Raw genomic sequence first — 57,671 nt, 5'->3', positions numbered from 1 at the left:
CAGCATCAATCGGTGAAACGGCTGAAGTTGAAATGCGTAAAAAACTTATTACTGTTGCAGTAACTAAACCAGCGTTTGTTCGTAATGGTAAAAAACTAGTTTAGTGCTACGTTTGATTTAACTGAAAATTGTATGACGTCAGCTGAGTTGCAGATTTTTATTTCGAAAGAATAGTAATAATTCTGCTTATAAATAATCGCAATTCAGTGTCTACAGCGTTACCAAATAAAAACATAATCATTTAAGTAAAAGACAAAAGGAAGTTTCAACAATGAGTAATATCCCAGCTGAATTAAAATTTGCACCTTCACACGAATGGGTTCGTAACGAAGGTGACGGTACTTATACTGTCGGTATTTCAGACCATGCTCAAGGCCTTCTAGGTGACATGGTATTCATTGATTTACCCGATGTTGGCGATGAAGTTGAAGCTGGCGAAGATTGCGCAGTAGGCGAGTCTGTTAAAGCTGCATCAGATATCTACGCACCAATCAGTGGTGAAATTGTAGAAATCAATGAAGAATTAGAAGATTCTCCAGAGTTAGTAAACTCAGATGCATTCGGCGACGGTTGGTTGTTCCGAGTTAGAGCTACGGACGAAACTGAACTCGCATCGCTGTTAGACGCTGACGGTTATGCTGAGTCAATCGAAGACTAATTTGTTGTTGAAACCCTGAGCTTGCCTCGGGGTTTTTTTTAGTGTTAAAACGCTAATTGCTATTTTTTAAAGTATTAGTTTAAGTTTGTTAAACGCTAATTTAATTTTGTTATTTGTTAAAAGTATAAATACAGGGAATTGCATGAAAACCCATACCCCACTTGCCCAGTTAGAGCAGATTGATAATTTCGCCCGTCGCCACATCGGTCCTTGCGAAACAGAAACTAAAGAAATGTTAGCGAAAGTTGGCGCAGACTCTTTAGAAGACCTTATTCAACAAACAGTACCAAGCTCGATCTTATTGGCAGAAGACATTGTTGCTGGCCATCAGTTATCTGAAGTTGCAGCACTGCAAGAATTAAAAGCCATCGCAGCCAAAAACACAGTCAATAAAAGCTACATTGGTATGGGCTATTACGGTACTAACGTGCCGAATGTTATCCTACGTAACGTATTCGAAAATCCAGGCTGGTACACGGCATACACGCCTTACCAACCAGAGATTGCACAAGGTCGTTTAGAAGCACTTCTTAACTTCCAAACCATGACTTGTGACCTAACAGGCATGGATTTAGCAAGCGCATCTTTACTTGACGAAGCAACAGCAGCCGCTGAAGCAATGGCAATGTGTAAGCGTGTTTCTAAAAACAAAAAATGTGATAACTTCTTTATCGCCGACAGCGTACACCCACAAGTAGCTGACGTGATGATCGAACGTGCCGAGCACTTCGGTTTCACTGTCATTCAAGGCCCTGCAGAAACAGCGCCTGAGCATGACTTGTTTGGTGCGGTACTACAGTACCCAGGTACAGACGGTGATGTAACAGACATCAGCGATATTATTGCGGCTATCCAAGCTAAAAAAGGTGTTGTTGCAGTGGGTTCTGATCTACTTGCACTGACACGTATTAAGTCACCTGCAGAGCTAGGTGCTGACATGGCGTTTGGTAGTTCACAACGCTTTGGTGTACCAATGGGTTATGGCGGTCCACACGCTGCATTCTTCGCAAGCTGTGACAAACATAAGCGTTCTATGCCGGGTCGTATCATTGGTGTTTCTAAAGACACTCATGGTAAACCTGCACTGCGTATGGCAATGCAAACGCGCGAGCAACACATCCGCCGCGAAAAAGCTAACTCAAACATTTGTACTGCACAGGTATTACTAGCGAACATGGCTGGTTTCTACGCGACGTATCACGGTCCAGAAGGCCTTAAAGATATTGCTAAGCGTGTACACCGTTTCACTGATTTATTAGCAGCTGGTCTTGTTAAAGGTGGTTTAAGCCTGACTAACAATACCTGGTTCGATACAATCACTGTACAGTTAGACAACGACCAGTTAGATAATAAAGAAAAAGTGGTTACTCGTGCATTAGCAGCGGGCATTAACTTCCGTCTTGACGCTGAACATCAAGTTGGTATCAGCTTAGATGAAACGATCACGCAAGCAGACCTAGCGACATTATTCGACGTACTATTGGGCGATGACCATGGTATCTCGGTTGATGCACTAGAAGCTGAACTAGCAGCAACAGGTAGCACGTCTATCCCAGCTGAACTTGAGCGTGAATCAGCATTCCTAACACACCCAGTATTTAATACGCACCATTCTGAAACAGAAATGCTGCGTTATATTAAATCACTGGAAAATAAAGATTTAGCCCTTAACCATTCAATGATTTCATTAGGTTCTTGTACCATGAAACTGAATGCGGTTGCCGAAATGATCCCAGTAACATGGCCTGAATTTAGCAACATGCACCCGTTCTGCCCTGCAGATCAAGCGGTTGGTTATAAAGTGATGATTGACCTGTTAGAAGACTGGTTAGTTAGCATCACAGGTTACGATTCAATTTGTATGCAGCCTAACTCGGGTGCTCAAGGTGAATACGCAGGTCTGTTAGCGATTCACAAATACCATGAGTCACGTGGCGAATCACATCGTAACATCTGTCTGATCCCTAGCTCTGCGCACGGTACTAACCCTGCATCAGCGCAAATGGCGGGTCTGAAAGTTGTCGTTACTAAGTGTGATGTAAACGGTAACGTTGACGTTGCTGACTTACGTGAAAAAGCGGAAGAGCTAAAAGACAATCTTTCTTGCATCATGATCACGTACCCATCGACACACGGTGTATACGAAGAAACGATTAAAGAAATCTGTGGCATCATTCATGACAACGGCGGCCAAGTTTATATGGACGGCGCGAACATGAACGCACAGGTAGCATTAACATCACCGGGCTCTATGGGTTCTGATGTTTCTCACCTTAACTTACACAAAACATTCGCTATTCCACACGGTGGCGGTGGTCCAGGTATGGGTCCTATCGGCGTTAAAGCGCACTTGGCACCTTTTGTTGCTGGTCACGCGGTTGCTGACACAGGTAAAGAAAGCCGTAACAACGGTGCGGTATCTGCTGCACAGTTCGGTAGCGCAAGTATCTTGCCGATTACGTGGATGTACATCAACATGCTAGGTACAGCAGGTCTGAAACGTTCGACACAGACAGCTATCTTAAACGCTAACTATCTGGCTCAAAACTTAGACCCACTGTTCCCAGTGCTTTATAAAGGCCGTAATGATCGCGTAGCACACGAGTGCATCGTTGATTTACGCCCACTTAAAGAAACAACGGGTATTACCGAGTCTGATGTTGCTAAACGTTTAATGGATTATGGTTTCCACTCGCCAACAATGAGCTTCCCAGTTGCGGGTACGCTAATGATTGAGCCGACTGAATCAGAATCTAAAGCTGAATTAGATCGCTTCATCGAAGCAATGACCAGCATCCGTGCTGAAATTGCTAAAGTTGAATCGGGTGAGTGGACTGCAGAACAAAGCCCACTTCATCACGCACCACACACACTAGCCGATATTGTTGACGCTAACTGGGACCGTGCTTATGACCGTGAAACTGCTGTTTACCCTGCACCTTACGTGAAGAAAGACAAGTTCTGGCCTACAGTAAATCGCATCGATGATGTGTATGGCGACCGTAACTTATTCTGCTCATGCCCACCCGTTGAATCGTATAACGATTAAATTTGGTTAATTTAGCGTGTTAAAACGTTAAAAACATGAAGTGATAAGAGCGAGTCCTGCGAAAGTAGGGTTCGCTTTTTTTATGGATGATGAAAACAGCTCTAGGGGCGGGGGGAGTTGAAGCCCAACTTGTACTGTATATACAACCATAGGCAAATTACCTAGGCTGACGTTATTATCCAATCAGCTACTTATTATCTCTATTTAACGCCGCCATTCTGCCGCCGTTTTAAATCAGTAATTAAGTAATAGGTTATTAATATCTCATTAAAAAATCATTACTTTAGGGATACTTGGGCGTTGGATCACGGTTTTATAAGGTGAATTGTCATTTCCCTTGTGGAGTATTAAAAAAGCAATATTATCAATCCGATATGGACCTCTGTTGATGATTAACAGGGGTTAAAAAATAAATAACAGGATGGCCCATTTTCCCTGAAAAGATTTTAATATCAGATTGATGTTTTATCTTGTTTTTCATTTGATTAGTCGTTGTTGGCTAAGGTGAATAAATTTGGGAAATTGAGACGTGCTGTTATACATTTTATCAATCTGGAATTCAGAATGAAAAGTAGTGATAACTTCAAATTAATTTGGTGGTTTTTATTAGTTATAGCACTAGGGTTATATTTGTTTTTTCGACAAGACGATTTATTGAAAGGAAAACCGACATATTTTGATACTGTAGTTTTTTTGGTTTGGATATCGGTTTGCTTGTCACCTTTATTCAAAGAAATGAAAATATTTGGGCTACACCTTAAACAAGATATTGAAGATTTAAAGAAGGAGCTAAATCAGCAGTTATCTTTAATGAAAATTGAGTTGAAGTCTTCAATCGAAGTATCTTCATCTAACAGTAATCATGTCCATATTAATGGTAAGTCACCCATTCCAGCTGCTGATTCCGATATACCTGATATTAAAAAGCATGTAGCTGAAGCTTTGAATGAATACGGTGTAAAACCACTGTCCACGTCAGATAATTTCAGTTTTGTGGAAAACCAAATTAGTACGGAGAATATGGAGTTGTTTAAGGTTAGATATGCATTTGAGAAGCTATTAAATGATCACGTTAATATTGTCGCTTCCACTCAACGTAAACAGCCAATGACGAGGCTTTTGAAAATATTAACAAATGATGGAGTTATCTCTTCCAACCTAACAAACTCGATATTGGAAATTATTGCAATTTGTAACCATGCAACTCATGGGGCAGATATTACGGCTAATCAAAGACAACTTGTGAATGAGTCTGCACAAGGGCTGTATGAAGCATTGCAAATTTCTTTAGTATCAAACATTTAGTCACCAGCTAGGCGGGTAGCTAATTTGAGGTAGTATGAGAGAGCTTTTATTATACATTAAAGATTTCATTCCTTTTGTCCAATTAGTCAGTACTTTGATAGTCATGATAGGTGTCTCTATTGCTGTAATGACGTATCGGTCAAATCGAAATGATAAAGTTAAGGGAGAAAATGAAAATCGTTCACGATTCTATTTAGAGCGTTGTGAAAAAGCACTGAAAGATCTTTGGGATTGTTTTAACAAAGATATACTTGATGAAGTAAGTAATTATACAGTAGTTGAAATACTCAAAACTTACGATGAACTCAAAGTAAAAATCACATTAACTGAACATCTGCATGCTCTAAGTTTAAATGAACAATATTATAAAAACCTTATTTTTAGGAAAGTATCTTTGGCTGACCTAAATTATGTCGTAGGTACTAAAGGTTTTGATAAATCTATAAGAGACTTTGATGTTGCTTATGAATATATTAAAGACAAAGTTGAGTCCTCGAACAGTTGTGAGCCATTAATTCGCGGTTCTAATTTCTTTTATGGTCATTTGATGTATCCAAATGGTTCAAGTAGTGAATTCTTTGAGTTCGTTTCATCATTTATAACAGAGAAAAATAGGGACGAAATATCAGTATCATATAGGTCAAATAAGAGAGCATTAAAGTCTTTACGACGTAGGCTGCCAATATTTATGGCTGCATATAGTTATATGATTGGTGTCGAACAGGGAAGAGAAGTTAAGGACTTAGTTAGACCAATTCCAACAACAATGAAAAAATTTACAAACGCTTAGCAAGGCGTTTCATCTAAAAGGGGTTTCATGCAAGATTCATTAAAAATTCTGGAAAGTGTTAACCAGTTCTACACTCAGTCGTTTAACCAGTTAGTTATGATTACTGTTGCTGTATTAGCATTTGCAGGAGTTATGATGCCTGTTTTAACTTCTCTTTATCAACAAAGGCTTTTTAAGCTTGAACATGACGATATTAAAAAACAAATAAATGCAGAACTTCAAGAAGAGTTAAAACTTGAGATGAAAAAACTAGAAGATAGGTATGAGAAAAAAGAGATTGAACACCAAAAAAAAATTGAAGAGTTACATTCTAAAATTGACCTAGAGATTGCAGGGGCTTTAGCGGGTAGTTTACATATTCAAGGTAATATTAGTTTACGGAATAATAATCATTTTAATGCCTTTCATGATTTTACTCGCGCTGGCACTGGGTATATAAAGGCCAATAAAGAAGTAAATTTGAGGAGGGTTATACATATTATTGTCAAATTATGCTTACCTCACCTCACAGGTGCTCAAATAACTTCGGATGATGAGCATGCAGAAGAATATAGAGTGTTTATCACAGCTCTTGAATCAATAAATCAGAATAGTAGATATCAAGACGACTTAAAGAGAATAAAATTAGAATATAGAAGAGCAGTTGAAAGAATCGCAATTTCAAAATCGGCTTAATGAATATTGTAGTTATCAACTAAGTATAAAGTACGTAATGATGGTTATTGAGAAGAAAGGAGATAATAGGCTTCTAGATATGCAGGGTTACTTAATAAAGCTGGCGTTGCTGGCTTATTTTAGCTGAAACACTGATTCCCTAATTTAGTGAAAAATTATCTCACCATTTTTAACCTGTTATGGCTAACTTAACATGCATAAATAAGTCCTTTAATAGCGTTCCTAAGTGAGCATGCTTTTGGTTATGCGTGTTAGATACTATATGTTAAATAGAGGCGTTATCTTGTATTGTCGAAAGTTTAAGTTTTAACTTTCATTTGTACTTTTTATCTGGAGGGATGAATGGCAAATAAAAAATATGAAAATCAGAAAGTCGAATTGAGATTCTCTAAGAAGTCTATAGATAAGGCTGCGAGAAACATACGTCATGGTTGCGTTGATGCAGACAGAGATGAGTCGATTGAAAAAATACAAAACTTTCGTGAGCTACATATGTATCCACTGATGTTAATGAAAAATCATTTGGCTAGAACATCAAATAAAATTAATTCATCGATCATTGTTGCTCGTAGACTAAAGCGTCTGCCTACTATCATTAATAAACTTGAACGTCCCACTCTAGATGGTGTTCAAGACAATGCAATAAAATTGACACGTATGCAGGACATTGGTGGTTGTCGAGCGATAGTTAAAAATCTTAGAGATTTAAATTTATTACATAATAAATTAAAAGAAAGTCGTTCGGTCCATCGAGTTATTCATACGGCAAATTACTTAATACCAAAATCTAGCGGTTACAGTGGTATTCATTTGATATATAGCTGTTTTCATCATGATGAATTAGATAATAATTGGAAAAAAACTAAAATAGAAGTTCAGCTAAGAACTGATTTGCAGCATGCTTGGGCTACTAGCCTTGAAATTATCGATACGTTTGAAAAGATTGATTTGAAAACAAGTCTAACAGGGCATGATGATTGGCGACGATTTTTTTATTTAGCAGGGCAGTTAGTAGCGTATAAGGAAACTGCAATTGAAGTTGATAACGATACGTTACTTTTATATCGTAAAGAACTATCAGACCTAAATGATAAGCTCAGTGTGGAAACTAACTTGTTGAGATATAGTTTAGCAATTAAAGCTACGACAGAAAAATACAGTGAATATTCAGTTTCGAGAAAAATGGATATGTGCTTAGTTACTCTTGTAGAAAGTAAAGCGAAGAAATTTTTAGATAAGAAATTAGCACTTTTTTTTGATGTAAAAGCATTTGGAGTGGATCAAGCTCATGAGGCATTATCGGCTTTAAATGAAAGTGAAAAAGATAAGGATGTTATATTATCTGTTTTATTATCATCTCCAGATGCTAGGTCTCTTAAGAAAGCATACCCCAATTATTTTGGCTCAACGAATGGGTTTACAAAATTCATAGGTAAGCAGATAGCTTTGATTTAGAATCATAATGTATGTGATTTATATTTTAAATATACGTATCGCGATATCGCAGACATTAAGTTTCTTTCGATATAAGTTAACCCCCCTGATTATCTGCCTCCTCCCCTATAGGGGTAAGGGGGGTAGAGTACGCGTGAAAAAATGGCTTTGATGAATGTTAGTGTTCAGTTATTTTATTAAACTAACTTGCTGATAATGATATTATTTTGGGAGAGTGGGATGAATATCTATTTTATTAAAATCAAGGATTTAGCACATAGATGAATGAATTAAAAGCAACATTAAATGATGCAATTATTACCCGTATAAAAACACCGTTATTAGGTTCATTCATCCTCTGCTATATGTCAGTTAATATTAAAGGGATAGCCTATTTTTATTTGGGTTCGCTTGAGGAACGGAAAATAATATTAGCTAATTTCGAATTATGGGACTTAGATTTGTTATGGGCTTTTTTATTGGTTTTTGTTTATATTGGGCTAACTCAATTTGTTTTTCCTATACTTCAAATATTTATAAATAAAATGAAATATGAGCGAGTAACTAAACCTTATCAAGAGCAATGTGCTTTAGATAAAAAAGCACATTATGATGCAATCATTGATGCAAATGAAGCTAAATACAAATCGAATGAAGGATATATTAAGACTAAATTTGATAAAGAACTCGGGCGTTGGGGGAACGAAAAGTTCGAATTATATCGTAAAATTGAAGAATTAGATGCATCGCTGGAGTCTGGATATGGTGAAAACAAAGCGACAGTAGCGGAGCTCAACGAGAAGAAAATTCAAGTGTCTAAAATTACAGATGAATCACTTGAGTTGAAGAGACAAGTGAATGATTTAAAAATGCAAGTAGACAGTATGATATCGAAAAGTAATAATAAGGAAGATATAACTAGACAGTTTCCTCATTTGAAGGAAGCGGGTACTATAACTAACCACCTACCAACGGGTTCTACCTAACTGCATCCTCTCAATACTCTGGTGTAAAATATGAATATTTCATCGTATCGACAATTGATGCGTGACCCTGTATTCGTTGCAGCACCAGAATATTCCCGCCATTAATCATAAAGTGACTCGCAAACGTGTGCCTTAACACATGGCTCATTGCCCTTTGGGTAATTCAAATCCTGCTCGTTCCAACAGTGTGAATAATATTGCGCTTCTTTAGAAATATAATTCCATCGCAAACAAATAAACTCCTAACGATAAATAGCCGTTCATCACATAGGAGGAAGCATGAGTAAAAACATTATTCTTTGTTTAGATGGTACATGGAGCAAACCAGATGAGGATCCGCATGCAGAAAACGAAGAAACTAATGTTCGGAATTTGTGGGAGATCTTAGATAAAACCCAACCAAAGCGGCAAGTGGTGTATTACGACGAAGGCGTCGGTTCGGACTGGTACAATAGTCTCATTGGTGGGATATCAGGGTGGGGGCTGGCTAAAAACATAAGAGAAGCCTATTTCGAATTATGTAAACATTATGAGCGTGGCGATAAAATCTTTATTTTCGGCTTTAGCCGAGGCGCATATACCGCCCGTTCACTCGCTGGTATGATCTACAGTTGTGGACTGTTAAATAAAGACCAGCTTACTGAGACGGCGATTGAACATGCTTTCGATGTTTATAAGCATGCAGATAACCACGAAAAAAACAGCTTTAAACAAAATAATATCATGTGTCAGATCGAAGTGATTGGCGTATGGGACACTGTCGGTTCGCTTGGTATCCCTATCGGGTTCTTAAAAGAAATCACTCATCAATATCTTCAATTTCATGATACAAAACTTAACAAAGATGCTTTGCATGCATACCATGCCGTATCAATCGATGAGCAGAGAGAAACGTTTAAGCCTACCTTATGGGCAACGCGTGCGAGTACTGATAATCAAGTTATTGAGCAGGTTTGGTTTTCGGGCGTTCATGCTGATGTCGGCGGGGGATACAAAGAAAGGCACCATTCTAATGTCGCATTTAATTGGATGATAGCCAAAATAAAACACAAAGTAGAATTAGATTCTCGTCATTACCCTTACCCTGAAGATGTATCGAAAAAAATACATGATTCATACAAATTTTACTATGGAGGAAAGGAGCCAAGGGTCGCATCGGTAACCGATATAAATACCCCAAGTGTCCATGTCTCTGTACTCCAAAAATTAAAGCTCATTGTTGACTACATACCACTCGCGTTAGTTGATCTTAACAGTAGGAGCGGACTTGAACCTTATAAAGTCGTGAAGTAAAGCTAGCGGTATCAAATATCAGGTAAATGCCTTACATTAACTTTGCCTACAGTCATAATTCCTGCTAGATTTAACTTAATCTTTATCACAGGCTTAAAGTCTGATAATAGAATTAATGCATGATAATACCTTAAGTGAGATTGCAGGGCTGGCAGCCTTTTCTATTAGATACAAACCACACGGTTGTATGGTGATATTAAATTGTGGGTTATTCCATACGGATACCCGGCTCGCACACAGAGGTCCCTACCGTAGTGCGGCATCAATTTTATATTGGATACAATTATGCCTGTAAAAAACGCACTTCGTACTACTCCTGCACTTCAACATTACAAACAAGTTTCGTTTGAGACACTTGCCGCCAGTTGGTTTACTTTCGATGGCTGGGAAGTCTTTGCTCCTATCATTGACCATGACATGAAAACCGACCTACTGGTAAGTGATGGTAATAACTTTTACCGGATCCAAATCAAAACAATCGAGTCCCATGATGAATCCCATGTTGTGGAAAATAAATGGGGTGATGCCAAAATTGATTATGTTATTTATTTCTCTAGGGAAGATAATTGGGGTTATATCTTAAAGCCCTTCAAGCAGAGAACTAAACGACTTAACTCCGCTGGTAGCATTCGCTTTCATCAGCATCATAAGCCTTTCATCAAAGCTTTTAATAAGATTTAGAGATTGGGTAGCACCTGTCAAACGGTGCTTATTTCAGTGTTGCGCCATCCACAGTTTCATCCGCTTCTCTTGACTGCATTCTGCTGTTTGTAAAAATCGTTTTTCACTATCGAGAAAATATTTACTCGTGACACTGTCTATGACCCACGATGAATCGGTATAGCGATAAGAGATATAGTAATCCATTGGTATATTGTCTGAATTTGTCCCGCTTACTAATAAGCAGCCTCTGTCACCCTTAATTGCTTCTTTGTTATCTGTAATATTTATTATTTCATTAGGAAAAAGGCTAAGGGCGTGAGTAAAAGCAGATTGATTACTATTATTCCTTGTAGCTTGCAGTGATTGCCATACATCAGCCGTCATAAAGCTAGCTTCGGACTGGCTATTATATGCAGCTTTAAGCGCATTGAATTGATTTTCTAATGGTGGATTATTTGGTTTGTTAGTACACGATGCTATAAATAAAACGAAAAAAAGGCATAAGTATTTATTCATTATTAATTACTCCCGTGTAACGCTTCATATAGGCTTTTATCAATGAAAATATTGAGTCATTCTTTTTGGTAAGCTGAATGCCTCAATCACAATAAATATAGTGCCTTTCCTTTCTGGAAAATAACCCTAGCTTTATAACCAGAGTTGCTTTTTCACCTATATGATAATCTTTACATTCAGATAATCCTTTAAAAATTAATCCTTTTTCATCTCTTACCTGCGCCTGGCAAACTCTCCCACCTCGAAAAACCATGTGGCAGTCACTCGTTATAATTGTCACTATTTTACGATCTTTAACGCCTATACCTTTATACTCAAACTGTATAATTGAATATATAACAAAGAACAGCATAATCATCATAATCGATGTTTTAACCCAATATCTTATTTGCATTGTAAAATAGTTCTCGAAGTATAATCCAGGGCCGTCGTTCATTGAATAGAGCCCCCTTGAAGTTAATAGCTATTTGGAGTCGCCCAATAAAAGCCATAATATAGCTTACAAATAAATTAACATAGTTAAGGTAGACAATGAACGATACACACTTTTTAAATGTCGAGCTTGATGTTGAGTCAAGATTCGGTTTCAAAAGTCGTTAGCAGTGATAGATGTTTTGCAGTGTCTTTTACGACGGTTGAGATAGTTTTTGCTTATTACTTGAATCCAGCAGTAAGTTACTCATGATAATCCCCCCTGGTTAAATAATTTAAATTCATGCTCGTTCCAACAGTATGAATAATATTGCGCTTCTTTAGAAATATAATTCCATCGCAAACAAATAAACTCCTAACGATAAGTAGCCGCATGCAGAAAATGAAGAAACTAATGTTCGGAATTTGTGGGAGATCTTAGATAAAACCCAACCAAAGCGGCAAGTGGTGTATTACGACGAAGGCGTCGGTTCGGACTGGTACAATAGTCTCATTGGTATGATCTACAGTTGTGGACTGTTAAATAAAGACCGGCTTACTGAGACGGCGATTGAACATGCTTTCGATGTTTATAAGCATGCAGATAACCACGAAAAAAACAGCTTTAAACAAAATAATATCATGTGCCAGATCGAAGTGATTGGCGTATGGGACACTGTCGGTTCGCTTGGTATCCCTATCGGGTTCTTAAAAGAAATCACTTATCAATATCTTCAATTTCATGATACAAAACTTAACAAAGATGCTTTGCATTAACTTTGCCTACAGTAATAACTTTTACCGGATCCAAATCAAAACAATCGAGTCTCATGATGAATCCCATATTTTAGAAAATAAATGGGATTATGCCCAAATCGATTATGTGATTTATTCGTAACCATATTCTTTTGGCCAAGCTCTTTCCGCTGCATCGAGTGGCTCAAATGATTGCTGTAATTCAGGTATTAAAACTAATTTTTCTTTTATATCATCTGGAACTGAATCGTAATATTTTTGTGGGTAAATGCTGATAAGGCTGAATGATAAATATTTTATTTTAGATATAAACTCTGTAATTTCTTTTTCTTCATTTTTATCATTCTCCGTATTTACAATTAATAGCAAGCGCATAAACTGGCTATACTCAGGTTGCGTACAGCGATCTATAGCGCTAAAAGATAAATAGGCTAATGAGTCACTCGTTTCGAACGGCATAGCACTTAATTTTTCAATAACAGAATCAGGTAAAGTAGTTGCTTTCATGTCTGCATGACACTTAACAGATTTACTTTCATAATCCGCATATTTACCTTTCAATTGCTTGAATGCATATGCTCGAGTAGCATCCTCTTTAACTACATCAGAACAAGCTATCTGGCTTATTGCTATCGCTGTAACCATTAATAAATTTCGCACTATCATTGTTTACCCTTCGATGCCGCTTTGCAACCATGAGCTAAGGTGCCCCAGAATAGGCGCTCTTTAGGCGTTGAATCTGATCTTAAAGCTTGTTTAAGTATAACTTTTTCTATTTGGTTTTGTGCATGTGCCTGTAAACCACCATACGAAAAGAAAAAAGCTTCCCAGTTTGAAGAAAATATACTGTAACTGACTGAACCCGCTGCACTACCTGCAGCTTCGACAGTATTAACACCCGTTTTTAAAATAGTACCTAAAATAGTACCTAAAATAGGACCAGCTGCTTCAGATGCAGTTTCTACAGCTTCTTTCGATATAGCTCTAGCTGGACTCAAAGTAAGACCTGCGAAAAGTGTAGATAATTGACCTAAAGTGATAGCCACCCAGCCAATTTCTAGACTGGTTTTTACACCATTTATAAACTCAATGGCTTCTAGACTATCCTTATCAAGCGTCAATCCTACAATATTAGGGCATGTTCTTAAATTTTTTTGTTGCGTCATTAGATAGCATCCATATATAAAAAATAAGAGTATCATTATTGATTATCTATAAAGTATTAAATTAGAATGATTTATAGATGTAATTAACTGGAAGAGGCTTACCTCAGAATAACGCTGAAGCTATTATTCAAAGGGTTAGTTGTAATCTGTCTACTCGCAATCAGTATTCCTACATACTTTTTGATGTCCTGCAGCACTGAAGAGTTAATTGTTTATGCGACATCTTCAGAGTCTTCCTTTATGTCTGAAGTGGCAGATGTTTATTTGACTAACTTTAGAATTGATGAAAACGGCGTGGAAGAATTACAGACAAACTCGGGTGCAATTTTTCTTATTGCGATTCCAGATGTCGGCAAACGCGATAAGCTTTTAGTTGCGTTTGCAAATGCAGGTTTAGATCTTAATGAGGAAAGTCATCTTGATAACGATGGTCACACGCCACTCAATATTGCGATTATGAATAACGATGTGGAATTAGTCGCATTGTTAATTGAACTTGGCGCAAAAGTGACAATAAAAAAATCGCCTCAGCTGATAAATGGAATTGATTATTTGAGTACGGCAGTCAAGGTTAATGCTGATATAGATATGACAGCCATGAAAAAGCTAATTAATAAACAAGCATTGGTTGAGCGCGTTGCAGTTAATACTTTTTAATCTTTATCACAGGTTTAACGTCTGATAATAGTATTAGTGCATGATACCTTAAGTGAGAAGGGATATTTATGGACTCTAAAAGATTAATCATAACCATGTTAGCCTGTATTTTAAGTGGTTTGGCCTCCTGATTGGAGTTTTTGTATTTAGATAAAATCGTCAATATGCGGTCTATTGAACTATCTTCAGAGCATAAATTATTAACCCCCCCTTTATCTTTAGCCATATCGTTAACCCACAAACGTTTATTGAATTTCCCCTCCTGTTCGGCGGTTTTTTTCTTAATATTACATAGGAAATATGATTAAATACCAATTTTGGGATATGGAAATCGTTTTAAATGAAATTTAAAAAATATATTTTACCTATTGGAATTGTTGCTTCTATTGGTTTCGCATTTTATGCAGTGGAAAGTGATAGTTCTGTTGTATATGTGCAAGCATCTAAGGGGAGTTTTAATGATGCAGCAATCACCAAGTTGTTTTCACTGAAACCAAAACTAAAATCTGATGTTGAATTTTCAGGAACACCTAAAAATGCTTTCAAGCAAGCTGATGATAATAACCAACTCGCTTTTGCAGCCGTAACCAATTCAACGATAACAGGAAACCTTGTTAGAGCTAGTGTTGAAGCTGTTCAGGAATATAAAATTATTGATGTTAAAGCATTGATTTCAATTCCAATTGAAATGTGTGTTTTAATGAGCAAGAGTGATATTGATAAGGGAGTTGAAATTAAGTATATAGCTTCACACCCAGCAGCGTTAAAACAGATTTCAGGATGGAAGGCTCCATTAAATGCAGAGGAAATTGCAGTACCAGAAGGTACTGCTGCAGCTGCAGAAAAAGTATCTAACAATAAATACCCAGAAGGTACTGCAGCGATAGGATCTTGCGTTCTTGAGTCAACGTATCCTAATATAAGTGTTGTTGCTAAAGCTGTTCAGGATAATAAAAATAACAATACATCTTTTTTATTAGCTAAAGTGGAAAAGAGAGATTTAGCTTTAACTGAGTTGGAAGCAAGGCGTGAGCTTAATAATGCCATATCATCAGTAAATATAATCAACAAATAAGAACGGTCGCATAAAACTACAGTCTGTAGTGTGATCGTTAATTTGGCCTCCTAATTGGAGGTTTTTTAGATCTAGGGTTTAAATCGTCCCTGAGCGGCCTTTAAAATATAGACCTGAAGGCATGTTTATTACAGATGAGTATTTGGCTTTTGGAGACGGCACTATATCTAAGGGCTGGGGAGTTGCTAGCGCTACGCTTATCTCGAATACTTCTGCAATCTCAACTGGTGTGACAAAAACAAAGAGTAAGCATGTTACATCAATACTCTATTTTAATTCGTTAGATAGCATGGAACTCTTTCATAAAAGAGACTGGTATATAATTCAGTTACGTAACGATGAAAATCATATAGTAAAATGTTTTTATACCCGAAGCAGGAAGAAAGCAGACAGATTTATTGATGCGATGAATTTTTATATATCCACAGCAAAGGACTTTGGGTGATAGTGAATTTCATACTTTCTGAAATACCTAATTTATATTGTAATGCTTGTGTACCCATCTATCTCTACCTAATTTTTTAGCTTCATAAAGTGCGTTATCTGCGACCTTAATTATATCTTTAATCGTCGCACCATCAAACTTAGTAATGAGTGTAGAGCCCATGCTGCAAGTTATTTTTATATCGTTATGCTGTGGGATATTAATATCTTTGACGCACTTGAGTACGCGTTTAGCTATCACATCTAATTCTAGCATTGAGGTATTGGTTAAAATTATGGCGAATTCCTCTCCACCAATACGCGCATGGAAGTCGTCATCTTTACGTAATGCAGAGGAAACCGCATTGACCACTGCAATTAAACATTCATCTCCGACATCGTGACCATATTTGTCATTTATTTTTTTAAAGTAATCAAGATCATAAATAATGACTGAGAATGGAGTTTGTTGCTGAATTATTTTATCGCAAAATTCAACATACGAACGATGATTGGCAATGAGTGTAAGTGAGTCAGTATGTGCAATTTCATTTAATACAGAGGTTCTTTCTTTTACTTTATGCTCTAGTTCTTGAGACAAGCTCAGCGCTCTTTTAAGCGTTATAAATATACATGACAAACTAATTATTGAGAAAGAAATAAATATCACATAAGAGTATCTCATTGTTCCAGATAGATCTTTTTCATCAATATTTAAGGGGATGGCAATGTCAATTGCACCACGTACATCGCCTACTCGCCAATCTTTTTTAGGACTATCAGGATGATTATTATGGCAGGTTACACAACTTTTCGTCATAAAAATCGCTTCAGCGTAGCGTGACACTTGTATTCCATTAAGTTCTTCGACTCGCTCAAATGTTGGGGATGATGTAGTTAATTGTGAAAGAGCATCATGTTGAAAACTGTCTTGTGGTCCACCTATATTCTCTCTATTTTTAAACGGATATTGACTGTAGGTGTGCAACATAAATCCTGCTGAGGAACGAGTAACAGCTTCACCTAATTCAATAGCAAATGTAGTAGGGTTGGGAAGTGACAGTGGTTTCCCATGATATAAAGCTTCGACAGTAATATCTGGATGCAAATCTAGTGGTGTTGTATGAGCACTATATGAAATTCTAGCTTGGTTGATTGTAGTAGCTAACACTTCAGCAGTGCGGCTTGCTAATGTTGTGGCTACAGAGTGTTGGAAATTTTGGAGCATAAAAAACGAAATTAAAGAAAGTAACATAAAGATAAAACTGAAAACCGCGGCAGTTTTAATTTGAGTTGTTTTAATTTTATTAATCATAGGTTTCAGTGTTACTTTGTCGAAAGTTGAATTTTATTATGGAATCTATCTTCTAGGTTTAAATATCCGTATGAAGGTACCATATAAGTTATGATTTAAACTAATGGTTTATTGGTATTTACTTCGAAGTAAAACCCTGATTGGTTGAAGCTATCTCCTATGTTAGGAGATTCTGGAAATGTGAACAGGTGGTTTACCTATTTACCTCATTTAGGGCGGCTGGCATCTGTTTAGGAAAACTTTTCATTCAGAGCATAAATTATTAACCCCCCCCCTTTATCTTTAGCCATATTATCCATTCAATTTCGAAATTTACCATGAGACTTTTAATACTGATTTTACCCTTGTTTCTTTTTGGCTGTACGGCGACATTGCTTCAACATACGCCAAAGCCTGCTGAGAGCAAGGTGCTAGCGACTAAACCCTTGATTGGAAATATGAGAATGAAATTAGGGTTATTTGCCAAGCAACCTCGCCTGAAAAATGGCGGGTTTTTGCAATATCCGCCTGAAGCCATTAAAAGTATAACAATCTGAGAGAAAGTGCCATTTAAACAAAGGGGTACATAAAAAGGGTCTTAGAAATCTTTTCGTATCCTGTTGCATTGAAAGAAGCATTGAGAGTTGCTGGAGAGTTTAACATTAAGTTATTTGATTATTTTTAGATTCGGGGGAAAGGGTTTCTAGATCCCGAACACGCCACCTTACATAAAGGTGATTATGCGCAGTTGTGAAACATGCAACACCCTGTTTTGTTTGCACTTTAGGTGTTTGATGGTCACCAGCTACACGCCTGATATTATTTTTGGCGGGTGCTGGTTCGGGGGCGAATCTTACGCTACAAGTACCGTGAATGTAAACGGATGTATAGAGATGTATATGGATGTAAGCAAATAAAGCCTAAATGTAAACAAGTATAAATAACATGTCTTTAAGTGTGTATTGTGTGAGAGGCTGTGCGAACTATATTAAAGAGGATATAAAAATGAAAAAACAAATACTTTTGGGACTAACGTCTCTTGCTATTTCAGCACCTTCTTTTGCATGGATGGATTTATCGTTTAATGCAGAAATTTTCGGTTACCAACGAGGCGATCCGCGATTTTCACTTCAATGTACTAATGCAAACTATAAAGCTAAGTGTACGAACCCTATTCCAACCACTGCATCTACAGGGCTCATTACATGGAACCCACTTGATGGTTACACTTACTCAAAGTTCATCATCTGGAATACAGAGAACAATGAGAGACTTGACGTTAGTTTGAAGGATACAGGAAAAGATTGTAAGATAGGCGTTCCAGGAGATCTTCGGGACAAATCTGGGTGGGTCTGGCTGGTGGATATTCAAGGCGTGGAGAAGACTATAGAGTATTGCCTCGTTAAACATGATAAGCTATCAAAGGCTCCGATACTTTATTTGACTGTTGATGTAGAAAAAGATATTAAACAAAATGACATTGCAGTTATTAAACTATATGGCGAAGAGTATTCCGAAGCAATAAATAAACAGACCATTAAGCTGCCTCATTTTGAACTATAAGAACTCTTAGTCCGGATAAGACTGACTGAACCAAATATTAAAGATGCTCATAGGGTATCTTTAATAGATTCTTTCTTATCCTCAAGATTAACTTCATCTTTGAACATGGGCCGCCTGCGGCGGCCCATTTTTTGATCTTAATATTCCCGCCATTAATCATAAAGTGACTCGCCAACAAATAAACTCCTAACGATAAATAGCCGTTCATCACATAGGAGGAAGCATGAGTATTCTTTTGGTTATGCGAAGTTTTCTTGATTATTCAACACTTTAATTCAAGGTGTGTTACAGTTCCCAGCTAAATTACCTAAATGTTATCAGTGTGATATGTTACTAAATACCAAGTTAATACAAATTGTCCGCGATGAATCTTTATCTGTATATAAGGAGGCTATAAAGGATCGATTAATATATTTATTGATATTAGTTATGGTGCTATCAATATCAATATTTACTTTTTATTATGATTATACTAATCAATTACGTTTTTTTTCTTACTTTCATGCACTGGGATTTATCATACCAATTTCAACATTACTCTATGTAATTTTTTACTATTTTAAGCGACTAATCAATAGAGAGCCCCAACCCATTAAGTGCTTTAATAACCCACTAGCACTAGTCTATGCGTCTCGAACTAAATTGCTCTCATCTTTCTTACTCCTTACAGCAATTAGTCTATTTATGTCATGCTTTTCGACGATGAAAAACATGATACCTATCGTCAATATGTTTAAGTATGACGTGCTATTTCAAGAGCTAGATAGATGGTTTTTTTTAGGACACGACCCTGCTCTATTTATTCATAGATTAATCGAAAGTCCTTACGGGATTTTTATCATGGATCTCTGTTACAACCTTTGGTTTTTCATTATGTGGACTGTGATATGCTATTTTTTACTCGCATCTAACTCTGTCGTTAGAACCCGTTTTCTTATTAGTACGATACTGTGTTGGTCAATCATCGGTATCGTAATCGCCATGTTATTATCGTCTGCTGGACCTGCATTTGTCCCACGATTAAATCCTGAAAATCATGCCTATGACTTACTAATACAAACGTTAGAAAACAAGCATAACTGGCTAATAGAACAAGGATGGCCTGGATTATCTAGTCTTTCTATGCAAAATAATTTATGGGATGCGTATGCAAATAATAAAGACATGTTAGGTAGTGGTATCTCAGCGATGCCAAGTATGCATGTTTCTGTTGCCGTACTTATGGCTCTGGCAATCTCTAGTGTGAATCAAAAACTGGGATATGCACTGTGGGTATTTGCTTTTATTATCTTTATCGGATCTTTTGCCCTCGGATGGCATTATTTTGTAGATGGAATTGTCAGTGCTTTGCTGACTCTATGTATTTGGCGTATATCCTCTTATGTCGGTGAAACCGATAGGCAGGTTATCTGTACAACTCGAATTTCTGAATAAATAAGCCACAACTGTAGTGGATTAGTTAAATTGGCCTCCTAATTAGGAGGCTTTTTAGGTCTCCGTTAGAAATGTCATATTACCCATTTAATTTCGATATTTACCATGAGACTTTTAATACTTATTTCCCTTGCTATAAAATTAAAATATAATAAAATCAGTTCCATACCTGTCCTGTTATACCTATGTTATGAGTCACTTGGTACGGAAACTATGAGCACTCCGATAATTATAATCACTATACTCTGTTGCCTGGCTGTATACGCGGGGATTTTCATCACTTACCATGTAGTTAAGTCTGATTTTTTTGATAAGAAACAGAAAGTTATTTTAATAAGTGTGGCATGGTTATTACCAATTATTGGCGCTGGTTTAATTTTTAGTTTATTAGCTGAAGATAAGCCGATTAAGAAAAGATCTAGTTTTAATTTACTCGATTATATTTTTTTAACTGCAGTTCTTACGCAGAACTCTAATAGTTTTGATAGTGGTTCTCCTGCGAATTATGATCAAAGCAGTAGTTGCGATTCAGACATATAACAAGTCAATTTAAGCGGGATCAAAACCTGAACCTCAGCTCTTTCTTTGTGGCCAAATTAATTGCGTTATTACAAAAGGCTTAAAGACTTATGTTTAAAAAGTTATATTTGTTATGCTTTGTTTTCTCTATTCAATACGGTCAAGCGGCAAGTTCCACCTATATAGACTTCTATGTTAGCAATGACATCCCTAAGAATCTTGTCGAATCAAAAATAACCAACTCAATTGCAGACTCAAACTTAGTGCTAAGTAACTCGTCTCTCCCATTAACTCGAAAGCAGGGCCATATTTATTTTTCTTCATCGTTGGCTGATGTGAATTATGATCGACTTGATTTAGTTATGATTCAATTGATGATTGAGGATTACAATCTGTACAAAAAACTAATTGATGGTAGTAGATTGTCAGTGTTATTAATGAAATCACCGACCTCTACAAAGAGTCTTTGCGGATCGACTGTATCTATTTCTTTTCCAAATATTGCGATTATTGATCTGAATTGTGACTCTCTAACTTTAGAACATGAACTAGGCCATTTATACGGTGCTCAGCATGAAACCGTATACGAAGAAGATTTAATTCCCTATGCCTATGCTGCTGTATGCGGAAGATATATAACGATCATGTCTTCTGTGACATCGTCGGTGAAAAATAAACAAATTATAAAAGCATATTCATTCCCTGAATTAAAGGTGTATGGCGATCAGTGTGGTAGTCATAGCACAAACAATAGAAAGGTTATGTTGGATAATATTGAAAAATTTCAATTCTATTAAAGTCTTGGAACCCCTTAATAAATGCCATAATATAGTTTATAAATAAATTAACATAGTAAGCTAGGCAATGAACGATACACACTTTTTAAACGTCGATCTGGATGTCGAATCAAAGCAGGATATTACCCCGATAGTCGAGTTTTGGGGAGATGAAATATCAGTGTTTCGACTTGAAGAAGTCGACGGTACTTGGTTCGGAGCCTTCGAAACGCTAGAGAGTGCTGAAGATGACATCATTGAAAAATACCATCAGCTAATAACAGGTTTACCATCTGATCTAAGGACCATTTGGGACTCTGCCATAAAACGTGTCTTTGATTTTGGCTATGATGGTGGTTCAACACCAAGGGCCTTTCAGTCCACGTTGAGTCAAGATTCGGTTTCAAAACTCGCTGACGTTGGTGGGCGAATTACAGTGACTATCTACGCGCCAGAGGAATAGTCGGGCGCAAACCATGCTATCTGGAAGTTAAAATCCAGATGCAAGTAAACTAGTTTCTGCTACTTTTCTTGGACCACTCTTTGCTATAGTCCATGAATATTCGATATGCTTTTAACAAAACTGACTGCACCTTGAACCTAAGTTGCAGACTTCATTAATATAATTATGATGCTCGACGTGTTAATGGAATTTCAGTGCCCAATTTTGTCAACATAATTTGCCATACATTGAGATCTCGACAACGGAATGCACCAGCACAACTTAGAAGGTAATATTTCCACATTAGATAAAACTTTTCACTGTAATTACTTGCAATATTTGTCCAATTTTTTTCAAAGTTTTCATACCAAGCCATTAATGTTTTATCATAATCTGGACCAATATTATGCACACACTCAATGTTTAATTTGTTCTCGATAGCGCCTGATATTTGAGTCATCGAAGGAATAACACCATTAGGGAAAATATATTTTTGGATCCAAGGATCACTTTCATTAATTGTTCTCGAAACTGAACCACCTATAGTATGGCAAAGGAAAATGGCATCATCTTTCATAAACCTTTTTGCACATTCAAAATATTCATTGTAATTTTTAGGTCCAACGTGCTCTAACATCCCAATAGATACTACACGGTCATAGGTTTCAGTGGGTTGGTAATCACGATAGTCTTGTAAAACAAAAGTAACATCTAGCCCTTGAGCATTAACTCTATCTTGACCTAACTTTTTTTGTTCTTTAGATAAGGTTAAACCATCACAAATAACACCGTAGTGTTCAGCTGCATATATCATAAAACTGCCCCAACCACAGCCGATATCTAGTACTCGCATACCTTTTTTTAGGTCTAGTTTTCGACATACCAAGTCTAATTTAGCCTCTTGTGCCTCGTCGATATTACTTGAATCCTCCCAATAAGCGCAAGTGTAAGTCATTCTTTTATCTAACATATTCTCAAACAGATCATTGCCTGTATCATAGTGAGATGAGACATCTTTTTTTGAACGTTCAATCGTTTGAGGGTTAAAAAACTTACGTAATTTATTTTTACCTACTTCAACTCCAATACGAAGCTTTAATAAGCCATCTAGTTTTGACTCTATATCCGTACGTAAAATTTTACTAATTAACTCTGATATATCATCACATTTCCATTTCCCGTTCATGTAACCTTCACCGAAAGCGATAGAACCTTCAGTTAGTATATTAGTATAAAGCTCTTCATCATGAACTTGGATATCCCATGGACGATTACCATCGATCTGAATATCAGCTTTTAATAAAATTGATTGGAATAAATCTTTATTAGACATAAAACTCTCTTGAATTGAATAAGAAATTAAATAGATATAATTTAAGACTCTAAAAAAGGGGGGCGATATTAATCGTCCAGCCTAAGCGTATAAATTATATTAATTCGGGGACCTTTCCAGTTAGGAGCTGTTGAACTTTAAAAATGTATTTTACTTGTATTACCGCCACGGCGTAATCCGATACTTTGATTACATTTAGATGCCGCGCCAGCACTGTGCTGATGAGCTTTGATATAGCTCCCATCAATGAACTACCACTCACAATCGCTGTTTTTAGAAAGTGTTCTAAATCATCGTAACAGAATGCCTTCCAATGTTTGACGATGTTCAGGTTTCTCATAGACACGCTCTTCAAGCAATATAGATTTTCAGTTTCGACCAGTGTTCATCCTTGAGCATTAATTAGGGCATAGTAAAACTTAATGACAGACCGAGAAAGAAACTTGATTACAAAACCCCTGCTCAATTAATGGCTGAGCATATAGTAGCGATAACTGTTTAGCGGTAATGTACTTCGAAGTTGAATCTGCCGATTTAAACGTGATCTGAACTTTCGAGTCGGGTTTCACCCTTATTTCGAATGAAGGTAGTGTGCGCTTGTTATTAGTCGTTATCAATAAACTTGTTGTTTTTTTTTAATTATGAGTATTTTGTGAGCTTACGAGAGCATAATTTGACATGACAATACTGTTGTAATCCCGGCTGATATGCCCAGCTGTCGCTTGATTATCAATATACTGTAATATTTACCTTCAGCTAGCACTCTTCATACTATAAATTAAAACTTGCGAAATGAAGGTATAGCAATTTCAATCAGGCATTGGTTTATGTTCACATATATCATGACCTCGATTTCTTAATTGGGAAGCAGAAGGTAGATAATGCGTGTAGATAAATACCATGAAGAGCGGATTAAAAGAGTTTGTGATTACATTAATAATCACTTAGATGAAGATATGTCGTTGGAAACATTGAGCAACGTTGCAATATGTTCTAAATATCATTTTCATCGCATCTTTAAGTCCTTCATGGGGTTTAGCACTATTCAGTTTGTGCTGCTTGCTAGAATGAAGCGAGCCTCTTTTAGATTGGCATTCGAATCAGAGAAAAGTATTATTGATATTGCCTACGAAGCAAATTTCGAAAGTCCAGAAGCATTCTCGCGTGCGTTTAAAAGAATATTCAAGCAATCACCTTCCCAATTTAGGCACAATCCAGAGTGGCAGTCGTGGCACTCTAAATATGAATTTAGACCACCAATAGTTGGAGAGATCATTGTGGACATAAAGGTTATTAATTTTGAAGAAAAGAAAGTTGCGCAGATAGAGCATAGAGGCGACCCTAAATTAGTTTTTGATACAGTAGCAAAATTTATTGCTTGGAGAAAAGAAACTAGTTTATCTCCGGTTAAAAAGAGTGACACTTTTGGTATTCCATACAGCGATCCGAATGACACACCAAGTGCCGAATTTCGGTTTGATATTTGCGGTACGCATAAGGGGGAAGTTCCAGATAATCAATATGGTGTAAAAGCGGGCGTGATCCCGAGTGGCCGCTGTGCAGTTGCTCAACATAAAGGTAGTCATGATAAAATCAGTGATACTGTTTATTATTTGTATCAAAAATGGTTACCAGATAGTGGTGAAGCGCTGCGTGATTTTCCTTGTTTCTTCCACTACTTGAATTTTGTCCATGAAGTGGATGAGTGTGAATTGGTAACAGATATTTACTTACCTATTAAATAGGTTTCGCATTTGGTCATTATTAAAACCCCTAATGAAGTGCCACATTAAGTTGGATATTTTGGTTAATCAGGTGCTGCACACCGTAGATATCTGCTTGTTTACTTTAAAAATCACTTATTTACAATGGTTTACGATGCTTTGCAGTACTAGGCTTGTCACTAATTCTGTCTTCAACTAGTATGCTTTTCAGGTAAGACCAGTGGTATTCGGCTGGTCTTTTTTGTAAAGATGATAGGTTCGTTGGTGGGTATGATATCAATATATGAAACGGGTAAAATGCGGGTCGAAATTGGCGATGAGGAAGTAGTAAAAACTTTTAAAATTAGACCAAGTTACAAAAAACGTTATAGTCGCGAAAAATTCGCGCTGCTTAGATTAAAAGGTCTATCTGGATTTCCTGAAATAATTAAATATAAAGACGATGATACCACTCTAACAATGACACGCTTGCTTGGTGAAAATAAGGAACAACTTTCTGATGAAGCACTGCAACATTTGTGCTTACTGGTTGATAGAATGTTATGTGCAGGTGTAGCTCGTCACTCTCTACCAGAGCGCGATTTACTTATTAAAGATGATAAGGTTTCTATCGTTGATTTTGAACGCGTGACACTTCGTGGTTCGACTTGGTCACCAATATGGTTTTTTTCTAAAAAAGTAACACGCTTCCATCTACTCCGGCTAATTTCGCGACATAACCCAGCGCTATTATCTGAAGAAGAGAAAAATAAGTTGGCCTATTTTTCAAATGTACGTGAAAAGTTACAAGTTCTAAAAAGACTCCGTACAAAAGGACGTAAAGTTTGGCGTCCAAAAACAAAACCTGGCGTTTATACGAACAAATTTGAAAGTACAAAGGCGAAAAAATAACTTATCAGTGCGCGTTTAGCCTCCAGTCAGGAGGCTCATTTCAATTAACAACGACAGTTAAATTATTATTATGCTTCAGCAGTTACTTTAGCTTTAGTCACTTTTTTTGGTGCCGTGTTTAGTTCGCTAATAAGCACTGTCAGTTGATCAATTTTGTTTTCTAATTCACTTAGTTTTGAATCTTGAGCACCCGTAAAACGGCTAGTGATACTTTGCAATTTAGTTTCAACTGGCTCTGAGGTGGTTTTTTTAGTAAATATTGTAGACGTTTGTTCTTTCAGCTTCGATTCAACTGGCGCACCGCGCTCAACAAGAGATTCAAAAATTTGCGTTGCTTTATCTGATGATTTTGATGCTTCGTCAATGATCGTGCCATAAACACCAAAACCAGCAGTGACAGATTTTTTTGCAGTGTCTTTTGCGATAGTTAAGATAGTTTTTGCTTGGTCAAGTAAGTTACTCATGATAATCACTCCTAGTAAAATAATATAGATTAAGGTTGTTCCAACAGAGTGAATCATATTGATTTTATTTAGAAATATAATTCCATCGAAAACAAATAAACGCCTAATGGTAGATAGCCGTTCATCACATAGGAGGAAACATGAGTAAAAACATTATTATTTGTTTAGATGGTACATGGAACAAACCAGCAAGTGGTGTTTCATATGTATCTTACAGGTTCTATCACGCAAGTATTCTGTGCTAGAACTGCCGAACAGCAATTAGAAAGAATACCTACATAGCCTGATGATACGTGTTACATACTATATATTAAATAGGGCTAAAATCTGTAAAGTTTAGATACTTGGCCTTGACGGACTTACTTAAATTACACATAAAATGTGTTATGCGCAGTGGTACTTTATTCTAATGTAAGTGCAATATAGTAATGTCACATTCTAACAATTTAGAGATGTCACATTTTGGTATACTTGGTCGTAACTAATCCAAGCATCGAGTTGTGCCATGTTGATTACTATGAGGAAAAAGAACTGCATCGTTTAGGTGTTATTAAAGATATTTGTCATAAGCGGATCACTCAAGTAGCGGCCGCTACACAGCTAAATCTAACCCGCAGACATATTCAGCGACTTGTTAATACATACCGCCTTCATGGCGATATTGGATTAGTATCTAAGCGCCGTAACATGCCGAGCAATCGGCGCTATCCAGCCGAATTTAGAGAACAAATCCTCAACATAGTTAAAGATAAATACAGCGACTTCAAACCCACATTTGCTTGTGAAAAACTATTAGAGAATCACAACATCAAGCTATCTAGTGAAACGCTCCGTCAATGGATGGTCGCAGATGGTTTGTGGACTGTTCGCCGTCGCAAAAAACGGCAAATCTATCAGCCCCGATATAGACGAGATTGTGTTGGCGAATTAATTCAAATCGATGGTTCTCATCATGATTTGTTCGAAGGCCGTTCACCTAAATGCTGTTTACTCGTATTTATTGATGACGCGACAAGTAAATTAATGTCCCTTTATTTCTGTGAAGCTGAAACCACCTATGATTATATGAACGTAACCCGTCAGTATATTTCTGAATATGGGAAGCCAATTGCGCTCTATAGCGACAAGCATTCCGTCTTTAAAGTCAACAGTCCTAGTCGTAAAACAAGCAAGCAAATGACGCAGTATAGCCGAGCGTTATGCGAGTTAAATATCGAGCTTATTTGTGCTAATAGCTCACAAGCTAAAGGACGTGTTGAGCGTGTAAATTACACTCTGCAAGATAGATTAATCAAGGAGATGAGGCTTGCTGGTATCAATACGATTGAAGAAGCGAATGCCTGGGTTCCACACTATATTTCACTCCATAACGCACGCTTTGCGTGCTTACCCCACAGTACTGACGATAAGCATCGCCTACTCCAAGAATCTAACGTAGAGCTTGATGATATATTTGCGCGTCAAGTGAGCCGCAGCTTAACTTCATCACTTACACTCCAGTACGATAAAGTCATTTACATGTTCACACCGACCGATAAAGCCAAGTGTTTGGTCGGTAAAAAGGTCATGATTTATGATTATCCCGATGGCACGCTATCCATTCAACATTGCGGAGAGTCATTTGAATACAGCATATTTGATAAGCTGAGACATGTTCAGCAAGCTGAAGTCGTGAGTAATAAACGATTGGGTGCGGTCTTAGCGGCTGCGAAGCGTTCACAGGATGAACGAGAACATGAGCCGAGTTGTAACCGCAACTCAAGAATGACAAGTCGCAAGGCACCCAAGCGTTTGATGAACCCGATTTACCTTACTGACGTCGAGTTTAAAGCAAGTTCATCTCGTGATTAAGGAGATGAACAATGTGACATTTCAAACTTGCCTTAACAGGTACTTTATTCTAATGATATTAAAACATAGGCTCTATAACGTTAAGTTTTTGAGTTGAAAGGTTTGTGGACAAGTTTTGACTCTATAAAATGCCAGCTACATGTAGCCATTAGTGCAACCGTAATGGTTGAAAGGGTAAATCCAATATAAATGTTTTCAAAAAAACCATACATAACAAAAATTTGAATTATTGGGAAATGCCATATATATATGCCATATGATACATCACCAATTTTATTGCTGACTTTAATCGGTTTTATAACAAAGGCAATGATGTATACAAAAGCACCGACTAAAAGAGCTGATAATATATATATATCTTTGAACCAGAATAATAATGGAATTAAAAATATTAAGTGATAGTCCTTTAGGAATGATAGGTTAGCAAAGTTAAATATAGCTCCGATCATAAAGAATAACATCATAGAAGGTAATTGATGATTTAAACTGCTACTGAATCCATACTTTTCAACTAGATATTCAATGTAGTAATAAGAAACTATTGAAATGACCGCTATTAAAACGGTTAATGCATAATTGTTAATATATCGATTAAAAAAACCATAAATTATCGGTACTGATATGTAAAACATAACCTCAATTTTCAGTGTCCACAGGGAGCCGTTCACCGCTGACATTCCATTTTCAGTAAACATTTCTGGAAGTGATGGTGCTAAAAAATTTGCAAAAAAGTAGTTGGATATTAGGTATTTTAGTGCACCATCATTCATGTAATTATAAAATGATGATGAATAATTAAAATAACTGATAATAAAACAAAATGAGATCACAATAAAATATAATGGATATATTCTAAAAAATCTAGATTTAACATATGTTGTGATATTACTATTGCGTAAATAGCTTTTAACTATTAAATAACCACTTACAATAAAAAAACCCTGAACTGCAATACCACTAGGGAAGTTTTTTAACAAATCTATTCCAGCAAGCACTCCCATGTGAGCATAGAACACTGTTGTGGCGAGCACAATCCTCAATATATCAAAGTTATTCTTATTCAATGGGTTTCAATCCTTTTTTAATTAAAGCTATCATGAAACATAATGATAGCTTTAAGGTTTTTTGCGCCCACCTTCTCGAAGTAGGCATTAGGAATATGATCTTGTCAATTTAGGGTTAAAGAACACTGATGTTACAGTGCCAATAATTACCATATCAACCCTAAAGTTACACTTTTGTAAGTTCAAACTTACGTCAACTTAAAGTAGGCCTTAACGTTACAAATTAATGAAAAAATATAGATGTCAGTACTTAAGGAAAAGTTAAAGTTAATTTCGAAGATATGGTAACAAAACCCCTAATAGATACCCACTGTTTTATTTTTGCGTAAATTTTAAAGTTTTTCTTTTACTATAAAAAGATAGGTATTTGCAATTGATTTCAGCGGTGATTCCACAGATTTGTTGATTATAGATAAAAAACCGCTCTCTGAGCGGCTGTTGAACATAAAGGTGATTATGCGCATGATGAATGTAAGTCCCAGTTAGAGATGTCAGGTTTGTCACCGTTAGAAATGTCATGTTGAACTATCTTCAGAGCATCAATTCGACGCTCTGGACCTACATGATGTTACTCACTATGACTGATATTGAAATATACAGAATTAACACCATCAAAAATGTCATTGATAAACGTATCTCTGGCGTCGATGCTGCCGCGCTTCTAAACCTAAGTCCACGACAAGTATATCGACTGACGAAGCAATATTTAAAACATGGTACTGAAGGTTTGATTTCACATAAACGTGGCCAGCCCAGTAACCATCATCATTCCTATAAATATTTTAGGTTTTACTACCAATTAATGAATATATTAAAAGTTATATAATTCAAATTGAAATACCATCAAACCCCCACCCCCCTTAGTAAGTACCTATTTATGGTGGATCACTCTAATTGTACACGTATCGACAAGTTAAAACTTCACTCTGAAGGTTGGGGTTGGGGGATTCAAAAGTCGTAATTGTTTGATTTGAAAAGGAAATAAATATAGCATTCTGCAGTCTTATTTATCTTATTGTAGTTAATCTCCCTGACTTACATGGGAGGTTGAGTAAGTTACAACAAATAAAAATAGTAATGGAGTACTAACCATGATTGTAACATCTCCAATGGAGTTATTATTAACGGATTTATTTTTAAAAATAAACATAACAAACGATGTCTGCGCAAATGTAAAACTGGAAGGGTTATCCGCAACAGGCTCAATTAAAATAAAATCTGCAATTTCGATGATATCTCAGCTGGAAGAAGAAGGGACCCTAAAACCAGGAATGGACATTATTGAAAGCTCTTCAGGAAACCTAGGTATAGCATTAGCCATGATCTGCGCAACCAAAGGGTATAACTTTACCTGTGTTAGTGATCCTAATATTTCACCCCAAACAGCCAGAATAATTAAGGCATACGGGGCTCGTCTCATCATTGTAAAAGATAAAGATTCAAACGGTGGTTATCTTTCAACTCGTATAGCCCTGATCCGTAGCCTAATCCAGTCTAAGCCTAACTTAACTTGGATAAACCAATATGAAAATATAGCTAATATTAATGCTCATTATTCAATGACTGGTCCAGAGATTTTACGAGAGTTTCCAGACCTTGATTATATATTCATTGGTGCTGGCACAACGGGAACTTTAGGAGGTGTTTCCATCTATTTGAAAGAACACTCACCAAAAACAAAAATAATTGCTGTAGATAGTGTCGGATCAGTAACTTTTAATACCCCATCAGGAAAAAGGTTTATTCCAGGTTTAGGATCTAGTTGTCGTCCTCCACTGAGTAAGAACTCTGTTTATGACGAACTAATTTTAATCCCAGAAACTGACACCATTAAAATGTGTAGCATGCTCGCTAAGAAAGGAATATTACTAGGCGGTTCTTCAGGCACTGTTCTTTCTGCGGTTCATAAATTTGCCGATAATATTCCAAAAGGCGCAACTGTGGTTGCGATCTCTCCAGACATGGGAGATCGGTATGTTGATACCATTTATAATCAAGAGTGGGTATCTTCTAAATTTCCAGTATTAAATAATCAGGCTGACTTAATCCAGGCAATCTAATTTACAAATAAAATAGAAGGAGTAATTTAATGGAAAATACATCGATTCCTAAATTCAAAGTTGTTGGTTCAAAATATATTTCACAATGGCTTAATGAAAACCCTAAGTCAGTGATTGAAGCTGCAGAATCAGCCTATTTAATGCATGCAGATTCTAAAACAGTGAGTCCAGATAGCTATTTTTTACGCTTTCCTGATAATACTCGAGACAGAATTATAGCTTTACCAGCATCACTCGAAGCGGAACAACCAATTACCGGAATAAAATGGATTTCCAGCTTTCCTGATAATATTAACAAACAGTTGAATAGAGCATCTGCTGTTATTATCGTCAACGATAGAAATACCGGCTATCCAGTTGCTTGCTTAGAAGGTAGCTTAATCAGCGCAGCTCGTACTGCTGCATCTGCTGTTATTGGCGCTAAATACCTCCACAGTACACCAGGAAAGATAAAACGATTAGGAGTGGTAGGTTGTGGACCCATCTCCTTTAGTACTGTAGATCTTCTAGTCGGTTCAGGTTGGGAAATTGAGGAAATGTATGTTGCAGATCTATCTAAAGATAGATCATCTATATTTCGCAATAAATGTAAAAAGTCACTCGTAAGTAACTCCAAAAGTGCAACACTTGAGGAAACAATTACAACGTCAGACTTAATTTTAATAGCAACATCCGCGACTGTCCCATACATACTTTCTCCTGAATGGTTTAAACATGCACCTACTGTTCTTCACATGTCACTACGTGACCTTGCACCTGAAATAATACTGAGTGGACAAAATGTGGCAGATGATATTGAACACAGTTTGAAGTCTCAAACTTCTACACATTTAGCGAGTCAACAAGTTGGGCACAGTGATTTTATGGCAGGTGGTATTGCCGAAGTGATCAGAAATAAAGTAACTCCAGATCTGACGCGTACACGTATTTATTCTCCTTTTGGTATGGGGATTTTAGATTTAGCTGTAGCTCAAAAGATTCTTAATACTGCTGATAAATCAGATGTCACCGAGCACTCTGACTTCTTTCCTGAGGCTTACACAAACTAAATGGGTTAAGTCACGCGATGGGAAAATTTTATCTTTAGCTGGAGGGAAGTAGGTTACCTTGAAGTTGTAGAGTGTGGTAGTTCATTGAAACTAGCCTCCAATTCAAATCAGGAGGCTCATTTTAATTAACGACGATAGTTAAAATATTATTATGCTTCAGCAGTTACTTTAGCTTTCGTCACTTTCTTTGGTGCCGTGTTTAGTTCGCTAATAAGCACAGTCAGTTGGTCAATCTTACTTTCTAATTCACTTAGTTTTGAATCTTGAACACCCGTAAAACGGCCAGTGATACTTTGCAATTTAGTTTTAACTGGCTCTGAGGTGGTTTTTTTAGTAAATATTGTAGACGTTTGTTCCTTCAGCTTCGACTCAACTGGCGCACCGCGTTCAACAAGAGACTCAAAAATTTGCGTTGCTTTATCTGATGATTTTGATGCTTCATCAAGGATAGTGCCATAAACACCAAAACCAGCAGTGACCGACGTTTTTGCAGTGTCTTTTGCGATAGTTAAGATAGTTTTTGCTTGGTCAAGTAAGTTACTCATGATAATCACTCCTAGTAAAATAATATAGATTAAGGTTGTTCCAACAGAGTGAATCATATTGATTTTATTTAGAAATATAATTCCATCGAAAACAAATAAACGCCTAATGGTAGATAGCCGTTCATCACATAGGAGGAAACATGAGTAAAAATATTATTCTTTGTTTAGATGGTACATGAAACAAACCAGATGAAGGTAGGCATGCAGAAAACGAAGAAACCAATGTTCGGAATCTGTGGGAAATCTTAGACAAAGCCTAACCAAAGCGGCAATTGGCGTATGGGACACTGTCGGTTCGCTTGGTGTGCCTATCGGGTTTTTAAAAGAAATCACTAATGAATATCTTCAATTTCATGATACAAGACTTAGCAAAGATGCTTTGCATGCATATCATGCTGTTTCAATCGATGAGCAGAGAGAAACGTTTAAGCCTAGCTTATGGGCAATGCGTGCTGGTGCCGCATCGGTAACCGATATAAATACCCCAAGTGTCCATGTCTATGTGCTCCAAAAATTAAAGTAGTGAAGTGAACGACTTAACTTAACTGGTCTTATTGTATTGCTGTTGCTAATGGAGGTTATAATCTAAAGACGTCTTCATTTATTAGAGATAAGTCTTTGTTAATTATAATAAGCCGCTCGTATTTTACAGGATTACAGAAAGAGTTTGTATACCAATAACTGCAAGGTAGCGTGTTCATCTTTATGTTTATACACCTAAGCCTCAGGTGAATAATAAGGACTGTAATGTGTTGCGTTAAAATTAAAAGTAGATATGATCATTGATAATTCGTCATGCTACTAAAGTTAAATTTATTTATGATCTTCAGCTCACCTATTTTTTTATTCATATTTTTACCTATCGTGTTCATACTTCACAGTTTATTCAAGGAGGAGATAAGTAAAAAAAGTATACTCGTATTATCTTCTCTGATTTTCTATGCGTGGTGGGAACCGTCATATTTGATATTAATGGTAGCTTCTATTTCTATTAATTATTTGCTATATCAGCTTATTGTGAACGGTCATAATAAATCAAAGCTACTGACGATTATAGGGGTGGTTTTTAACGTTTCATTATTGGCGTATTTTAAATACTCATATTTTATAGTAGATAATATATCTTACTTTATAGGGGATGTTTCTATTGAAAAAATACTACTACCCTTAGGTATTAGTTTTTTTACTTTTCAGCAAATCGCTTTTTTAGTTGATTCATACAAAAATGATACCGATAAGTACAACCTATTAGATTACACTTTATTCGTAACATTTTTTCCCCAATTAATTGCAGGGCCTATTGTTCATCATAAGGAAATGATGCCTCAGTTTAAGTACTATAAAAAAACAAATCCCAGTAGAATTATTAAAGGTTTCATTATTTTCACTATAGGTATGTTTAAAAAATTAATTGTAGCTGATACCTTTTCCATATGGGCAGACACTGGATTTTCTAATGTAACAGGTCTAACTTTTTTTAGTGCTTGGTTGACAACCATAAGCTATACAGTTCAACTTTATTATGACTTTTCTGGTTATTGCGATATGGCAATAGGGCTTGCTCTAATATTTAATATTAAGCTACCAATAAATTTTAACTCTCCTTATAAAGCTAGCAATATACAAGACTTCTGGCATCGTTGGCATATCACTTTGTCAACTTGGTTAAAAGATTATATTTACATCCCTCTTGGCGGGAACAGAAACGGTCATGTAAGTGCATCATTTAACGTATTCATGACATTTCTGATTGGTGGTCTTTGGCACGGAGCTGGTTGGAACTTCATTATTTGGGGGGGGATGCATGGTGCTGCGCTGGCGATACATAGAGCTTGGTCTTACTCTAAACTAAGAATGCCTACATATATATCTTGGTTTTTAACCATAATGTTCGTGCATTTTGCTTGGGTGTTCTTTAGAGCTGAAAATGTATCGATAGCAATAACTGTGATCACAAAAATGCTGAATTTCAATCTAGATATATCGAATATTAGAATGTTTAGTGCCAACGCAATAAATTTTCCACTTACATCACCACTAACCAGTAGCATTATTATGATCATATTCTTATTCGTAATAATCCTATGTACTATAGTGATGAAAAATTCGTTGGAAATTACAAAGTATAATAATGAAGAACATGTATTTTCGACGAGATCGATAATTTTATATGGGATGTTACTTGGTTTTGTTTCTTTAAGTATGTTTATGACTTCAACTAGTTCTTTTTTATATTTTAATTTTTAGGCTACTTATGAATAAATTAATTATCTTTCTGGTTTCATTTTCATTTGCTTTTTTTCCTATACCTATTTTTGGTATTTACGCACAACATAAGATATTTAGTTATAGTATTTTCAATTACAACTATTCACTTTATCGACTTGGTATTAGTTCTGATAAAAACAAGGCATTAGTCGGCAGTGATGGATGGTTGTTCTTAGGTAATAATTACGTATCAGTAATGACTAAGTCTAAGACTAACTACAAGATACCAGATGATGAAGTAAATTCTAATGAACAATTTATTAAAAAACTAAAAGACATTTCTGAAGAAGCTAATTCAAAATTTAAATTCATAGCTTTACCTAATAAACATAGTATATATGGTGAACACTTAGGGCTTAACTCAAATGTTGGTGAATATAGTTATTATAGCCATAATGCAAACCCTGTAAGATCAAATATGGTTTCTTACCTCAGAGGAATGAAAACAAAAACGTCTAATGATTTATATTTCAAAACAGACACACATTGGAATGATCTCGGTGCGTTTTATGGTTATCAATATCTAATGAAATACACCTTTAATGATAATTTCAACAGAATTCCTAGCTCGTTAAAATTTCATGAAATTAAATATAAAAGTGGTGACTTAGCTAGATTATTGAATGTTGAAGATTTAATTCCAGGTAAAAACATTACAGTATTAGCACCAACAACCGACAAAGTTATTAGGACTAATTTAATCACGAATGTAGTTAGCAATGTAGGTATTCAGGGGGATATAAACAATTTTGCGATTAAACAACCAATAAACATTGTGAACAATAATGCGTTGAATAACATAAGTATATTATGGCTTCATGATTCATTTGGTCGTGCTATGAGTCCATATATGCACTCGACTTTCAGAAATGTTACACATCAACATTATACCGATGCTTTTGAAAATATGTCAAATTTAAAAAAATTAATTCAAAATGTAAAACCAGATATAATTCTCCTTTCTGTTGTAGAACGTAATTCATTAAGTTTTGGTAAGTATTTACCTAAAAATTAAGTGGGTGCTGGCCATAACCATCAATTGATGAAAGTTACTTGATGGACTAGTGCAGAGTAGATATTGGATTCTAGAGGCAATCTGTAATTCTAACAAGTTGTTCGCTTTACCCAAGATCAAAAAAGCCTGACTCCGATAGAATATCGAAACCAGGCCTTACAAGCGGCTTAACTAAAATGTCCAACTTAACGGGGTCACTTCAAATTAGGAGGCTCATTTCATTAACTACGACAGTTAACGTATTATTATGCTTCAGCAGTTACTTTAGCTTTCGTCACTTTCTTTGGTGCCGTGTTTAGTTCGCTAATAAGCACAGTCAGTTGGTCAATTTTACTTTCTAATTCACTTAGTTTTGAATCTTGAGCACCCGTAAAACGGCCAGTGATACTTTGCAATTTAGTTTTAACTGGCTCTGAGGTGGTTTTTTTAGTAAATATTGCAGACGTTTGTTCTTTCAGCTTCGACTCAACTGGCGCACCGCGTTCAACAAGAGATTCAAAAATTTGCGTTGCTTTATCTGATGATTTTGATGCTTCATCAAGGATAGTGCCATAAACACCAAAACCAGCAGTGACAGATTTTTTTGCTGTATCTTTTGCGACAGTGTAGATAGTTTGTGCTTGGTTAAGTAAGTTACTCATGATAATCACTCCTGGTTAAATAATTTAGATTAAGGTTTGTTCCAACAGAGTGAATCATATTGTTTTTATTTAGAAATATAATTCCATCGCAAACAAATAAACGCCTAATTATAACGGGGATGGAATTCGCGGCGCTTATGTTCGTCGTTTCCTCTTCGATAGTTGGCTACATAGATATTATTTTCACCGATCTCAGTAATTTAATCACCAAGGTGATTTCCAAGATCAAAAAAGCCTCCAATTAGGAGGCTCATTTCATTAACTACGACAGTTAACGTATTATTATGCTTCAGCTTCAGCTGTTACTTTAGCTTTAGTCACTTTTTTTGGTGCGGTGTTTAGTTCGCTAATAATCACAGTCAGTTGGTCAATTTTACTTTCCAATTCACTTAGTGTTGAACCTTGAACACCCGTAAAACGGCTAGTGATACTTTGCACTTTAGATTCAACAGATCCTAACGTGATTTTTTTAGAAAAAATTGCAGAGGTTTGTTCTTTTAGCTTCGGCTCAACTTGCGCGCCGCGCTCAACAAGAGATTCAAAAAGTTGTGTTGCTTTATCTGACGATTTTGATGCTTGATCAAGGATAGTGCCGTAAACACCAAAACCAGCAGTGACAGATTTTTTTGCTGTATCTTTTGCGACAGTGTAGATAGTTTGTGCTTGGTTAAGTAAGTTACTCATGATTATCACTCCTGGTTAAATAATTTAGATTAAGGTTTGTTCCAACGAAGTTAATCATATTGTTTTTATTTAGAAATATAATTCCATAGCAAATAAAAATTCCAACCAAATAATCCTAACGGTTTAATGGGTCCTCAAATATCAGGTTTTGAATACAGCTATCCTGCTAAGAACTTATATTTGAAATGTGGTTTCAAAGTCATTGGTGAAATGTCTGTGATCTTCATATCAAGGGCTTGAAATTTAAAGTGTTAACCCGCATATTTTATTTGAACCGTAAATTATAAGGAACGTAAAATGGCTTCATATCGGTTAACGTTTACATATAAAAAGATAGAATATAATGAACCTTTGGATAAGGTTAAGCTTGCTCAAATAGGCTGTGACTCAGATAAGGAATTAGATGTTGATTCTAAGAGAACTATCGCTGATATTTACAATAAAATTATACTTCCAATGATTGGTAACCCTATCGGTGGCATTAATATCACTCGTTATCAGAGTGAGAAACTAGAATCATTTGGTTTTGAAGGAAATATACTTTTATTTACGCATGACATTCGTGATGAGGCGAAACTGATTAATCCCATATTAAATAGTGCTGGTGAAATATAAGTATACGCTAGTGAGTTAAACCTAAATGCTCTGGTGCAAAATGTGAATACTTTATCGTATCTACAATTGATACATGACCCAGTATTCACTGTAGCACCAGAATACGTAGATTAAGTACGTGGTGTTACACGTCGTGTTATACCATATGCATTTCCTCTTAAGTCCACCCTAAGATTAGCTGAACGTCGTATAACTTGAACCTTGGTTTTTCCTTCTGAATCCATTTTTTCTGTGAACTCTCGGCTGCCATCTTCACGCCAAGTCTCTTTTACTACAGCACCAATAAACGTATAGAAGGTATTTAGCTGATCAAGATTTTCAATGATGTACCAGTTTCCGCAGGTAACTGCAGCAAGAGGGAAAGATGGTTCAGCAACTGGTTGAGTGAATAAACACTCCTCTCCAATTACATCTCGTTCGTTAGCGATCATATGATCCATATAATTAACCTGTGCACCATGACGAATGGGAAGGTAATCATTAAAAAAATGATCACGTGGCATTTTCGTTCTAGAGACTCCTTTCCTCTTTATGGCGCTTGTATATTTTTTATATCCCTCTGGATCATTGTCTGAAAATACTTTTACGCGTGGTATATCAAGGCTAAGAATCTTATTATTTATCGCTTGTATTATCTTCTTTTCTTCTGATAAGCAATGAATACTACGGTCTCCTTGTAATACTGTTCGAGGACGACCGCCGCAGTGTGTGAGCATATCATGAATATCGTAATCACCAGTAAAGGCAATGCTCTTACCATTGCGGAACAGTTTTTTCTTTAGATCATCAGGATCTAAATGGTTGAGATCAATAGAGGCAACCTTATACAGTACGGGTTTTTTTTTCGCAAGCTGAACTGCTCGTTCTTCACCAGTTAAAGAGGTAAAAATACCTGTTATACCATGAGTGTCATCCCACCGCGCTGCATACCCTAACAAATTAGCATTTTTTAGTTTTTTTATTAGAGCTTCTCGTACGGCAGCTTTACCACTACCTTTATACGCCTCTGCATTTGAAATCGCCCCTTCTTTAATTGTTTTTGCAAGGATATCATGTCCCTTCATCGGCGCTCCTTCACCAATGCATTTTATAGAATGCTCTCCTGTCTCACGGAATGTGACAGTAAAACGGCATTTCTCTGATGCTGCTGTAATTGGGGTGTAGTGATCGGGGTGAATATAAGTTTCGGTCACTTCAGCGTAGCTAGCTTTTTTCATTTGAACTTACCTTAAATATTATTACAAAGTAGATAACCGCAATTCGGGTTAATAAATGGAGCTAAAAGCTAGATCTGTCGCTTAAAAACGTACAATAACAAGGAGCTAGCGTTGAACAAATTAGTTGATCTATTTTGTGATGTCGATAATTTTTTTGTAAGCATTTATCAGGTGAGAAACTAGAATCGTTTGGTTTTTAAGGATATATACTTTTATTCACGCATGAATTTTGCGATGAAGCGAAATTGATTAATCTCATACTAAATAGTGTTGGTGAAGTAGAGGTATATGCTAGTGAATTCAATTTCTTCTCCGTTCCTCATTAATTCTCTATTACTTTTTGGTTATTTGTGCACTGGGTCATAGTTCGTAAAGGGATATTGCCATTTCTCTTGTAGAGGACTAAAAAACCAATATTATCAATTGGATATGGAATCTTGTGATTAATTAACAGGATTTTAAACATAAATAACAGGACTGCACACTTTTTCAGAATTAGCTTTAATGTCAGGTTGGTATCTTGTATTTAGTTAGTTGCTATTGACTAGGGTGAACAGGTTTGGGGAGTCGGGATGTCCTGTTATACAAAGTGAGGCACAAGGAAGAGTTATGAAAGCTGCGGATATATCCGAATCATATGTTAAGACATTTTGTTCCGAAATCAGCGGAACGCAACCAATTTTAGTTCCTTGTAAACCTCAATATCAAGAGCGTGAAAATGAGTGCTTCCAATTAGTCCAAGATAAAATTGATGAATTTGGTGGAACATTGGTTACCGGTTGGGTTATTTGGGAGAAAGTGGGTGTATTTATAGAGGCTGAGTTTCATGCGATTTGGTTGGGTCCTGATGGTAAATACATTGATCTTAATGCCCGTGATATGTTTTCAAACCTGAAGGAAATACTGTTTATTCCCGATAACGAAACTAAGTACGAGAATAGACAAATTAACAATATCCGTAAGCCTCTTATAGATGACCCAATGGTTAAGAAGTTTTTACATCTGAATACGAAACGTTTCGAATTTATGAATCGAGGGGAGCGTGCTTACCAACATGGTGAAATTGAACTCTCGACACGGGAAAAGAAAGAATATAGTAAATTAATTAAAGAACTTATAAAGCTGCAACAAAAAATCGACAATAAGTATGAGGCAGCTGTTGCCCAATAAAATATTAAAGTTTTATTAAATGTGTGACTTTCTCTGAATCGGTTTTAATGTCGGTGGTATCTTATCTTACTTATTTTATTTTTCATCTCATGGAGTTATTGTGATCATTCGATCTTACGCAAAATTTTCAAAGCAGAATTCATTTCTACATAAATTGCATATCATATCGTTATTAATCATTACCTTATTTTCGGTCTATGAAGTATTAGAATTAGCTCACATAATTTTTTCTTTAGGATTTATTTTTATTATACCTTCGTTAGTACTCTTATCTAAATCATCAACATATAAGAGAAAGTATTTAAATTAAACCTTCGCTTAGGGGGTTAATCTTTCAATCAAAAAAGCCTCCAATCAGGAGGCTCATTTCAATTAACCACGACAGTTAAAGTATCATTATGCTTCAGCAGTTGCTGGTGCTTTAATTACTTTTACAGGTGTCGTTTTTAGCTCGCTAACCAGCGTAGTCAGTTGGTCAATTTTGACTTCTACTTCACTCAATTTTGAACCTTGAACACCAGTCAAACGGCTAGTGATACTTTGCGCTTTAGATTCAACTGATCCTAACGTGATTTTTTTAGCAAAGATTGCAGACGTTTGCTCTTTTAGTTTAGGCTCTACTTGCGCACCGCGCTCAACAAGAGATTCAAAAAGTTGCGTTGCTTTATCTGATGATTTTGATGCTTGATCAAGGATAGTGCCATAAACACCAAAACCAGCAGTGACAGATGTTTTTGCAGTGTCTTTTGCGACAGTGTAGATAGTTTTTGCTTGGTTAAGTAAGTTACTCATGATTATCACTCCTGGTTAAATAATTTCGATTAAGGTTTGTTCCAACGAAGTTAATCATATTGTTTTTATTTAGAAATATAATTCCATAGCAAATAAATAAATTCATCATGACATTATATCTTAATAGGGATATTGGATGGCCGTTAGCTAGGTGCTAAGAGTAATTACTGGTGGGAGTTAGTTCGCTCGCATTCACATAGCGAACTAACATATTACATAGTATGCGTTATGACTTTATAGTCTTAACAGTCTTAAGATTCACAAGCGCCAATCATTGTCGGGATAGAAAGTGCTGGAACAAGAAGGTAATCAGCTGAACAATCTTTTTCTTTGTTATAGGTAGTACCAGTACAACCAGAAAGAGCCATGAAAGTAAGGGCGATGCCAGCTAGTTTTAAAACATTTTTCATAATAAATCCTTTTTATATAATAAAAGTAAAACTCAGCACAAATATACCTTAATAATCAGTAAACTAAAAGTGAATCAAAGGTTGATTTAAAGTTAGCAAAAGGTAAGTGCAAGGTAAATTAAAGGTAGATAGCTGTCAGTGTTTGAATGTTGGTAGTTTAACTGACTTGAAATGATGTTTTTGGGGACGTTAGTTCACTAGTACTCACGTAGCGATCCGAACTATATACCAAGTGCCGCGTTTCGGTTTGATATTTGTGGTACGCATAACGGTGAAGTCCCTGATAAATGAGTGATGCAGTGTTATTTGTTTATTTTTTAGTTCTGTCACACTTTGTAACAAAATAGTGTTTTTTCATTTGATTAGTTATTATTGACTAGGGTTATCAGGTTTGGGTGCTTTACACTACAAATTGTATTTTTAGATGTTGTCTTGGGTCGTATCGGCTACATGATTGGTGGGAATTAGTTCGCTATATTTTACGTAGCGAACCATAATCTTGATCTTACACAGCATAATTCTTTCACTTTCTATGTAAGAGGTTGATTTTTTATTTGATTACGCCCGCGATTTTAGTTTGATCAACACCAATGATGCGGTTTACTACACCAAGGAATGATGAGGTATCTGTAACTGTTGACTTGATTGTTACGATTTCAGCATTTTCTGGCGCTAATTCCATTGCTCGTTCTTGGGTGTCACCACCAGGGAACTGCATAAATAATACATTTACATTCTCTGCATGGGCATCAAACGTTTCGTCAGTTTGACGAATACCAGAACAACCAGACAAACTGATAACAAGAAAAGACAATACTAATAAATTTTTCATTTTAAACTCCTTAACAATGTATAGGATTATTATAGATTTTTTTAAAAGTCCTATTCAATGTTTAAAATGTAAGTGTTTGTCGTAGCTGAACTAATACAAATCTTTACATAAATAAATATATTTATCCTTATAATCGAGGTCGTATCATCTCGATTTAGGGAAACCACGTATTATCGTTATCAACCTTAATGTGAGCTAGCAGGACTTGAAGTCCAATATTCTAACTATCTAAAGTAGTAAATTTGGAGAATTTTATGAGCGCTCGAAAAGTGGTGATAATTACAGGTGCTGGGCGAGGAATCGGAGCTGCGACAGCGCAACTTTTTGCGAGTAAAGGTTATGCGGTATGTATCAACTATAAGTCTAATTCAGAATCTGCCAACCAATTAGCGGAAGCGATAATCGCGGAAGGTGGGAAATGTATGACTGTTCAAGCCGATGTTTCTTCTGAGAAGGATGTGGTACGAATGTTTTCTACTGTGGACAAAGCGTTCGGTTCGGTATCAATATTAGTGAACAATGCAGGTATTTTGAAAAAGCAGTCACGCTTAGAGGATATGAGTGCCGATAGAATCAATTCAATACTCGTAAATAATGTCACCAGCTATTTTTTATGCTGCAGGGAAGCTGTAAAGCGCATGTCTACTCGTCATGGTGGCTTAGGTGGGGTAATTGTTAATGTATCTTCTGGAGCATCACGCTCTGGTTCTCCAAATGAATATATTGACTATGCCGCGTCAAAAGGAGCGATAGATACCTTAACTAAAGGTCTATCGTTAGAGGTTGCAGGTGAAGGCATTCGGGTTAATTGTGTACGTCCAGGGTTAATTCACACGGATATGCATGCAGACGGTGGAGAGCCAGAGCGAATCGAAAGGTTAAAAAATATTATTCCACTGAAAAGAGGTGGTAAACCTGAAGAAGTTGCTGAAGCCATCTACTGGTTAGCTTCAGATAAATCGTCATTTTCGACGGGAAACTATTTAGATCTAGCTGGTGGTCTGTAATGCAGTGCGTTGGTTTGATATCAAATATTGCAACCTCTTTAAACAAATCAGTAGAGGTTTTGAAACTTTAAACGCGATTAGGTTTTGTTGTAGCTGTGGAGTCAATTAGACCTCTTCAACGGCGGTTTTTTTGATCTAGGGTTAAAATTGTCGACGTGCTTAGAGCAATAATGGCTCGCTCGATTTCTCGTAGCGAACCATTACTTGATACTGATCTTACATAACGACGGTTAAGTGAGATCATCGTTGATTTTCACCTCAACCCCCGTCCAGTGACAGTTATTTTTGGTGAGAATTCAACTTAACCTTCACTATAGAAGAATGTGTTCTGTTTATTTCTAGCTTCGTCTGTATATACAGCTATACCTGAATCGTCTGTCAGACATTTGAAAGTATACGTGTAGTTTAAAGAACCCATAGTTCCTTCAAGTAGGCCAATTCCGTTCGTAGGGCCGAGCTGTTGGTAAGTATAGTTTGATGTATACGTAGTCGTGCGATTCAAAGCCTTATAGTCGTAAGTGTCTGTTGAAAATTTTATTTTTGCTAATGCGCCTGCGTTAGTTTTATTTTTATCGTAAAGTGGATTCGTTAAAGTCGTTAACGTTAATCCATCTAACTGTGCTGGTACAGTACAGCTGTTAGCAAAGCTCATTAGCGGAAACATTGACAGTACTGACGCAAGTATAATTTTTTTCATTTTAAATCCTTTATGATTATTCACATGCCCTTCCTACACAATAGGAGGTACGACAAAAGTAGCATGTAAATTCGTGTTGCTTTAAGTCGGTACATCAAATTGTGTGATCTGTATATCCCTACATTTAAAAGTGAAGTTTGATTTGTGTGCTCTTTGTGTGCTTTTTGAGCCCTTGTGGGTTTGGTGATACGTGGTAAATTAAACATAAAAATGATTATTTTAGTGCGTTTGCAGCATAAATAACTATTTGATAAGTATTTATTAACTTTTTTATAATTATTATTTAGTTTTATTATAATTAATGGTGACATTTGTGGTGATTTGCTGTAGCTGTTTTTGTGGTTGTTTTTTGTGGTGTTTGGCGGTGGTTTTTTGGTGCTTTAGTTGGTGTTTATTTTGGTTGTAACTTTACAATGCGGTAGTTTCAAAGCGAGATAACTTACCTGAATGGTATTCATCGTATTTTTACGGGTGTTGTAGGTGAAACCGTTAATGATTACATCGCTAGGTGCAGGTTAGAGAAAGCGGTCAATTTGTTGACTTTTATATCCATTACTCAAATTGCTTTAGATAGCGTTGTTCCGCTTTAGCACTAGGATAGTTCTTATGGCAGAACATGATCCATTCATAATGCAGGGTTTACTGCGCCTCTGATGGCAATAAGGTGAGAGTATGAGAATAGTAGAAGCAAAAATATCAGATTTAGCGCGTTTCTTTGATTATTTGGGGGACCAATTAACCGAAAATGGTGCTGAAGGTGAAGCTCTATTTCAGCCGATATCAAGAACTCAAAATAATGTATCAAAGCAAACGCGTGAAAAATTTGAAAATGGTTTTGATGCAGATCTAGGATCGCCTAACTGGAGGAAGCTCTGGTTAGCTAAAGATTCCTCTGGGCATATTTGTGGCCATATAGATCTACGGCATCATAGCGAAGAGTATTGTTTTCATCGAGTATTACTGGGTATGGGGGTGAGCAGAAAATGCCGTAAACAAGGTGTCGGTGAAAAAATGATGGAAAAAGTAGTCGGCTTTTGTTGTGAAAATCGTAGTATTGATTGGCTTGATCTTAATGTACTCTCGGTAAATATGCCTGCTAAAAGTCTCTATTTAAAGTGTGCTTTTAAAGTTATTGGTGAAATATCTGACTATTATCGAATCGAAGGTGAATCGGTGTCAGAAATAACGATGACAAAGTGTGTCAAAACTTACGTATAACAAATTACCGTATTTGGCGCAAAGACTGAACCTATTGACGTTATCTCGAAAGCACAATGACAGCTTAACTTATATATTGAGTAGACATTTTAAAGAGGAATAAACATGAACAAATTCTTAAAGAAAAAACTACTCGCTGTGTCATTACTTAGCTTTAGCACTTTTAGCCAGGCTGCACCAATAGAGGTAACGTTTAGTGATTTAAGTCATCCACAAGCTAACCAATTTTTAGAGCAAACTTTTGATAACTTTTTAAATAACCCGAGTAAGTTAGATGAGACTCTTTCTGATGATTTTGTGCAAGTATTTGGCGCCGGAACAAATGGGAGAGCTGATTTTTTAGCGCACGCAAAAGTGCTATCTGAATCTATATCAGGCGCAAAAATACATTTTGAGGACGTAAATGTTGATAGTAGTGGTGTTATCTCAGAAACCCATACAATTACATTAACAAAAAAAGGAGGAGGAGACGCAGAATTAAGATTTTTGGCTTTCTACTATTTTAAAGATGGAAAGTTAGCGAAGGTTGATGAGTTGTATACTCTTGTTAAAGGCAGTAGTGAAGATCGTGACTTAGGGTCTAGAATTAAATAGCGAAAATATTATCCACCTACATAGGTATTTTCTCGGATACCCGGCTCGGACACAGAGGTCCGAACCGGAGTGCGACATTAATTTATTTTTAACTGCGTATTAAAAAGTAGTGAGTTGCAGCATTTTATGTAATCGTTCTAGGGCAACCGGGCTTGCTTTTAATGTGATACGAATACCTTTTTCATGGTATTCCTCTTCTAGAACCTGCATTTTACTGTGAATTTCACCCATCACACCACTGGCTGTGTAGGGGATATCAAAACAGGCAGGGCACATTTTCTTTTCCAGTAAATTTTGAATTTCCTGATGTACGAACGCGACATCGCTCTTGTCATGCGCACTGATTTGTAGCGCATCGGGATAGCGTTCCAGCAGGTCTAATTGCTGTTCTTCGCTTAAGCAATCTACCTTATTGAGTAATAATACTTTGTTATTCAAATCGATATTTAATTGCCCTAATACATGATCTACAATGGCTAATTGCGAAATGAAATTTTCGTCTGATGCATCAACCACGTAAAGCAATAAGTCTGCATTTTTTGCTTCTTCTAAGGTCGAATGAAATGATGCAACCAAATCATGGGGTAATTTCTGGATAAAACCAACGGTGTCGGAGATTAAAATACGCGGTTGTGTCGGCGGCTGTAGTGTACGTATCGTGGTATCTAAAGTAGCAAACAGTTTATCTTCAACTAATACTTCAGAGCCTGTTAGAGCACGCATTAAAGATGATTTACCGGCATTGGTATAACCCACTAACGCCACGGTTAACTGCTCGATACGACCACTGCTTCGACCTTGCATCTCGCGTTGTACCTTGGTCAGTTCGCGTCGTAGATCGGCTATTTTAGTGCGAACACGGCGACGATTAATCTCAAACACAGTTTCACTGATTGAACGGCCTTTTTGGCGTTCGCGATCGCCACTGCTTTCATCACGTAATCGCGGTGTTAAGTAATTAAGTCGCGCGATCTCTACTTGCAGTTTAGCGGTGCGGGTACGTGCATGTTTACTAAAAATCTCGATAATAACGCGGGTACGATCGTAAACTTCTACGCCGAGTGCCGCTTTAACATTACTTAATTGATTCGGGCTTAGTTCGCAATCGAATACCACAATGTTGGCTTGGCATTTAACATCTGTTGTTGCTAATAATTGGCTTAACTCGTCTTGGTCTAATTCAATCTGCACTTCATCTTCATAAAATGTGCTTTCACCTGTTAACGAGGCTAATTCTTCTAGTTTACCAGAGCCTAATACTGACAGTTGTTTGGTCGATTTTTGTCGTTGCGTTTTAGTCCCAACCACAGAAAATCCGAGAGTATGAACTAAACGGCTTAATTCAGATAATGATTCGTCCACGTCCTGTTGCGTAGTACAAGGCGTGCGAATAGAAATAAGTAAGGCGCGGGTAACAGATTGTTCTGTTGTTGTGATCGACATGTCGGTGCTCGTAGCTCATTGCTTAAAGTAATATGAGCTGCATCCTACGCATTTCGAATTTCTATTACTAGCTGTATGGACGTTAAAGCGAAAAATAATAAAAGCGAGACAGCACTGAATAACGCTACAGCGCTTATAAAATAGCCATATTAATGTACTGCTCTCTGTCCACAATACGACAACTGTCACTGACATGCACTGACATGCATTGACATACACTGACATTTATTCTGTTTGCATTACGATAAAACTGAAGTAATATCTCCACCCATGCGGACATCGTATAATGGTAATACGTCAGCTTTCCAAGTTGAAGACGCCGGGTTCGAATCCTAGCTGACCGCTCCAAACATTAAAGCTACTTATTGAGAGGCTTTTTTGTATGGCATGGCATCACCGCTTTAAAGTTAACTTGAGTAAACTTATTCTCTCTCGTTTTTGATTCTTTATCGCCAAATGTTACTGACATACACTGACATTTCTTCTGTTTGCATTACGATAAAACTGAAGTAATATCTCAATCCATGCGGACATCGTATAATGGTAATACGTCAGCTTTCCAAGTTGAAGACGCCGGGTTCGAATCCTAGCTGACCGCTCCAAACATTAAAGCTACTTATTGAGAGGCTTTTTTTGTATGGCATGAGATCACCGCTTTAAAGTTAACTTGAGTAAACTTATTCTCTCTCTCTCGTTTTTGATTCTTTATCGCAAAATATCACTGACATACACTGACATTTCTTCTGTTTTCATTACGATAAAACTGAAGTAATATCTCAATCTATGCGGACATCGTATAATGGTAATACGTCAGCTTTCCAAGTTGAAGACGCCGGGTTCGAATCCTAGCTGACCGCTCCAAACATTAAGGCTACTCATTGAGTGGCTTTTTTTGTATGGCATGGCATCACCGCTTTAAAGTCAACTTGAGTAAACTCACTCTATCTCTCTCGCTTTCTATTCGTCATCGCAATACCCGCATAGTCCCTTACTGTTAACAACTGTATATTTCAAAACTTAGTGGTCTGCTTCTGGTATAGTTGCATTAGCACGATTAAGTCGTTTGTTTATTAAGGAATAAAATAAGATGAGCCCATTGTTTGAACACGCGTTGACCGTTTTTATGGCCTTTTTTGCCATTATGAACCCGATTGCAAATACGACCGTTTTTGCTGGATTAACAGGAACGATGGGGAAGTCGAAGCAACTTAAAATCGCGATTAAATCCCTTACTATCACCTTTGTTATTATTGTTTTATTTTCAATTTTAGGTAAATCAATATTCCATCTATTTGGGATAACGCTACCAGCGTTACGCATAACCGGCGGCATTTTGGTATTCCTCGTCGGTTATCATATGCTGCAGGGTAAGAGTTCGAAGTTACATACAGCAGAAGAATGTAATGATTCAGATGTGGCGGTATCACCGCTAGCTGTACCACTGCTTGCTGGACCAGGCACGATAGCAACTGCAATGAACTATTCATCAGCAGGTGGTTGGGGGGAAATTATTATTACAATATCGGCGTTTGCTATTTTATGTCTTATCACCTTTGTTTGTTTTATTTTTTCGTCAAAGATCATATCGGCAATCGGTGAGAGTGGGCTTAGTATTGTTACCCGCCTTATGGGATTGATTTTGGCTGTTATCGGTGTGGAAATGCTGATTGGCGGCATAAAGGCGGTGATTAGTACGATTGGTTAATACGACTATCACCACTGCTGTTTTATGGTAATGGCGTATTATCTATTTCACCGCTTTATTTTTAAGTCTACTTTGGGGAATTCATTATTTTGAGTGTTATTTAAGTTGAATCACAGTTTTCCAGCTGAATGCGGCGTTGAAATGACGCCATAATATAGAGTGAGGAGAATAAAATGGACCTACCAAAAGGTTTTGATTTAGACTTGGCTTTAGAGTTGGCCTGCTTAAGTAATGATGCATATAGTCAATATGATGCCTACAAAGAAAGAAAGGTATGGACTGGTCCTGAAGGATATAAACTAGAGCTCACATTTCAAGCGATGTATGAGAGTAAGCATGTCCCATTAGGGTTCGTCGTTTCTAAGGGGGACAACATTTATGTTAGTTGGCGTGGAACGAGTTCAGTTGAAGAGTGGGTAGAAGACGTTAAGTTTGAGCAAGTAAGATGTTCTTATCTTCCTGGACATATCGACGTTGAGTTAGGTTTTTATCAGTTATACGCGACAGGTCAGTCAGGTTCTTCACCTCAAAATATTGTTTTGAATTTCCTTAAAGAGAAGCAGATAAAAGGGACTCTATACATAACTGGTCATAGCTTGGGAGCCGCACTTTCCGTTTTGAATACGCTCGATATTGCAAAGAATACAAACCTGAGTAATCTAGCCCTCTATACATTTGCTGGACCTCGTGTTGGTTCTCCTGAGTTTACTTCAATTTATAATAGTGCAATTTCTGATTCATGGAGAGTTGTCAATTTAAATGATGAAGTGCCAAATCTACCTTTAAAGGACTCTTTAGGAAACGATTATAGACACGTGAATAAGGAGTTTGATATCACATTTGGCGGAGAATGTCCTTGGGAGTGGGGAGATAACCACTCATTGACTAATTATATCAATCAACTGCATAAATTAAAAAAACACATAATGATAAAATCTGCCATTCTTACTTGAATGACAGGATAGAGCTTAATGCCTATCATTTGGCTAGATGGCGATAAAATTAATCAGACTAAGAGAGGTAATAGCAACACCTGCTGATACCCTTTGTGCACGTGTCAGATCTGGCCGACTGATGGCATAACGCTGATCTACAATTGAGTGTTGTAAGCTCGCTATATCAAATATTCCTGATACACAAGATTGAAAGTTTAACTTTCCGCTTGATACCATCTTGGGTAAGTCGTTATAGCTGATATGGTTTGTGATATTATTAACCTTGTAAACCATGGCTTCATCAATTGATAATAAAGGGGAAATATACCCTGTTTTAGTACTATCACTGCCAGATTTCATGATAGGCATGACTAAATATTTTCCACCGACGATAGAATTGTTTACTCCCATATTAAAGCGTAAGAACTCTTTTTTATTCGCTGGAATAGTCGCTGCTTTATGCGCTAATTTGTATTGAGGAATAGTGATAAATTCATCGAATGGTACTCTAGCAATACCATCAACATTAAATTTATTGAGAAAGACACTTTCTTCTTCACAGTAGGTGATACCTTTAGATTGGTATAACACGTTTCCTTTACCACACTGTTTATTTAAATCATTCGGTTCGATTTTTATCACCACTATAAGACTTCCTATCTATAAAATTGATCATCTTGATTATCTCTTATTTTAAATAAATATCACGAGATTATTTTCGAAAGGAACTGTTTTTTAATCGCTTCGATCTCAATGGTTATTGATACTTTATCGCCATTAGTGGGTACAGCGATAATGCCAAAGTCTTTTCTACTAAGCTGTGTCGTCGCTGAAAATCCAGCCTTAAATCCAGCTGACTGAGATTGTCCTGCTTTGTTTAGAGCTACATCTAGATCTAGGCTTTTGGTGACTCCCATTAAAGTTAAATCCCCTGTGATAATCAGTTTACCATAGCCTTTACTTTCGATTTTTGTGCTTCTAAAATGGGCTGTTGGTAACTTCCCGTTCTTGAAGAACACTGCCAGCGTATTGTTACTCCACTTTTCGTGCCCGGCTATGTTAAGACTGGTGATGTCTATAGTTACCTCGACACTTGAGTTTTCCAGGTTTTCTCTATCGAACTCTATTTGGCCTTCAAATTTCTTAAAAAAACCAATAGAACGTGAATAGTCTTGATGGTCAATTTGAAACATTAACATGTTATGAGGATCTGATTTAGTATCAAACTCAAAACTATCAACAGCATATGCGTATGTACTGAAGAGCAGGGCGCAGCCAAGTGCGAAAAGGTAAAAGAAAGAGCTAAGTGCGAGAAGGCAAAAGAAAGGGTGAGGTGCTTTCATCGTGATTGTTCCTTATGTTGATTTATTATATTGGTATACAGATTAGAGGCCTGGTGATATCAGGCCTCGCAGTTTAAATTGCTGATGTATTAACATTATCCAACAGCTTCATGACTGTGCTTAGCAACCTTTTGATAATCTATATATTATTATTTCTGGCTTAGCACTTGAATTAATGTCCGAAAGCGGTTGATTGTAATCAATCCTGCAGGTTGACTGGTTTCCAGTTTCCACCGTGGGACTACCATCTCGGACAAAATGACCACCAGTCATAAAGCTAAAGCCTGTAATATCAACAAGTTGCTCTATGGATACATCTGTAGGGTAGCCATTTTCCATTGCAATTGTGTTGCCTTCAACTTCAATGGATTCGTTTTCACCTTTTCCCTGTACTTTTTGTTTCAAACGCGCCATTAGTGCAGCACTTGCGATAGTTGCTCTCACTGTCTCAAACACTGCTTCGTCAGCCTCGTTTCTTAAATCGATAAATTTAGGTACAGCTGTCGCTGAGAGTATGCCGAGTATTATTATTACAATGATGAGTTCTATTAACGTAAAGCCGTTCTGAGATTTCATAAATTATTTATTCCTGATTATTTTAAGTTGTTTTAATAAGGCTAAAAGCCAATGCTTTATATATGTAAATGAATTATCAGAATTTATTGGGTTGATAATTCTGGATTAAACTATCAGGACATTCGTTAACTTGAAGTTAAATAAGCGATAAAAAAATAAAACATAGGATTATTCAATTTATAATAAAATTAGTACTACTTAAGGGGTGGCGCTGTTTATGGGTTAATTAAATATAAGTAAAGGTTATTCCATTCAAAGTTAAGTAAGCTAGGATTGAATGTTTTTTAGAACCCCCAGTTCTGAAATTAACAACCTAAGTCATAGGTAACCATTATTAATAGTATGACTAGTATTATAATAAGGATTACTAGCTCAATGATTATATAACCACGCAGACGTTTCATTTATTACTCCTAATTACTACATTTGATTGTACTAAGGACTCGTTTGCATCGATGTAAATTAATACCTCGCCTCAACGGGGAAATAAGATTAATTACACTATCAGGACATTCGTAAATCTGAAGTAAAATAAGCGATTAGCTCTTTAAATGAAGGATTATCCAATTGATTGTGATGCTTTATATCTACCAGCGGGTTTTATGCTATTCAATGCCGCTAATACTGGATGTTTTCTTTTATTTGTATTGTTACAGGGTATTTTGAAAAGTTTTTAGATGAGGTGACAGGTCATCACATGATTTTAACTACCGTTTTAGTACTTCTTGGTGAGTGGTCTTTTGTTTGTATTGTTACAGGGTGTTTTGAAAAGTTTTTTAGATGAGGTGATAGGTCATCACATGATTTCAACTACTTACAGATACCCCTTTGTGGGTATCGCGTGGTGCATGTATGAATAAGTTGATGGATAAATGAATAAATTAATGGATAAATGGATAAATTGAGAGATATGAAATATATAAAGGTTACTCTGTTACAGTCGGGCAAGGTAACGAAATTAGAATCGAGCGTACTACGTAAATAATTAAGAAGAATATATTATGAATTGATACCTAATTGAAGGACTTGGTTTTAATTAGTAAAGTAGTCTTAAGAAGGAAAGTACATGAAGTTTAATCTAGATCCTATGCAGTGTAATAATGGCTTTATGGGTGTAAGAGAAGGTGAGTTAATATTACTTTTAGATGGGGAAGTGAAATCAAAGGTAAGAATTAATGAAGTTGAATTTATAATAATAAAAATAATAAGTGAACATGGACGTAAATCAAACCCTATATCGGCAAGGGAAATAGAGTCAAGGTTATTTGAGCTCATTCCTAAAAGATTGACAGTAAACATGCTAAAGAATGCAATTGCCTCTATTAGAAGAAAAACGAGAGAATTACTGAGTATCACTTTCAATAATAGTGATGAATTCCACTTTATTGTTAATGTAAATCGGGTCGGCTACTATGTCGGGTTAAGTACCCATAGTGCATCATCTGAAGTAAATAATTTGAATTCCACCATTAATAATACCTTATCTCGTTTTCAAGTTTTAAAATTAATGTTGAGTTATAGATCTAAAATAATGAGTATGAAAATCACATTATATACTTTAGCTGGGATAACGTTAGTTGGACTAATCTACCTTCTGCAGATTATTCACTTTATGACACTCTACGAAAAAGTGGACCTTAAGTATGATGCTATTCTTCTTGAAATAGCGAACGAATATAACCTAGGATATAGGGGAGAAGAGCTCCTACCAATGGTTAATGATACATTTGAAAGTGGCGCAATTCTTGTTATTAAAAATGATGATGAACAATGTATTATTGAGAAAAATAAAATTGTGTACTTCGGCTCTAACAACATAATTCATTCTGACTGGATGACAGATAGAGAACCGTATTTTTACAGGGAGGTCGTTAGTGGTGCGGTAAGAGTTATTGGGCGTACAAAGAAAAAGAAGATAACAGCCGAATACGACAATTACATCGTTTATCCGTTACTTAGTGGTGTTACTTATAGTGATAATTTTGGTAATTACTTGGGGAAAATAGGTAATGGAGCATTTATCTATAAGTGGCAGGGAGATGGCAGTGAAATATCATTCTATGGAAAATATATAGTCGCACAAGTTATATTTGTTGTGATTTTTCTGATTGCTGTTTTTGATAGAAAAATCATTATAGCCCTTTTAAATTACATATTTAGACTCTCTCACTTTTCTATTCTTTTGACCCCAGTTGTAAATACAAAGACTGGAATAATTAATTACTGGGAAATGCTTACTCGGTTTAGGGGCATTGGTACATTAAGCGTAATTAATAGTCTGAAAAAAAACGGTATCCTTGGCTTACATACAATTTTGGTGTTAAAGAGTATAGAGCAGATAACACCTGAATATGGTAGATTTGGTGTTAATATTTGCCCTTCTTTATTGAGAGGATGGGTATTTATCAAAATTATTAAGGCTATAAAGCGTTGTGATAAAGACGTAGTCATAGTTGAAATAACCGAGTGTTCTGAACTTTATTATAGCCCAGAGATATTAAAAAATATAAATAAGATTAGAGGTTTAGGGGTTCATGTGATACTTGATAATTTTGGTTCTGGGAATAATAATATCGACTTACTGGAGAAAATATCCCCTGATGCGATAAAAATAAACAAACTTTTTGTCAACGATTTGGAAGGTGATTTAAAGCAACAAAAGTTCGTTAAAGATATTTTATCACTAATGGAAGGTCGGACTCAATTTGTCGTATTTGAAGGTGTTGAAAGAGAATCTCAAAGTCAGATTCTGAAGGGGTTGGGTGGCTATCATCAGCAAGGGGATTTTTTGAGTCGACCTTGATGTAATCGATATTGCCTTTCACGCGTAATTACGAGTGAAGGGCAATATTATGCGTGACGACTTGAGTATTTCCCTCGATAGATTTAACGAACTAAGTCGAGTAATTGAGTTGTACTGTCCACGTTACAGTAACCAAAATACAATGCCGCCATAAATGCACTATGAACATGGATTACAGGGACTGTGACACCATTAAATTCAAGATCCAGCGTAGCACAAGCATCATGAGCGACATGACATTCATATCCAAGGTCAACAGCTGCACGGGTCACAGCATCGATACACATATGACTCATTGCACCCACAATAATCAGCTTCTCAACGTTAAGTTCTTTCAAGATATTATTTAATTCAGTGTCACGAAAACTGTTTATTTGATGCTTCAAAATTACGGGTTCCCCTTCTATTGGCGCGACACTCGTATGAATTTTTGCACTTTCAGATTCTGGTAGAAAAAAGGGTGCATGATTTGAAGGGAATTCATGACTGCATTCATCCAGTGAGAATATGAAATATATCCACAATAAAATTAAAAAACACTTTATTCTAGCCTTAAAAAGCAATCGCTTAATAGCGTTAACAAGGGAAGATAAATTACAAGGTCGCTTCGTACGTATTGATTCATTGGTTTGGTCGGAGCCCCCAATCTGCAGTTGGATAAAAGGGCTCGATTTCCCTGTTATATTTCACCAACAAGTTTTTAAAAACAAAGATGGCAGTGAAGGCAAATTACATTTGATTAGCAATGATATTAAACTAGAAAAGAACGCGATAGAAACAATCTATCAAAAACGATGGAAAGTTAAGTCTTTCATAAAAACATTAAGTCCAATACGGGGTTAGAAAAATCTCCCGCAAAAAAAAGAAAAAACACAGAGTAATCATATTTTCATGCCATTAGTGGCGACAGCAAGGCTTGAATGTTTGAGTTTAAAAGTGGGCGTTACTACGTTTGGTCTTAAAATGAAGCTTTATATTAAAGCTCAAAGACAGGCTATTCATGAATTACAACGATTAACCGATGCTACTGCGTAACATCAGTTAATAAAGTATATTATGCAACATTACACTTTTAATCCTTAACCGAATGCAATTGATGGACGCAAAACCCCGTTTTTAAATAGATAGGTTTCCATGCACCGGTTTAAGACAAACGCCAGGCATAGTAAAGGTGATACGTTGCCATTCACAATCAGGTAATACATGTTGTTGTTGTTGTTGTTGTTGTTGTTGTTGTTGTTGGGTTTGAACCCAATGCTCTGTTTCCTTGGTGCCACAGCTATTGCAGGCTCTAGATTTGCAGGTTTGGTGTATGTATTTGGTATGAGTGCAATTGTCGTTTGAATAGGTATATTTTCGAGAGCCGAATGCAGCAGTGCCGCAAGCGAGCATTTTAGTGACATTTTCAATCACTGCATCATGCACAGGACTAATATGCTGATTAAGATACGTTAACCAGTCATTATTTTTATTGAAGAGGTCTTTGAGTGGTTTGTTTGGGGGCATAAGCAGGAAGATACCTGCTTATGCCTATTATGAATAGTTAAATTTGAAGAATGTTAGTTGCCGCCGTAGGTGGCCTATGTTAACCAGGTAGGAATGAGTGTTTGAACCATGCCCCTTATTTGAGTTTGCGACAGAACCAGACTGTGAGGCCTCGCCCTATCCCTATACAGCTATTGAAGTTTGAAAAATTTAAATTTAGGCGATGTTTCTACGAGTTTAGGCCCTGTTATAATCTTATCCTGAATAAAATCGTATTTGATATATCGGATACCATTTGATGAGTGCTTATCAGATTGGTTCCCATCTGGTCTGAGTAAAATTAGGATTTTATCCTTTTCAAAGTAATTTGATGCTGCAGTTATTTCACCCGCATACTTTTGTAATGCGGAGTTTCCTAGCTTCTCTTTAGAGACGATATTTACAATATTCCCCTCTCCTGTTATACCTAACCCAATCTTATCATCACTTGGCTGATGAAATGCCGCGACGAATTTTTGATTAATATTGTTAAAAGATATATCAGATGAGCGAGGCTTTACTATTATTTCAACATCTTGCTTCAAATTGTAGGTGAAGAAATGCATTCTGTTTTCTGATACAGAGTAATAACCAGCCGAGATAAAGTTAGCGTAATCTTTCAGTCCAGGATAATAATGAATGATACTTCTTGGTCCACTAACGAGACCACCTTTATTGGCTTGAATGAAGGTATCACCAGTAATTTTTCCGAGACCTGAGGAGGTATTGTCGTCCCATCCTGTGGTATTTATCGTTTTGGATATACTCTCTGCTATGTAGCCAGGGTCTGGAATATCTTTTAATTTACTTGAAGGTAAATAGCTTGGCATAATGGTTGACCAATCAAAAGCTTGCGCAAAGTTAATATTTTCATTCTTAGGTACTAATGAATTAAACAGATTTCCTGCAAACCACGCACAATTAGTATATAGTGTGTATTTGCCTTTCCCCCACTTTGTTCCAATATCAAAAAAGTATTTCTTGGCTATTTCATTACTTTCTTCATATAGCTCTTCTTGCTTAGCATTCATTTCCAGCTTAATCTGCTCATAGCCTTTATCTTCAATGTACACACATTTTTGAAAGCTGAACTTTCGCTCTTTGGTATTACCATTACTACCAAAACCATATCCATCTGCTTTAATTGCTCCACTGTCATCTTTATAAAAAAGATCAACCCACGTATGACCGACTGTACCGGAGTCAGCCCACTTAACCATTAATTTCATTAAAACATCCATACCCGCATCAGGAAACTGGTTCTGAAAGGCTTGAAAGGTTTCAAGTAATGGAATTCGTTCAGCTTTCCTATTTAT

Annotated in this window: 57 protein-coding genes, 3 tRNA genes and 3 pseudogenes (2 of these 63 only partly in view); 39 read left to right on the top strand and 24 right to left on the bottom strand. The window is 36.5% G+C overall.

What is annotated here, in order from left to right:
• The 8 genes from gcvT to HWV02_RS18320 all read left to right on the top strand — a co-directional run.
• Positions 1-104: the end of a glycine cleavage system aminomethyltransferase GcvT gene (gene gcvT, locus HWV02_RS18355; protein WP_211689117.1), read on the top strand. 991 nt of this gene lie to the left of the window's left edge; only the last 104 of its 1,095 coding nucleotides appear in the window; its start codon lies beyond the left edge, outside the window; the stop codon is at positions 102-104.
• A gap of 167 nt (positions 105-271) precedes the next feature.
• Positions 272-658, top strand: coding sequence for a glycine cleavage system protein GcvH (gcvH, locus tag HWV02_RS18350; protein WP_211689116.1), 387 nt, complete (start codon positions 272-274; stop codon positions 656-658).
• A 142-nt stretch (positions 659-800) separates the two neighbouring features.
• Positions 801-3,707: an aminomethyl-transferring glycine dehydrogenase gene (gene gcvP, locus HWV02_RS18345; RefSeq protein ID WP_211689115.1), complete on the top strand. Its 2,907-nt coding sequence runs from the start codon at positions 801-803 to the stop codon at positions 3,705-3,707.
• 564 nt (positions 3,708-4,271) lie between these two features.
• The gene (locus tag HWV02_RS18340; protein ID WP_211689114.1) at positions 4,272-5,012 is read left to right on the top strand and encodes a hypothetical protein; all 741 of its coding nucleotides are present in this window, start codon (positions 4,272-4,274) and stop codon (positions 5,010-5,012) included.
• A 34-nt stretch (positions 5,013-5,046) separates the two neighbouring features.
• The gene (locus HWV02_RS18335; protein WP_211689113.1) at positions 5,047-5,802 is read left to right on the top strand and encodes a hypothetical protein; all 756 of its coding nucleotides are present in this window, start codon (positions 5,047-5,049) and stop codon (positions 5,800-5,802) included.
• Between the two features lie 27 nt (positions 5,803-5,829).
• Complete coding sequence (locus HWV02_RS18330) at positions 5,830-6,477, top strand: hypothetical protein (RefSeq protein WP_211689112.1); 648 nt, start codon at positions 5,830-5,832, stop codon at positions 6,475-6,477.
• A 342-nt stretch (positions 6,478-6,819) separates the two neighbouring features.
• Entirely contained in the window at positions 6,820-7,932 is a 1,113-nt protein-coding gene (locus tag HWV02_RS18325) for a RelA/SpoT domain-containing protein (protein WP_211689111.1), read from the top strand.
• A gap of 260 nt (positions 7,933-8,192) precedes the next feature.
• A complete protein-coding gene (locus HWV02_RS18320) occupies positions 8,193-8,897 on the top strand; it encodes a hypothetical protein (protein WP_211689110.1) in 705 nt (234 codons plus the stop codon).
• Between the two features lie 10 nt (positions 8,898-8,907).
• Here the strand turns inward: HWV02_RS18320 and HWV02_RS18315 are convergent, their stop codons facing one another.
• Entirely contained in the window at positions 8,908-9,006 is a 99-nt protein-coding gene (locus HWV02_RS18315; protein WP_255550683.1) for a hypothetical protein, read from the bottom strand.
• A gap of 170 nt (positions 9,007-9,176) precedes the next feature.
• Between HWV02_RS18315 and HWV02_RS18310 the strand changes: the two genes are divergently transcribed.
• Positions 9,177-10,190 carry a DUF2235 domain-containing protein gene (locus HWV02_RS18310; RefSeq protein WP_211689108.1) on the top strand — a complete coding sequence of 338 codons (1,014 nt, stop codon included), beginning with the start codon at positions 9,177-9,179 and terminating at the stop codon, positions 10,188-10,190.
• 285 nt (positions 10,191-10,475) lie between these two features.
• The gene (locus HWV02_RS18305) at positions 10,476-10,871 is read left to right on the top strand and encodes a hypothetical protein (RefSeq protein ID WP_211689107.1); all 396 of its coding nucleotides are present in this window, start codon (positions 10,476-10,478) and stop codon (positions 10,869-10,871) included.
• Positions 10,872-10,904: 33 nt separating this feature from the next.
• Here the strand turns inward: HWV02_RS18305 and HWV02_RS18300 are convergent, their stop codons facing one another.
• Entirely contained in the window at positions 10,905-11,369 is a 465-nt protein-coding gene (locus tag HWV02_RS18300; RefSeq protein WP_211689106.1) for a hypothetical protein, read from the bottom strand.
• Positions 11,370-12,206: 837 nt separating this feature from the next.
• Between HWV02_RS18300 and HWV02_RS18295 the strand changes: the two genes are divergently transcribed.
• A complete protein-coding gene (locus tag HWV02_RS18295; RefSeq protein ID WP_211689105.1) occupies positions 12,207-12,557 on the top strand; it encodes a DUF2235 domain-containing protein in 351 nt (116 codons plus the stop codon).
• Between the two features lie 111 nt (positions 12,558-12,668).
• Here the strand turns inward: HWV02_RS18295 and HWV02_RS18290 are convergent, their stop codons facing one another.
• Together HWV02_RS18290 and HWV02_RS18285 are read right to left on the bottom strand one after the other, a co-directional pair.
• Positions 12,669-13,202, bottom strand: coding sequence for a hypothetical protein (locus HWV02_RS18290; RefSeq protein WP_211689104.1), 534 nt, complete (start codon positions 13,200-13,202; stop codon positions 12,669-12,671).
• Complete coding sequence (locus HWV02_RS18285) at positions 13,199-13,702, bottom strand: hypothetical protein (RefSeq protein WP_211689103.1); 504 nt, start codon at positions 13,700-13,702, stop codon at positions 13,199-13,201. The genes HWV02_RS18290 and HWV02_RS18285 overlap by 4 nt, the downstream gene beginning before the upstream one ends.
• Before the next feature lie 240 nt (positions 13,703-13,942).
• On the opposite strand from HWV02_RS18285, the gene HWV02_RS18280 reads away from it, so the two are divergent.
• The 3 genes from HWV02_RS18280 to HWV02_RS18270 all read left to right on the top strand — a co-directional run bounded on the left by HWV02_RS18280 (position 13,943) and on the right by HWV02_RS18270 (position 15,879).
• Positions 13,943-14,359: an ankyrin repeat domain-containing protein gene (locus tag HWV02_RS18280; RefSeq protein ID WP_211689102.1), complete on the top strand. Its 417-nt coding sequence runs from the start codon at positions 13,943-13,945 to the stop codon at positions 14,357-14,359.
• Between the two features lie 340 nt (positions 14,360-14,699).
• Positions 14,700-15,434, top strand: a complete 735-nt coding sequence (locus HWV02_RS18275) for a prephenate dehydratase domain-containing protein (protein WP_211689101.1) — start codon at positions 14,700-14,702, stop codon at positions 15,432-15,434.
• Between the two features lie 121 nt (positions 15,435-15,555).
• Positions 15,556-15,879 carry a hypothetical protein gene (locus HWV02_RS18270; protein ID WP_211689100.1) on the top strand — a complete coding sequence of 108 codons (324 nt, stop codon included), beginning with the start codon at positions 15,556-15,558 and terminating at the stop codon, positions 15,877-15,879.
• Positions 15,880-15,906: 27 nt separating this feature from the next.
• On the opposite strand, the gene HWV02_RS18265 is transcribed toward HWV02_RS18270, so the two are convergent.
• A complete protein-coding gene (locus HWV02_RS18265) occupies positions 15,907-17,172 on the bottom strand; it encodes a diguanylate cyclase domain-containing protein (protein ID WP_211689099.1) in 1,266 nt (421 codons plus the stop codon).
• A gap of 984 nt (positions 17,173-18,156) precedes the next feature.
• On the opposite strand from HWV02_RS18265, the gene HWV02_RS18260 reads away from it, so the two are divergent.
• From HWV02_RS18260 to HWV02_RS18240, 5 genes are all read left to right on the top strand, one after another.
• Positions 18,157-18,714 carry a hypothetical protein gene (locus HWV02_RS18260; RefSeq protein ID WP_211689098.1) on the top strand — a complete coding sequence of 186 codons (558 nt, stop codon included), beginning with the start codon at positions 18,157-18,159 and terminating at the stop codon, positions 18,712-18,714.
• A 327-nt stretch (positions 18,715-19,041) separates the two neighbouring features.
• A complete protein-coding gene (locus HWV02_RS23065; RefSeq protein WP_370629413.1) occupies positions 19,042-20,148 on the top strand; it encodes a phosphatase PAP2 family protein in 1,107 nt (368 codons plus the stop codon).
• A 213-nt stretch (positions 20,149-20,361) separates the two neighbouring features.
• On the top strand, positions 20,362-20,688 hold the full coding sequence (locus HWV02_RS18250) for a hypothetical protein (RefSeq protein WP_211689096.1): 327 nt from the start codon (positions 20,362-20,364) through the stop codon (positions 20,686-20,688).
• An 89-nt stretch (positions 20,689-20,777) separates the two neighbouring features.
• Entirely contained in the window at positions 20,778-21,464 is a 687-nt protein-coding gene (locus HWV02_RS18245) for a hypothetical protein (RefSeq protein WP_211672827.1), read from the top strand.
• Positions 21,465-21,531: 67 nt separating this feature from the next.
• Positions 21,532-21,906: a hypothetical protein gene (locus HWV02_RS18240; protein WP_211672826.1), complete on the top strand. Its 375-nt coding sequence runs from the start codon at positions 21,532-21,534 to the stop codon at positions 21,904-21,906.
• A gap of 163 nt (positions 21,907-22,069) precedes the next feature.
• On the opposite strand, the gene cfa is transcribed toward HWV02_RS18240, so the two are convergent.
• The gene (cfa, locus tag HWV02_RS18235; RefSeq protein WP_211689095.1) at positions 22,070-23,218 is read right to left on the bottom strand and encodes a cyclopropane fatty acyl phospholipid synthase; all 1,149 of its coding nucleotides are present in this window, start codon (positions 23,216-23,218) and stop codon (positions 22,070-22,072) included.
• 143 nt (positions 23,219-23,361) lie between these two features.
• Positions 23,362-23,617, bottom strand: a pseudogene (locus HWV02_RS22925) (IS5/IS1182 family transposase); the annotation flags it as partial.
• A gap of 482 nt (positions 23,618-24,099) precedes the next feature.
• Here HWV02_RS22925 and HWV02_RS18230 point away from each other — a divergent pair.
• On the top strand, positions 24,100-24,963 hold the full coding sequence (locus tag HWV02_RS18230; RefSeq protein ID WP_211689094.1) for a GyrI-like domain-containing protein: 864 nt from the start codon (positions 24,100-24,102) through the stop codon (positions 24,961-24,963).
• A gap of 249 nt (positions 24,964-25,212) precedes the next feature.
• Positions 25,213-25,833, top strand: coding sequence for a hypothetical protein (locus HWV02_RS18225; RefSeq protein ID WP_211677085.1), 621 nt, complete (start codon positions 25,213-25,215; stop codon positions 25,831-25,833).
• A gap of 68 nt (positions 25,834-25,901) precedes the next feature.
• Here the strand turns inward: HWV02_RS18225 and HWV02_RS18220 are convergent, their stop codons facing one another.
• A complete protein-coding gene (locus HWV02_RS18220; protein WP_211677084.1) occupies positions 25,902-26,297 on the bottom strand; it encodes a hypothetical protein in 396 nt (131 codons plus the stop codon).
• Between the two features lie 505 nt (positions 26,298-26,802).
• Between HWV02_RS18220 and HWV02_RS18215 the strand changes: the two are divergent.
• Positions 26,803-28,148, top strand: a pseudogene (locus HWV02_RS18215) (ISNCY family transposase).
• A gap of 80 nt (positions 28,149-28,228) precedes the next feature.
• On the opposite strand, the gene HWV02_RS18210 reads toward HWV02_RS18215, so the two are convergent.
• Positions 28,229-29,212, bottom strand: coding sequence for an acyltransferase (locus tag HWV02_RS18210; protein WP_211689093.1), 984 nt, complete (start codon positions 29,210-29,212; stop codon positions 28,229-28,231).
• 517 nt (positions 29,213-29,729) lie between these two features.
• On the opposite strand from HWV02_RS18210, the gene HWV02_RS23060 reads away from it, so the two are divergent.
• The 3 genes from HWV02_RS23060 (at position 29,730) to sbnB (ending at position 32,321) form a co-directional block, all read left to right on the top strand.
• Positions 29,730-30,038 carry a helix-turn-helix domain-containing protein gene (locus HWV02_RS23060; protein ID WP_370629412.1) on the top strand — a complete coding sequence of 103 codons (309 nt, stop codon included), beginning with the start codon at positions 29,730-29,732 and terminating at the stop codon, positions 30,036-30,038.
• A 265-nt stretch (positions 30,039-30,303) separates the two neighbouring features.
• Positions 30,304-31,272 carry a 2,3-diaminopropionate biosynthesis protein SbnA gene (gene sbnA, locus HWV02_RS18200; protein ID WP_211677083.1) on the top strand — a complete coding sequence of 323 codons (969 nt, stop codon included), beginning with the start codon at positions 30,304-30,306 and terminating at the stop codon, positions 31,270-31,272.
• A 29-nt stretch (positions 31,273-31,301) separates the two neighbouring features.
• Positions 31,302-32,321: a 2,3-diaminopropionate biosynthesis protein SbnB gene (gene sbnB, locus HWV02_RS18195; RefSeq protein ID WP_211677082.1), complete on the top strand. Its 1,020-nt coding sequence runs from the start codon at positions 31,302-31,304 to the stop codon at positions 32,319-32,321.
• Between the two features lie 149 nt (positions 32,322-32,470).
• On the opposite strand, the gene HWV02_RS18190 is transcribed toward sbnB, so the two are convergent.
• The gene (locus HWV02_RS18190) at positions 32,471-32,866 is read right to left on the bottom strand and encodes a hypothetical protein (protein ID WP_211689091.1); all 396 of its coding nucleotides are present in this window, start codon (positions 32,864-32,866) and stop codon (positions 32,471-32,473) included.
• 235 nt (positions 32,867-33,101) lie between these two features.
• Between HWV02_RS18190 and HWV02_RS18185 the strand changes: the two genes are divergently transcribed.
• The 3 genes from HWV02_RS18185 to HWV02_RS18175 all read left to right on the top strand — a co-directional run bounded on the left by HWV02_RS18185 (position 33,102) and on the right by HWV02_RS18175 (position 36,149).
• Positions 33,102-33,389: a phospholipase effector Tle1 domain-containing protein gene (locus HWV02_RS18185; protein WP_211689090.1), complete on the top strand. Its 288-nt coding sequence runs from the start codon at positions 33,102-33,104 to the stop codon at positions 33,387-33,389.
• Between the two features lie 449 nt (positions 33,390-33,838).
• Positions 33,839-35,113: an MBOAT family protein gene (locus HWV02_RS18180; protein WP_255550681.1), complete on the top strand. Its 1,275-nt coding sequence runs from the start codon at positions 33,839-33,841 to the stop codon at positions 35,111-35,113.
• Positions 35,114-35,120: 7 nt separating this feature from the next.
• Positions 35,121-36,149: a hypothetical protein gene (locus HWV02_RS18175; protein WP_211689088.1), complete on the top strand. Its 1,029-nt coding sequence runs from the start codon at positions 35,121-35,123 to the stop codon at positions 36,147-36,149.
• A 245-nt stretch (positions 36,150-36,394) separates the two neighbouring features.
• Here HWV02_RS18175 and HWV02_RS18170 read toward each other — a convergent pair whose 3' ends face one another.
• Entirely contained in the window at positions 36,395-36,790 is a 396-nt protein-coding gene (locus HWV02_RS18170; RefSeq protein WP_211689087.1) for a hypothetical protein, read from the bottom strand.
• Between the two features lie 282 nt (positions 36,791-37,072).
• On the bottom strand, positions 37,073-37,474 hold the full coding sequence (locus HWV02_RS18165) for a hypothetical protein (protein ID WP_211672819.1): 402 nt from the start codon (positions 37,472-37,474) through the stop codon (positions 37,073-37,075).
• A gap of 297 nt (positions 37,475-37,771) precedes the next feature.
• Here HWV02_RS18165 and HWV02_RS18160 point away from each other — a divergent pair, with 297 nt between their 5' ends.
• Complete coding sequence (locus HWV02_RS18160) at positions 37,772-38,089, top strand: hypothetical protein (protein WP_211689086.1); 318 nt, start codon at positions 37,772-37,774, stop codon at positions 38,087-38,089.
• Between the two features lie 110 nt (positions 38,090-38,199).
• On the opposite strand, the gene HWV02_RS18155 is transcribed toward HWV02_RS18160, so the two are convergent.
• Entirely contained in the window at positions 38,200-39,306 is a 1,107-nt protein-coding gene (locus HWV02_RS18155; protein ID WP_211689085.1) for a hypothetical protein, read from the bottom strand.
• A gap of 609 nt (positions 39,307-39,915) precedes the next feature.
• On the opposite strand from HWV02_RS18155, the gene HWV02_RS18150 reads away from it, so the two are divergent.
• Positions 39,916-40,476: a hypothetical protein gene (locus HWV02_RS18150; RefSeq protein ID WP_211677078.1), complete on the top strand. Its 561-nt coding sequence runs from the start codon at positions 39,916-39,918 to the stop codon at positions 40,474-40,476.
• 396 nt (positions 40,477-40,872) lie between these two features.
• On the opposite strand, the gene HWV02_RS18145 is transcribed toward HWV02_RS18150, so the two are convergent.
• From HWV02_RS18145 to HWV02_RS18135, 3 genes are all read right to left on the bottom strand, one after another.
• The gene (locus HWV02_RS18145) at positions 40,873-41,268 is read right to left on the bottom strand and encodes a hypothetical protein (protein WP_211672815.1); all 396 of its coding nucleotides are present in this window, start codon (positions 41,266-41,268) and stop codon (positions 40,873-40,875) included.
• Positions 41,269-41,519: 251 nt separating this feature from the next.
• Positions 41,520-41,678 carry a DUF4223 family protein gene (locus tag HWV02_RS18140; RefSeq protein ID WP_211672814.1) on the bottom strand — a complete coding sequence of 53 codons (159 nt, stop codon included), beginning with the start codon at positions 41,676-41,678 and terminating at the stop codon, positions 41,520-41,522.
• Between the two features lie 550 nt (positions 41,679-42,228).
• A complete protein-coding gene (locus HWV02_RS18135; RefSeq protein ID WP_211677077.1) occupies positions 42,229-42,510 on the bottom strand; it encodes a tRNA modification GTPase in 282 nt (93 codons plus the stop codon).
• A gap of 254 nt (positions 42,511-42,764) precedes the next feature.
• On the opposite strand from HWV02_RS18135, the gene HWV02_RS18130 reads away from it, so the two are divergent.
• Positions 42,765-43,517: an SDR family oxidoreductase gene (locus HWV02_RS18130; protein WP_211677076.1), complete on the top strand. Its 753-nt coding sequence runs from the start codon at positions 42,765-42,767 to the stop codon at positions 43,515-43,517.
• A gap of 301 nt (positions 43,518-43,818) precedes the next feature.
• On the opposite strand, the gene HWV02_RS18125 is transcribed toward HWV02_RS18130, so the two are convergent.
• The gene (locus tag HWV02_RS18125; protein ID WP_211689084.1) at positions 43,819-44,214 is read right to left on the bottom strand and encodes a hypothetical protein; all 396 of its coding nucleotides are present in this window, start codon (positions 44,212-44,214) and stop codon (positions 43,819-43,821) included.
• A gap of 672 nt (positions 44,215-44,886) precedes the next feature.
• Here HWV02_RS18125 and HWV02_RS18120 point away from each other — a divergent pair.
• Together HWV02_RS18120 and HWV02_RS18115 are read left to right on the top strand one after the other, a co-directional pair.
• The gene (locus HWV02_RS18120; protein WP_211689083.1) at positions 44,887-45,432 is read left to right on the top strand and encodes an N-acetyltransferase; all 546 of its coding nucleotides are present in this window, start codon (positions 44,887-44,889) and stop codon (positions 45,430-45,432) included.
• A 105-nt stretch (positions 45,433-45,537) separates the two neighbouring features.
• Positions 45,538-46,026 (top strand): nuclear transport factor 2 family protein, encoded by a 489-nt coding sequence (locus HWV02_RS18115; RefSeq protein ID WP_211677071.1) that lies wholly within the window; start codon positions 45,538-45,540, stop codon positions 46,024-46,026.
• A gap of 99 nt (positions 46,027-46,125) precedes the next feature.
• On the opposite strand, the gene hflX is transcribed toward HWV02_RS18115, so the two are convergent.
• On the bottom strand, positions 46,126-47,469 hold the full coding sequence (hflX, locus tag HWV02_RS18110) for a GTPase HflX (RefSeq protein ID WP_211677070.1): 1,344 nt from the start codon (positions 47,467-47,469) through the stop codon (positions 46,126-46,128).
• A 272-nt stretch (positions 47,470-47,741) separates the two neighbouring features.
• Here hflX and HWV02_RS18105 point away from each other — a divergent pair.
• The 5 genes from HWV02_RS18105 (at position 47,742) to HWV02_RS18085 (ending at position 50,127) form a co-directional block, all read left to right on the top strand.
• Positions 47,742-47,817, top strand: a tRNA-Gly gene (locus tag HWV02_RS18105).
• A gap of 178 nt (positions 47,818-47,995) precedes the next feature.
• Positions 47,996-48,071: transfer RNA gene (locus HWV02_RS18100), tRNA-Gly, on the top strand.
• Positions 48,072-48,254: 183 nt separating this feature from the next.
• Positions 48,255-48,330: transfer RNA gene (locus HWV02_RS18095), tRNA-Gly, on the top strand.
• Between the two features lie 226 nt (positions 48,331-48,556).
• A complete protein-coding gene (locus HWV02_RS18090) occupies positions 48,557-49,174 on the top strand; it encodes a MarC family protein (protein ID WP_211689082.1) in 618 nt (205 codons plus the stop codon).
• Between the two features lie 173 nt (positions 49,175-49,347).
• Positions 49,348-50,127, top strand: coding sequence for a lipase family protein (locus tag HWV02_RS18085; protein WP_211689081.1), 780 nt, complete (start codon positions 49,348-49,350; stop codon positions 50,125-50,127).
• 33 nt (positions 50,128-50,160) lie between these two features.
• Here HWV02_RS18085 and HWV02_RS18080 read toward each other — a convergent pair whose 3' ends face one another.
• The 3 genes from HWV02_RS18080 to HWV02_RS22965 all read right to left on the bottom strand — a co-directional run bounded on the left by HWV02_RS18080 (position 50,161) and on the right by HWV02_RS22965 (position 52,028).
• Complete coding sequence (locus tag HWV02_RS18080; protein ID WP_211689080.1) at positions 50,161-50,754, bottom strand: hypothetical protein; 594 nt, start codon at positions 50,752-50,754, stop codon at positions 50,161-50,163.
• Between the two features lie 59 nt (positions 50,755-50,813).
• Positions 50,814-51,452: a YceI family protein gene (locus HWV02_RS18075; protein ID WP_211689079.1), complete on the bottom strand. Its 639-nt coding sequence runs from the start codon at positions 51,450-51,452 to the stop codon at positions 50,814-50,816.
• A gap of 120 nt (positions 51,453-51,572) precedes the next feature.
• Positions 51,573-52,028 carry a prepilin-type N-terminal cleavage/methylation domain-containing protein gene (locus tag HWV02_RS22965; RefSeq protein ID WP_211689077.1) on the bottom strand — a complete coding sequence of 152 codons (456 nt, stop codon included), beginning with the start codon at positions 52,026-52,028 and terminating at the stop codon, positions 51,573-51,575.
• Between the two features lie 1,066 nt (positions 52,029-53,094).
• Between HWV02_RS22965 and HWV02_RS18065 the strand changes: the two genes are divergently transcribed.
• On the top strand, positions 53,095-54,831 hold the full coding sequence (locus HWV02_RS18065) for an EAL domain-containing protein (RefSeq protein ID WP_211689074.1): 1,737 nt from the start codon (positions 53,095-53,097) through the stop codon (positions 54,829-54,831).
• A gap of 83 nt (positions 54,832-54,914) precedes the next feature.
• On the opposite strand, the gene HWV02_RS18060 is transcribed toward HWV02_RS18065, so the two are convergent.
• The 3 genes and pseudogenes from HWV02_RS18060 to HWV02_RS18050 form a co-directional block, all read right to left on the bottom strand.
• The gene (locus HWV02_RS18060) at positions 54,915-55,394 is read right to left on the bottom strand and encodes an isochorismatase family protein (RefSeq protein WP_255550538.1); all 480 of its coding nucleotides are present in this window, start codon (positions 55,392-55,394) and stop codon (positions 54,915-54,917) included.
• A gap of 595 nt (positions 55,395-55,989) precedes the next feature.
• Positions 55,990-56,337, bottom strand: a pseudogene (locus HWV02_RS18055) (transposase zinc-binding domain-containing protein); the annotation flags it as partial.
• A 170-nt stretch (positions 56,338-56,507) separates the two neighbouring features.
• Positions 56,508-57,671: the 3' portion of a hypothetical protein gene (locus HWV02_RS18050; protein ID WP_211689070.1), read on the bottom strand. It continues 144 nt past the right edge of the window; only the last 1,164 of its 1,308 coding nucleotides appear in the window; its start codon lies off the right edge, out of view; its stop codon occupies positions 56,508-56,510.

The organism is Moritella sp. 28 (genome assembly GCF_018219435.1).
GTDB lineage: Bacteria > Pseudomonadota > Gammaproteobacteria > Enterobacterales > Moritellaceae > Moritella.
This window is presented reverse-complemented; position numbering and strand designations above follow the sequence as displayed.

Coding starts and splice junctions, on each gene's coding strand:
- HWV02_RS18310 (WP_211689108.1), top strand. CDS start 9,177: ATGAGTAAAAACATTATTCTTTGTTTAGATGGTACATGGAGCAAACCA.
- HWV02_RS18265 (WP_211689099.1), bottom strand. CDS start 17,172: ATGATTAATAAAATTAAAACAACTCAAATTAAAACTGCCGCGGTTTTC.
- HWV02_RS18090 (WP_211689082.1), top strand. CDS start 48,557: ATGAGCCCATTGTTTGAACACGCGTTGACCGTTTTTATGGCCTTTTTT.
- HWV02_RS18245 (WP_211672827.1), top strand. CDS start 20,778: ATGTTTAAAAAGTTATATTTGTTATGCTTTGTTTTCTCTATTCAATAC.
- HWV02_RS18180 (WP_255550681.1), top strand. CDS start 33,839: ATGGTAGCTTCTATTTCTATTAATTATTTGCTATATCAGCTTATTGTG.
- HWV02_RS18270 (WP_211689100.1), top strand. CDS start 15,556: ATGTTTATTACAGATGAGTATTTGGCTTTTGGAGACGGCACTATATCT.
- sbnB (WP_211677082.1), top strand. CDS start 31,302: ATGGAAAATACATCGATTCCTAAATTCAAAGTTGTTGGTTCAAAATAT.
- HWV02_RS18305 (WP_211689107.1), top strand. CDS start 10,476: ATGCCTGTAAAAAACGCACTTCGTACTACTCCTGCACTTCAACATTAC.
- HWV02_RS18170 (WP_211689087.1), bottom strand. CDS start 36,790: ATGAGTAACTTACTTAACCAAGCACAAACTATCTACACTGTCGCAAAA.
- HWV02_RS18340 (WP_211689114.1), top strand. CDS start 4,272: ATGAAAAGTAGTGATAACTTCAAATTAATTTGGTGGTTTTTATTAGTT.
- HWV02_RS23060 (WP_370629412.1), top strand. CDS start 29,730: ATGTTGAACTATCTTCAGAGCATCAATTCGACGCTCTGGACCTACATG.
- HWV02_RS18275 (WP_211689101.1), top strand. CDS start 14,700: ATGAAATTTAAAAAATATATTTTACCTATTGGAATTGTTGCTTCTATT.
- HWV02_RS23065 (WP_370629413.1), top strand. CDS start 19,042: ATGTTACTAAATACCAAGTTAATACAAATTGTCCGCGATGAATCTTTA.
- HWV02_RS18220 (WP_211677084.1), bottom strand. CDS start 26,297: ATGAGTAACTTACTTGACCAAGCAAAAACTATCTTAACTATCGCAAAA.
- HWV02_RS18190 (WP_211689091.1), bottom strand. CDS start 32,866: ATGAGTAACTTACTTGACCAAGCAAAAACTATCTTAACTATCGCAAAA.
- HWV02_RS18065 (WP_211689074.1), top strand. CDS start 53,095: ATGAAGTTTAATCTAGATCCTATGCAGTGTAATAATGGCTTTATGGGT.
- HWV02_RS18150 (WP_211677078.1), top strand. CDS start 39,916: ATGAAAGCTGCGGATATATCCGAATCATATGTTAAGACATTTTGTTCC.
- HWV02_RS18330 (WP_211689112.1), top strand. CDS start 5,830: ATGCAAGATTCATTAAAAATTCTGGAAAGTGTTAACCAGTTCTACACT.
- HWV02_RS18115 (WP_211677071.1), top strand. CDS start 45,538: ATGAACAAATTCTTAAAGAAAAAACTACTCGCTGTGTCATTACTTAGC.
- HWV02_RS18230 (WP_211689094.1), top strand. CDS start 24,100: ATGCGTGTAGATAAATACCATGAAGAGCGGATTAAAAGAGTTTGTGAT.
- HWV02_RS18250 (WP_211689096.1), top strand. CDS start 20,362: ATGAGCACTCCGATAATTATAATCACTATACTCTGTTGCCTGGCTGTA.
- HWV02_RS18085 (WP_211689081.1), top strand. CDS start 49,348: ATGGACCTACCAAAAGGTTTTGATTTAGACTTGGCTTTAGAGTTGGCC.
- HWV02_RS18135 (WP_211677077.1), bottom strand. CDS start 42,510: ATGAAAAATTTATTAGTATTGTCTTTTCTTGTTATCAGTTTGTCTGGT.
- HWV02_RS18155 (WP_211689085.1), bottom strand. CDS start 39,306: ATGAAAAAAGCTAGCTACGCTGAAGTGACCGAAACTTATATTCACCCC.
- HWV02_RS18160 (WP_211689086.1), top strand. CDS start 37,772: ATGGCTTCATATCGGTTAACGTTTACATATAAAAAGATAGAATATAAT.
- HWV02_RS18280 (WP_211689102.1), top strand. CDS start 13,943: ATGTCTGAAGTGGCAGATGTTTATTTGACTAACTTTAGAATTGATGAA.
- HWV02_RS18140 (WP_211672814.1), bottom strand. CDS start 41,678: ATGAAAAATGTTTTAAAACTAGCTGGCATCGCCCTTACTTTCATGGCT.
- HWV02_RS18130 (WP_211677076.1), top strand. CDS start 42,765: ATGAGCGCTCGAAAAGTGGTGATAATTACAGGTGCTGGGCGAGGAATC.
- cfa (WP_211689095.1), bottom strand. CDS start 23,218: ATGTCTAATAAAGATTTATTCCAATCAATTTTATTAAAAGCTGATATT.
- gcvH (WP_211689116.1), top strand. CDS start 272: ATGAGTAATATCCCAGCTGAATTAAAATTTGCACCTTCACACGAATGG.
- gcvP (WP_211689115.1), top strand. CDS start 801: ATGAAAACCCATACCCCACTTGCCCAGTTAGAGCAGATTGATAATTTC.
- HWV02_RS18335 (WP_211689113.1), top strand. CDS start 5,047: ATGAGAGAGCTTTTATTATACATTAAAGATTTCATTCCTTTTGTCCAA.
- HWV02_RS18240 (WP_211672826.1), top strand. CDS start 21,532: ATGAACGATACACACTTTTTAAACGTCGATCTGGATGTCGAATCAAAG.
- HWV02_RS18290 (WP_211689104.1), bottom strand. CDS start 13,202: ATGATAGTGCGAAATTTATTAATGGTTACAGCGATAGCAATAAGCCAG.
- HWV02_RS18125 (WP_211689084.1), bottom strand. CDS start 44,214: ATGAAAAAAATTATACTTGCGTCAGTACTGTCAATGTTTCCGCTAATG.
- HWV02_RS18175 (WP_211689088.1), top strand. CDS start 35,121: ATGAATAAATTAATTATCTTTCTGGTTTCATTTTCATTTGCTTTTTTT.
- HWV02_RS18320 (WP_211689110.1), top strand. CDS start 8,193: ATGAATGAATTAAAAGCAACATTAAATGATGCAATTATTACCCGTATA.
- HWV02_RS18145 (WP_211672815.1), bottom strand. CDS start 41,268: ATGAGTAACTTACTTAACCAAGCAAAAACTATCTACACTGTCGCAAAA.
- HWV02_RS18120 (WP_211689083.1), top strand. CDS start 44,887: ATGAGAATAGTAGAAGCAAAAATATCAGATTTAGCGCGTTTCTTTGAT.
- HWV02_RS18165 (WP_211672819.1), bottom strand. CDS start 37,474: ATGAGTAACTTACTTAACCAAGCACAAACTATCTACACTGTCGCAAAA.
- hflX (WP_211677070.1), bottom strand. CDS start 47,469: ATGTCGATCACAACAACAGAACAATCTGTTACCCGCGCCTTACTTATT.
- HWV02_RS18285 (WP_211689103.1), bottom strand. CDS start 13,702: ATGACGCAACAAAAAAATTTAAGAACATGCCCTAATATTGTAGGATTG.
- HWV02_RS18260 (WP_211689098.1), top strand. CDS start 18,157: ATGAAAAAACAAATACTTTTGGGACTAACGTCTCTTGCTATTTCAGCA.
- sbnA (WP_211677083.1), top strand. CDS start 30,304: ATGATTGTAACATCTCCAATGGAGTTATTATTAACGGATTTATTTTTA.
- HWV02_RS22965 (WP_211689077.1), bottom strand. CDS start 52,028: ATGAAATCTCAGAACGGCTTTACGTTAATAGAACTCATCATTGTAATA.
- HWV02_RS18225 (WP_211677085.1), top strand. CDS start 25,213: ATGATATCAATATATGAAACGGGTAAAATGCGGGTCGAAATTGGCGAT.
- HWV02_RS18325 (WP_211689111.1), top strand. CDS start 6,820: ATGGCAAATAAAAAATATGAAAATCAGAAAGTCGAATTGAGATTCTCT.
- HWV02_RS18300 (WP_211689106.1), bottom strand. CDS start 11,369: ATGAATAAATACTTATGCCTTTTTTTCGTTTTATTTATAGCATCGTGT.
- HWV02_RS18315 (WP_255550683.1), bottom strand. CDS start 9,006: ATGATTAATGGCGGGAATATTCTGGTGCTGCAACGAATACAGGGTCAC.
- HWV02_RS18075 (WP_211689079.1), bottom strand. CDS start 51,452: ATGAAAGCACCTCACCCTTTCTTTTGCCTTCTCGCACTTAGCTCTTTC.